Source organism: Umezawaea sp. (assembly GCF_057122925.1).
Genome location: NZ_DBNGPQ010000181.1, coordinates 1 through 41039, shown reverse-complemented (window position 1 = coordinate 41039; position 41039 = coordinate 1). Strand labels below are relative to the sequence as shown.

The 41039-nt window shown below is 71.9% G+C and carries 43 protein-coding genes; 23 read left to right on the top strand and 20 right to left on the bottom strand.

Going from position 1 to position 41039, the window contains the following annotated elements; all coding sequences use genetic code 11:
* A partial coding sequence (locus AC156L_RS40700; protein ID WP_330875964.1) for a sodium:solute symporter family protein occupies positions 1 to 1575 on the bottom strand: 1575 nt, incomplete at its 3' end.
* 212 nt (positions 1576 to 1787) lie between these two features.
* Here AC156L_RS40700 and AC156L_RS40695 point away from each other — a divergent pair.
* The 3 genes from AC156L_RS40695 (at position 1788) to AC156L_RS40685 (ending at position 3919) form a co-directional block, all read left to right on the top strand.
* The gene (locus AC156L_RS40695; RefSeq protein WP_330875965.1) at positions 1788 to 2843 is read left to right on the top strand and encodes a hypothetical protein; all 1056 of its coding nucleotides are present in this window, start codon (positions 1788 to 1790) and stop codon (positions 2841 to 2843) included.
* 48 nt (positions 2844 to 2891) lie between these two features.
* Positions 2892 to 3095, top strand: coding sequence for a hypothetical protein (locus AC156L_RS40690; RefSeq protein ID WP_330875966.1), 204 nt, complete (start codon positions 2892 to 2894; stop codon positions 3093 to 3095).
* A 152-nt stretch (positions 3096 to 3247) separates the two neighbouring features.
* The gene (locus AC156L_RS40685) at positions 3248 to 3919 is read left to right on the top strand and encodes a TetR/AcrR family transcriptional regulator (RefSeq protein ID WP_330875967.1); all 672 of its coding nucleotides are present in this window, start codon (positions 3248 to 3250) and stop codon (positions 3917 to 3919) included.
* 40 nt (positions 3920 to 3959) lie between these two features.
* On the opposite strand, the gene nucS is transcribed toward AC156L_RS40685, so the two are convergent.
* Positions 3960 to 4619 (bottom strand): endonuclease NucS, encoded by a 660-nt coding sequence (gene nucS, locus AC156L_RS40680; protein WP_330875968.1) that lies wholly within the window; start codon positions 4617 to 4619, stop codon positions 3960 to 3962.
* 164 nt (positions 4620 to 4783) lie between these two features.
* On the opposite strand from nucS, the gene AC156L_RS40675 reads away from it, so the two are divergent.
* The 4 genes from AC156L_RS40675 to AC156L_RS40660 all read left to right on the top strand — a co-directional run bounded on the left by AC156L_RS40675 (position 4784) and on the right by AC156L_RS40660 (position 7907).
* Entirely contained in the window at positions 4784 to 5320 is a 537-nt protein-coding gene (locus tag AC156L_RS40675) for an NUDIX hydrolase (RefSeq protein ID WP_330875969.1), read from the top strand.
* On the top strand, positions 5317 to 5823 hold the full coding sequence (locus AC156L_RS40670; protein WP_330875970.1) for a GNAT family N-acetyltransferase: 507 nt from the start codon (positions 5317 to 5319) through the stop codon (positions 5821 to 5823). The genes AC156L_RS40675 and AC156L_RS40670 overlap by 4 nt, the downstream gene beginning before the upstream one ends.
* Before the next feature lie 96 nt (positions 5824 to 5919).
* Complete coding sequence (locus AC156L_RS40665; RefSeq protein ID WP_330875971.1) at positions 5920 to 6603, top strand: response regulator transcription factor; 684 nt, start codon at positions 5920 to 5922, stop codon at positions 6601 to 6603.
* Complete coding sequence (locus tag AC156L_RS40660) at positions 6603 to 7907, top strand: sensor histidine kinase (RefSeq protein ID WP_330875972.1); 1305 nt, start codon at positions 6603 to 6605, stop codon at positions 7905 to 7907. Before AC156L_RS40665 ends, AC156L_RS40660 begins: the two co-directional genes overlap by 1 nt.
* On the opposite strand, the gene AC156L_RS40655 is transcribed toward AC156L_RS40660, so the two are convergent.
* From AC156L_RS40655 to AC156L_RS40645, 3 genes are read right to left on the bottom strand one after another with little or no spacing between them, the layout of a single operon-like run.
* Entirely contained in the window at positions 7889 to 8839 is a 951-nt protein-coding gene (locus AC156L_RS40655; protein ID WP_330875973.1) for a LysR family transcriptional regulator, read from the bottom strand. The genes AC156L_RS40660 and AC156L_RS40655 overlap by 19 nt on opposite strands.
* Positions 8840 to 8846: 7 nt before the next feature.
* Positions 8847 to 10370, bottom strand: a complete 1524-nt coding sequence (locus AC156L_RS40650; protein ID WP_330875974.1) for an MFS transporter — start codon at positions 10368 to 10370, stop codon at positions 8847 to 8849.
* A complete protein-coding gene (locus tag AC156L_RS40645) occupies positions 10367 to 10972 on the bottom strand; it encodes a flavodoxin family protein (protein WP_330875975.1) in 606 nt (201 codons plus the stop codon). Before AC156L_RS40645 ends, AC156L_RS40650 begins: the two co-directional genes overlap by 4 nt.
* Before the next feature lie 287 nt (positions 10973 to 11259).
* On the opposite strand from AC156L_RS40645, the gene AC156L_RS40640 reads away from it, so the two are divergent.
* From AC156L_RS40640 to AC156L_RS40585, 12 genes are read left to right on the top strand one after another with little or no spacing between them, the layout of a single operon-like run.
* Complete coding sequence (locus AC156L_RS40640; protein WP_330875976.1) at positions 11260 to 12069, top strand: 2-amino-3,7-dideoxy-D-threo-hept-6-ulosonate synthase; 810 nt, start codon at positions 11260 to 11262, stop codon at positions 12067 to 12069.
* Positions 12066 to 13160, top strand: coding sequence for a 3-dehydroquinate synthase II (locus AC156L_RS40635; protein ID WP_330875977.1), 1095 nt, complete (start codon positions 12066 to 12068; stop codon positions 13158 to 13160). Before AC156L_RS40640 ends, AC156L_RS40635 begins: the two co-directional genes overlap by 4 nt.
* A complete protein-coding gene (locus tag AC156L_RS40630; protein WP_330875978.1) occupies positions 13160 to 14548 on the top strand; it encodes a class I adenylate-forming enzyme family protein in 1389 nt (462 codons plus the stop codon). The genes AC156L_RS40635 and AC156L_RS40630 overlap by 1 nt, the downstream gene beginning before the upstream one ends.
* A gap of 26 nt (positions 14549 to 14574) precedes the next feature.
* Positions 14575 to 14844 (top strand): acyl carrier protein, encoded by a 270-nt coding sequence (locus AC156L_RS40625; protein ID WP_330875979.1) that lies wholly within the window; start codon positions 14575 to 14577, stop codon positions 14842 to 14844.
* Complete coding sequence (locus AC156L_RS40620) at positions 14841 to 15107, top strand: hypothetical protein (protein ID WP_330875980.1); 267 nt, start codon at positions 14841 to 14843, stop codon at positions 15105 to 15107. The genes AC156L_RS40625 and AC156L_RS40620 overlap by 4 nt, the downstream gene beginning before the upstream one ends.
* Complete coding sequence (locus AC156L_RS40615; RefSeq protein WP_330875981.1) at positions 15100 to 16242, top strand: beta-ketoacyl-[acyl-carrier-protein] synthase family protein; 1143 nt, start codon at positions 15100 to 15102, stop codon at positions 16240 to 16242. Before AC156L_RS40620 ends, AC156L_RS40615 begins: the two co-directional genes overlap by 8 nt.
* Entirely contained in the window at positions 16239 to 16784 is a 546-nt protein-coding gene (locus AC156L_RS40610) for a beta-ketoacyl synthase N-terminal-like domain-containing protein (protein WP_330875982.1), read from the top strand. Before AC156L_RS40615 ends, AC156L_RS40610 begins: the two co-directional genes overlap by 4 nt.
* Positions 16781 to 18448 carry a class I adenylate-forming enzyme family protein gene (locus AC156L_RS40605; RefSeq protein WP_330875983.1) on the top strand — a complete coding sequence of 556 codons (1668 nt, stop codon included), beginning with the start codon at positions 16781 to 16783 and terminating at the stop codon, positions 18446 to 18448. The genes AC156L_RS40610 and AC156L_RS40605 overlap by 4 nt, the downstream gene beginning before the upstream one ends.
* Complete coding sequence (locus AC156L_RS40600; protein ID WP_330875984.1) at positions 18445 to 18966, top strand: hypothetical protein; 522 nt, start codon at positions 18445 to 18447, stop codon at positions 18964 to 18966. The genes AC156L_RS40605 and AC156L_RS40600 overlap by 4 nt, the downstream gene beginning before the upstream one ends.
* Before the next feature lie 3 nt (positions 18967 to 18969).
* Positions 18970 to 19875, top strand: a complete 906-nt coding sequence (locus tag AC156L_RS40595; RefSeq protein WP_330875985.1) for an NAD-dependent epimerase/dehydratase family protein — start codon at positions 18970 to 18972, stop codon at positions 19873 to 19875.
* On the top strand, positions 19830 to 21737 hold the full coding sequence (locus AC156L_RS40590) for an FAD/NAD(P)-binding protein (RefSeq protein ID WP_330875986.1): 1908 nt from the start codon (positions 19830 to 19832) through the stop codon (positions 21735 to 21737). The genes AC156L_RS40595 and AC156L_RS40590 overlap by 46 nt, the downstream gene beginning before the upstream one ends.
* Positions 21734 to 23116, top strand: coding sequence for a nitrosuccinate lyase (locus AC156L_RS40585; RefSeq protein WP_330875987.1), 1383 nt, complete (start codon positions 21734 to 21736; stop codon positions 23114 to 23116). The genes AC156L_RS40590 and AC156L_RS40585 overlap by 4 nt, the downstream gene beginning before the upstream one ends.
* On the opposite strand, the gene AC156L_RS40580 is transcribed toward AC156L_RS40585, so the two are convergent.
* The 4 genes from AC156L_RS40580 to AC156L_RS40565 form a co-directional block, all read right to left on the bottom strand.
* Positions 23101 to 24333, bottom strand: a complete 1233-nt coding sequence (locus AC156L_RS40580; protein ID WP_330875988.1) for an MFS transporter — start codon at positions 24331 to 24333, stop codon at positions 23101 to 23103. The two genes, AC156L_RS40585 and AC156L_RS40580, sit on opposite strands and share 16 nt — an antisense overlap.
* Positions 24334 to 24483: 150 nt before the next feature.
* On the bottom strand, positions 24484 to 24969 hold the full coding sequence (locus AC156L_RS40575; RefSeq protein ID WP_330875989.1) for a MarR family winged helix-turn-helix transcriptional regulator: 486 nt from the start codon (positions 24967 to 24969) through the stop codon (positions 24484 to 24486).
* Between the two features lie 38 nt (positions 24970 to 25007).
* Positions 25008 to 25781 carry an enoyl-CoA hydratase-related protein gene (locus AC156L_RS40570; RefSeq protein WP_330875990.1) on the bottom strand — a complete coding sequence of 258 codons (774 nt, stop codon included), beginning with the start codon at positions 25779 to 25781 and terminating at the stop codon, positions 25008 to 25010.
* Positions 25782 to 25803: 22 nt separating this feature from the next.
* Positions 25804 to 26748, bottom strand: a complete 945-nt coding sequence (locus tag AC156L_RS40565; RefSeq protein ID WP_330875991.1) for a GlxA family transcriptional regulator — start codon at positions 26746 to 26748, stop codon at positions 25804 to 25806.
* Between the two features lie 72 nt (positions 26749 to 26820).
* On the opposite strand from AC156L_RS40565, the gene AC156L_RS40560 reads away from it, so the two are divergent.
* On the top strand, positions 26821 to 27348 hold the full coding sequence (locus tag AC156L_RS40560; RefSeq protein WP_330875992.1) for a cysteine hydrolase family protein: 528 nt from the start codon (positions 26821 to 26823) through the stop codon (positions 27346 to 27348).
* On the opposite strand, the gene AC156L_RS40555 is transcribed toward AC156L_RS40560, so the two are convergent.
* Positions 27345 to 29339, bottom strand: coding sequence for a protein meaA (locus AC156L_RS40555; protein ID WP_330875993.1), 1995 nt, complete (start codon positions 29337 to 29339; stop codon positions 27345 to 27347). The two genes, AC156L_RS40560 and AC156L_RS40555, sit on opposite strands and share 4 nt — an antisense overlap.
* Positions 29340 to 29571: 232 nt before the next feature.
* Between AC156L_RS40555 and murA the strand changes: the two genes are divergently transcribed.
* Positions 29572 to 30840, top strand: coding sequence for a UDP-N-acetylglucosamine 1-carboxyvinyltransferase (murA, locus tag AC156L_RS40550; RefSeq protein WP_330875994.1), 1269 nt, complete (start codon positions 29572 to 29574; stop codon positions 30838 to 30840).
* Positions 30841 to 31052: 212 nt separating this feature from the next.
* Here the strand turns inward: murA and AC156L_RS40545 are convergent, their stop codons facing one another.
* Positions 31053 to 31361, bottom strand: a complete 309-nt coding sequence (locus tag AC156L_RS40545) for a hypothetical protein (RefSeq protein ID WP_330875995.1) — start codon at positions 31359 to 31361, stop codon at positions 31053 to 31055.
* A 61-nt stretch (positions 31362 to 31422) separates the two neighbouring features.
* Here AC156L_RS40545 and AC156L_RS40540 point away from each other — a divergent pair, with 61 nt between their 5' ends.
* Positions 31423 to 31995, top strand: coding sequence for a cob(I)yrinic acid a,c-diamide adenosyltransferase (locus tag AC156L_RS40540; protein WP_330875996.1), 573 nt, complete (start codon positions 31423 to 31425; stop codon positions 31993 to 31995).
* A 43-nt stretch (positions 31996 to 32038) separates the two neighbouring features.
* Here the strand turns inward: AC156L_RS40540 and AC156L_RS40535 are convergent, their stop codons facing one another.
* From AC156L_RS40535 to AC156L_RS40515, 5 genes are all read right to left on the bottom strand, one after another.
* The gene (locus AC156L_RS40535) at positions 32039 to 32491 is read right to left on the bottom strand and encodes a helix-turn-helix domain-containing protein (RefSeq protein WP_330875997.1); all 453 of its coding nucleotides are present in this window, start codon (positions 32489 to 32491) and stop codon (positions 32039 to 32041) included.
* A 14-nt stretch (positions 32492 to 32505) separates the two neighbouring features.
* The gene (locus AC156L_RS40530) at positions 32506 to 32940 is read right to left on the bottom strand and encodes a DUF2550 domain-containing protein (RefSeq protein ID WP_330875998.1); all 435 of its coding nucleotides are present in this window, start codon (positions 32938 to 32940) and stop codon (positions 32506 to 32508) included.
* A gap of 28 nt (positions 32941 to 32968) precedes the next feature.
* Entirely contained in the window at positions 32969 to 33334 is a 366-nt protein-coding gene (locus AC156L_RS40525) for a F0F1 ATP synthase subunit epsilon (RefSeq protein ID WP_330875999.1), read from the bottom strand.
* Positions 33335 to 33612: 278 nt separating this feature from the next.
* Positions 33613 to 34788, bottom strand: coding sequence for an MFS transporter (locus AC156L_RS40520; RefSeq protein WP_330876000.1), 1176 nt, complete (start codon positions 34786 to 34788; stop codon positions 33613 to 33615).
* 15 nt (positions 34789 to 34803) lie between these two features.
* Complete coding sequence (locus AC156L_RS40515) at positions 34804 to 35970, bottom strand: 4-hydroxybenzoate 3-monooxygenase (RefSeq protein WP_330876001.1); 1167 nt, start codon at positions 35968 to 35970, stop codon at positions 34804 to 34806.
* Positions 35971 to 36035: 65 nt separating this feature from the next.
* Between AC156L_RS40515 and AC156L_RS40510 the strand changes: the two genes are divergently transcribed.
* A complete protein-coding gene (locus AC156L_RS40510; protein ID WP_330876002.1) occupies positions 36036 to 36815 on the top strand; it encodes an IclR family transcriptional regulator in 780 nt (259 codons plus the stop codon).
* Between the two features lie 66 nt (positions 36816 to 36881).
* Here the strand turns inward: AC156L_RS40510 and atpD are convergent, their stop codons facing one another.
* The 4 genes from atpD to AC156L_RS40490 form a co-directional block, all read right to left on the bottom strand.
* The gene (gene atpD, locus AC156L_RS40505; RefSeq protein WP_330876003.1) at positions 36882 to 38318 is read right to left on the bottom strand and encodes a F0F1 ATP synthase subunit beta; all 1437 of its coding nucleotides are present in this window, start codon (positions 38316 to 38318) and stop codon (positions 36882 to 36884) included.
* On the bottom strand, positions 38311 to 39219 hold the full coding sequence (locus AC156L_RS40500) for a F0F1 ATP synthase subunit gamma (RefSeq protein ID WP_484407801.1): 909 nt from the start codon (positions 39217 to 39219) through the stop codon (positions 38311 to 38313). Before AC156L_RS40500 ends, atpD begins: the two co-directional genes overlap by 8 nt.
* 8 nt (positions 39220 to 39227) lie before the next feature.
* Positions 39228 to 40877, bottom strand: coding sequence for a F0F1 ATP synthase subunit alpha (atpA, locus tag AC156L_RS40495; protein ID WP_484407800.1), 1650 nt, complete (start codon positions 40875 to 40877; stop codon positions 39228 to 39230).
* A gap of 66 nt (positions 40878 to 40943) precedes the next feature.
* A complete protein-coding gene (locus AC156L_RS40490) occupies positions 40944 to 41027 on the bottom strand; it encodes a hypothetical protein (protein WP_484407805.1) in 84 nt (27 codons plus the stop codon).
* Positions 41028 to 41039: the final 12 nt, after the last annotated feature.

Genomic DNA, 41039 nt, shown 5'->3' with positions numbered 1-41039 from the left:
GTCCGACTTGGGCGTCAGGCTGTAGACCAGCCCGACCAGCCGTTCCTCCGGCACCGGCCGGGTGAACGACGTCACGACCACGCTGACCACGATGTCGACCGCGAACGCCACCCCGGCGCCGAGGAAGCTGGCGCCCTGGCCCGGCAGGTCGAGCACGCCCGTCTCCGCGAGCACGAACACCGCGACCGCCGCGACCGTGCCCGCGACCAGGCCGGCCCAACCGGCCGCCGCCGACATCCGCTTCCAGAACATGGCCAGGATGAACGTGGCGAACAGCGGCGCGTTGAAGAACGAGAACAGCGCCTGGATGTAGTCCATGATGTTGCCGTAGCCCGACGCGATGAACGCCGTGCCGATCGCGATGATCGTGCCGCCGATCGTCGCGAGGCGGCCGACCCGCAGGTAGTACTCGTCCGGCCGGTCCTTCTTGACGTAGTCCTGCCATAGGTCGTAGGTGAAGACCGTGTTGAACGAGCTGACGTTCGCGGCCACACCGGCCATGAACGACGCCAGCAGACCGGTGATCGCGATGCCGAGCATGCCGTTGGGCAGCAGCTCGCGGATGAGCAGCGGCAGCGTCTCGTTGTAGGTGATGCCGCCGGAGTCGCCGCCCTCGTTGAGCGCCTGCACCTGCGGGATCACCACGGCGGCGATCATGCCGGGGATGATGATGACGAACGGGATCAGCGCCTTGGGGAACGCGCCGATGATCGGCGTGCGCCGCGCGGCCGACATGCTCTTCGCCGACAGCGCCCGCTGGACCTCGGCGAAGTTCGTCGTCCAGTAGCCGAACGAGAGCACGAAGCCGAGGCCGAACACGATGCCGATCACGCTGAGCACCGGGTTCGAGATGCCGGTCAGCTCGGTCGCGGGCCAGGCGCCCAGCTCCTCACCGGCGCCCTTCGCGGTCAGCTTGTCGACCAGCCCGTTCCAGCCGCCGACCTTGTGCAGGCCGACGATCGTCAGCGGCAGCAGGGCCGCGACGATCACGAAGAACTGGAGCACCTCGTTGTAGATCGCGGCCGACAGACCGCCGAGGGTGGTGTAGGTCAGCACGACCAGCGCGGCGATCACGATCGACAGCGGGATCGGCCAGCCGAGCAGCAGGTTCAGCAGCAGCGCCAGCGCGTAGAGGTTGACGCCCGCGATCAGCACCTGGGCGAGCGCGAAGCTCAGCGCGTTGACGAGGTGGGCGCCGGTGCCGAAGCGGCGGCGCAGGAACTCGGGGACGCTGCGGACCTTCGAGCCGTAGTAGAACGGCATCATCACCAGGCCGAGGAAGACCATGGCCGGGATCGCGCCGATCCAGTAGTAGTGCACGGTCGGCAGGCCGTACTGCGCGCCGTTCGCCGCCATGCCCAGCAGCTCGATCGCGCCGAGGTTGGCCGAGATGAACGCCAGGCCCGTCACCCACGCGGGTAGCGAACGGCCGGAGAGCAGGAAGTCCAGGCTCGTCGAGACGGAGCGTCTCGCCATCACACCGATGCCCAGGACCACCGCGAAGTAGATGACCAGCAGGATGTAGTCGAGCGGATTCGCGTCCAGCCGAAGATCCGCCTGAGCCAGCACGGGCACCAGGGCCCACCTCCCCGAACGAGCCAACCAAACCAACAAACTCACACAAAAAGCATCAGGAGTGGACGCTACCGCAGAGCGTTGCCACTGCCTCGACCGGACGCTAGTTCACCTCGGACCTGCGCGCTGATCAGTGATCGCCCAGTCGGGATTTGAACGCGACACCGCACATCCCCGTACTTCCCGTCGTAGCCAACGCACAGTGACGTGAGGTGATCGATGTGCCCCTCCTGACCGCGAACGGTGCCGCGTACTCGGCACGGGAACTGACCCCGTGGGAACTGGACGAGTACACGAAGGGCGGTGGCTACGACGTCCGCTTCCTGATCCGGGGCATCGGCTACCCGGCGAGCCCGAAGTGCGTGAGCCACTACCCCGGCTCGCTCGACCGCCACCGCGCGGCGGGCCGGGTGGTGCTGCTGCGGCACCGCGTCGGGACCGACGACTTCGCGGGCGGCTGGGACGCGGGCCAGGCGCACGCCCGCGCGGCGCTCGCCGACGCGCGCATCGAGGGCTACCCCGAGAACCTGCCCCTGATCTTCACCTGCGACCGCAGGCTCGACGAGGTCGACCGCGACGAGATCCCCCTGTCCACCGCGCTGTCCTACCTGGACGGCGTCGCGGACGTCATCGGCTTCGACCGCACGTGGTGCTCCGGCTACGCCGACCTCGTGCACGTCGCCCAGGACATCGGCGCGGCGGCCGGGTTCGTGCTGCGCGGCCCGGAAACCGGTGTGCGCGACGGCATCGCGTTCCACCGCTCCGACGGCGAGCGCATCTTCCCCGGCCGGATCGAGGCCGACCTGCTCAAGGCGTACGTCGATCTCGACGCCTTCGAAGGAGACGACTTCCTGATGGGCTTGGAACCCTGGCAGCAGGAGCGCATGTACGACCGGATCATGTCGATGAGCGCGGGCGTGCCCGGCGAGAGCTTCAACGGCCGCCAGTTCGAGCACCACGAGCAGCGCCTCACCACGATCGACCACAAGCTCGACGTCATCGGCGGGGTGCTGACCAGGCTCGCGATGCGCGACGGCGGCCTCGACCTCACCGACGAGGAGACGGCGATGCTCGCGTCCCGGCTCGGCTCGCCGACGACGTCGGACCTCGGCGACCTGGCCGACCACCTCTCCGCGCACCTGGACCTGGGGCGCGACACCGTGTACCGGGTCCTGGAGGAGCTGTACCAGCCGTCGACCGTGCGCGTCGTGAAGCACGGCCGCACCCCGGCGCACGCCGCCGACGACCTGTCCGGGCAGGCGTCCTGAACGCCGGAGGGGCCATTCGAGTCGGGCCACTCGACGAGGTGAGGCGTCATGACGGCTTCCTGGGTGATCTCGGCGCTGCTGGTCGCGGCGGCGGCAGCGGCGGCGGCGGCGCTGAGCCGCCGCCTGCACCGAAGACGGGTACGGCGGCGGACCGTGGCCAGGGTCCGCAAGGCCGTCGGGAAGTGGCTGCGCCCCCTGCCGGTCCGCCGGTACCTGCTGGACCCCGAACGTCAACGAGCCAGAGCGAGCTGAACCGCCCGACCAGGGAACGGAGGTCGTCGACCGCGATGTTGCAGATCCGGACGCCAGTCCAGGACAAGCCTCTCCCCCCGCACCACCCAGCACCGGAGGACCGCACCGGCCGACAGTTTGGACGGGACATGACCGCAGGCCCACGAGAGCGCTTGATCGACAGCACCATCGCCCTGATCCGCAGGAGGGGTGTCCACGCCACCGGCCTGACCGACCTGCTCAGCCACAGCTCCACCGCGAGGCAGTCCATCTACCAGCACTTCCCCGGCGGCAAGGCGGAACTGGTCGAGCAGGCCACGAAGGAGGCCGGGCGCCAGATGGTGGCCCTGCTGGACACCTTCGACGACAACCCGGTCGACATGGTCGACGGCCTCGTCACCTGGTGGGAGCACGAGCTCAACACCTCGGACCACACGTCGGGCTGCCCCGTGCTCGCCGCGGCCCTCGCCCCGTCGCCCGCGGCGGGCCGGGTGTTCGCCGCGTGGGAGAGCCGCTTCACCGGCGTGCTGGTGCGGGCGGGCCTGCCGCAGCCCGCGGCGGCGTCGCTGGCCACGTTCACCCTGAGCGCGCTGGAGGGCGCCATCGTCCTGTCGCGGGCGGCGTCGTCCACCCGCCCGCTGGACGACGTGCGCACCCAGCTGACGATGCTGCTCAGGGCCCAGCTGCCCGCGCGACGGCCGGACCAGGCGCCGCGGCCCCCGGAACCGACCCCGATGCGCACCCCGCAGGCCTGGTCACCGCCGTCGGCGACCCCGAGGCCGACCCCGCCGAGCCACCAGCACGCGGTCGACGCCAGGAGCGGCTGGAACGGCTACCGCGGATGAGCCGGCGACCCGCCCCCGGCACCGGGGGCGGGCTCGACGATCAGAACAGCCGGAACTCGTCCGACTCGATGCCGCGCAGCGCGTCGTAGTCGAGGATCACGCACCGGATCCCCCGGTCCTCCGCCAGCACGCGCGCCTGCGGCTTGATCTGCTGCGCCGCGAAGATCCCCCGCACGGGTGCCAGCAGCGGGTCCCGGTTCAGCAGCTCCAGGTACCGGGTCAGCTGCTCGACGCCGTCGATCTCGCCGCGCCGCTTGATCTCCACGGCGACGGACACGCCCTTCTCGTCCCGGCACATCAGGTCCACGGGGCCGATGGGGGTGGGGAACTCGCGGCGGACCAGCGACCAGCCCTCGCCGAGCGTCTGCACGTGCTCGGCCAGCAGCTTCTGCAGGTCCGACTCGACCCCGTCCTTCACCAGGCCGGGCTCGGGACCCAGTTCGTGCTTCGAGTCGTGCATCACCTCTTCCAAGGTGATGATCAGCTTCTCGCCCGCCTTGTTCTGGACGATCCACATCCCGGGGTCCTCGATGAGCCAGCACGGGGGGCTCATCCAGTTCAGCGGCTTGAAGGCGCGGTCATCCGAGTGGATGGACACGGACCCGTCCGCCTTGATCAGCAGGAGTCGGTTGGCCATCGGCAGATGAGCGGTGAGCCTGCCGACGTAGTCGACCTGGCAGCGAGCGATGACGAGACGCACCCGCGACAGGCTACGGGGTGCCACGGGAGATCCACAGCCAGGTACCGTCGCTCGCCGTACCGGCCCCCGGACCGCTGCCGCCCGCCGAGCCCGCGCGGCGCGGACCTGGTGGTGTACTTCGGCTACGGGCGTCGGCGGTCGGCGCAGGCAAGGGGAGTGTGAACGTGGACTCGCTCGGATCGCGTCAGGTGTACGCGAACGCGTGGATGACCGTGCGGGAGGACCCGATCCGCCGCGCGGACGGCAGCACCGGCATCTACGGAGTGGTGGACAAACCGGACTTCGCGCTGGTCATCCCGCTGGACGGCGAACGGGTGAGGCTGGTCGAGCAGTACCGGTACCCGATCGGGATGCGGCGCTGGGAGTTCCCGCAGGGCACCGCGCCGGACCGGGCCGAGGAGTCGCCCGCGGTGCTGGCGGAGCGCGAGCTGCGCGAGGAGACCGGTCTGCGGGCCGGGGAGATGGTCGAGCTGGGCGTCCTGGACGTGGCCCCCGGCATGACGAGCCAGCGCGGCAGGGTGTTCCTCGCCACCCGGCTCGTCGAGGGCTTCCACGAGCGGGAGCACGAGGAGCAGGACATGCGCTCGGCGTGGTTCGCGCGGGGCGAGTTCGAGGCGATGATCACCCGCGGCGAGATCACCGACGCGCAGTCGATCGCGGCGTACACGATGCTGCTGCTGCACGAGCACTCCCAGCCGTGATCACGCGGGTCACGGCGGACGTGCCGTCCGGCGAACTCGCCGACGTCCTGCTGGACGCGGTCGGGGGCGGCGCGTCCGTCGGCTTCCTGGCGGGCCTGGAGCGCGCGGCGGCCGTCGAGTGGTGGTCGGGCCTGGCGCCCGCCGTCGCGGACGGCACGCTGCTGCTGTGGACCGCGCGGGTCGACGGCCGGGTCGTCGGCACCGTCCAGGTCCGGCTGGCGACGATGCCGAACGCGCGCCACCGCGCGGAACTGGCGAAACTGCTGGTGCACCGGTCCGCGCGCGGCCGGGGGATCGGTCGCGCGCTGATGGGCGCCGCCGAGCGCGGCGCGGCCGACGCGGGCGTCACGCTGCTGGTGCTGGACACCGAGACCGGCAGCCCCGCCGAGGGGATGTACACCTCGCTGGGGTGGACGACCGTCGGCGTGATCCCGGACTTCGCGCTCGATCCCGAAGGGAAACTCGCGCCCACGACCGTCCTGTACAAGGTGGTCACCGGGTAAGCGCAGGTACGCCGGTCGTCGCGGTCCGTATTACCACCGCGACGCCGAGTGAGATAGGGGCTGTGGGCGCGGCGCGGAACTGCCACAGTGGTCAGCGTGCCAAACCCCGCTGAGGCGCCGGAGCCGATCCGACTGCTCGTCGTCGAGGACGACCAGGAGACGGCGGCCATGCTGGCCGAGCTGTTCGCGAGCGAGGGCTACGAGGTCGACGTGGCGCTGGACGGGCAGCAGGGGCTGCACCTCGCGCTGAGCCGCAAGCCGGACATCATGGTGCTGGACCGGGGCCTGCCCGCGATCGACGGCCTCGACCTGATGGTCCGGCTGCGGCGGGTCGGCGTGACCGCGAAGATCCTGGTGCTGACCGGTCGCGGCGAGGTCGCCGAACGGGTGCGCGGGCTGAACGCCGGGGCGGACGACTACCTCGGCAAGCCGTTCGACCTGGACGAGCTGATCGCCAGGGTGCGGGCGCTGCACCGAAGACACCTGGAGCACACGGACCTGCTCCCGCTCGGCCAGGGCCACCTCGACCTGCGGCACCGCGAGGTGCTCACGTCGCGGGGTGGCGTGGTCAAGCTCTCCGCGCGCGAGTGCGAGCTGCTGCGCACCCTCGCCGTCGCCCCCAACGCCATCTGCCGCCGGACGGACCTGCGCACGCAGGTGTTCCCGGAAGCCACCTCGGAGTCCATAGTGGACACATATGTGCACTACCTGCGCCGCAAGCTCGGGCGCGAGGCCATCCGCACCGTGCACGGTCTCGGCTACCGCGCGGGGTCGGTCTGATGACCGTGATCACGCCGGAACGCGCCGCGCTCGGCAGGGCCCGCTGGTCGCTCACCGCTCGGCTCACGCTGCTGACCACGGTGATCGTGCTGCTCGTCGAGTGCGTCATCTTCCTCGTCACCGCGAACATGCGCGAGAACGACACCCGCCGCGACCTGCTGTGGACGGTGGCGCACTCGTCGCTGTCCAGCCCGCCCGCGTGCACCTGGCTGGTCGTCGAGCGCGACGGCGTGGTGGCCGGGACGCCCGGTCTGCCCGCGGGCTTCCCGCTCGTGGAGAGCCTGCGCGACGCCGACGTGCCGCGCTTCGAGGAGGTCGACCGCGACGGGCAGCACTACAGCGTGCTCACCCAGCGGCGGGGCGACGAGGTCGTGCAGGTCGTCTACGACGAGCGGTTCCACCTGATGGAGCGGCGGAACCTGCTGGTCGCGTTCGGCGTCGCGCTGCTCATGACCGCGCTGGCGGTCGCCGCGGGCGTGGCGACGGCCAGCCGGTTCCTGTGCGAGAGGGCGATAGCGCCGTTGAACGAGGCGCTGGCCCGGCAGCGGCGGTTCGTCGCCGACGCGAGCCACGAGCTGCGCGCGCCGCTGACCCAGCTGCACACCCGCGCGCAGCTGCTGGCGCGCAAGGCGGACGCGCTGGAGTGCCCGGAGGCGCTGGCGACCGAGATGAGACGACTGGTCAACGGCACCCGCCAGCTCGGGGACGTGGTCGACGACATCCTCCGCTCGGCCCTCTCGGGCGAGCAGCCGCGGACGGACGTGGTCGACCTGGCCGAGGTGGCCGACGAGGTGGTCGCGGCGGAGGACGCGAGGGCCGCCGACACGGGTCTGGTGCTGGAGGTGCTGCGCGGGCCGGGCCAGTTCCTGGTGCCCGGCGCGGAATCCGCGCTGCGCCGCGTGGTGACCGCCCTGGTGGACAACGCGATCGGCCACACACCGCCGGGCGGCACCGTCGTGGTGGCGCTGGAGGCGCCGACCGCGGCCGTGGTCCGGCTGTCGGTGCGCGACAGCGGGGTCGGCTTCGACCAGGCGGACGGGCGGTCGCTGTTCGAGCGCCTGCACCGCGGCACGGCCGGGCGCGGTCAGCGGTTCGGCATCGGCCTGTCGCTCGTGCGCGAGGTCGTGGAGGCCCACGACGGCACGGTGACCGCCGTGGGCGAACCCGGCGCGGGCGCGGTGTTCACCGTGGACCTGCCCGCCGTGCAACCCGCGATCCCGCTGCCCCGCGGCGAGTCCGCCTCGGCGGCGCGCGCGGCCCTGTACTGGGCCAGGGGTGCGGGGCTTCACATCGCCCGGCGGTAGTCGACGACCCGGAACGGCGGCACGGGCCGCCGGGCGCGGAAGCGCTCGTCCGAGGCGGAGGTGACGAGTTCGGCGGCGATGGTGGCCAGCGGCGACCCGAGCTGCCACGCCAGCATCGTCCGGCACCACAGGGGTTCGTCGGTCAGGTGGCGGAACACGACACCGGGCACCGGACCGGTGCTCGTCGGGAACAGGCCGACGGTGGTACCGGAGCCCACGATGGTGGCCGCGGTGCCGTGGTCGGTGCCGAAGTGGCGGAACCGGGGCGCGAACCCGGCGCGCTCGCACGCCGTCCGCAGGCTGTGCCGGAGCCCGCCCGCCTTGTCGGTCGGCGCGATCCAGTCGTACTCGGCGAGGTGCGCGAGCCGGAGCCGGTCGCGCCCCGCCTCGGGGTGGTCGACGTGCAGGCCGACCAGCAGCGGTTCGACGCCGAGGTCGCGGACGACGAGCCGGTGCGGGCGGGGCGCCGGCGCGTCGGGGTACTCGGTGATCACCGCGAGGTCGAGCCGGGCCGTGCGCACGAGTTCCACGACGGCGTCGGAGTTCGCCTCCACGTAGGTGACCTGCTCGTGCTCCGGCAGCAGCCCGCGCAGCGCCGCCGCGACGGTCGAGATCCACGGGCTGTCCACCCCGCCCAGCCGCACCACGGCGCCGGAACCCCCGCTGTGCGCGCGGGTCCGCGCCGACGCGATGAGGTCGTCGAACCTGGCGATCAGCACCCGCGCGCCGAGCAGGACGTGGGTGCCCAGCTCGGTCGGCTCCACCCCGTGCGGGCGCCGGACGAACAGCGGCGCACCGAGTTCGCGCTCGATCCGGCCCAGCTGCGCGGTGAGGCCGGACTGGGCGATCCGCAACGCGGCGGCGGCCCGGCTGATGCTGCCCGCCTCGGCCACCGCGACGACGACCTGAAGATGCCGAAGTCCCAACTCCATGACGCCCTCACCTGTCCGGTCGGAAACACCTGATGACGAACGCGACCCCGACCAGGGACAGCAGCGTCGCCCAGATCGAGGAGGTGTACATCGCTTGCAGGAACGCGTGGTCCGCGGCGTCGACGAGCCACGGCTCGCGCACGGCGGCGGCCACGGCCCTGGCGCCCTGCGCCGATTCCCCGGCCTGGTCGCGGACGGCGTCCGGCAGCCGCGGCAGCGCGGGCGCGATCTCCCGGTGGTAGCTCGCGGTCAGCACCGAGCCGAGCACGGCGGTGCCGAGCGCGCCGCCGACCTGCCGCACGGCGCTGTTGATCGCCGAGCCCGCGCCCACCACGCGGGGCGGCAGGACGGCCATCATCGCGGTGGTGATCGGCGCGCTGATCAGACCCATGCCGAAGCCCTGCACCAGGAGCACCACCACCAGCAGCGGGATGGGCGTGCCGCGGTCGAACGCCAGGTAGCTCGCGAACGTGGCGATGGCCAGCAGCATCCCGCCGACCACCGTCCAGCGGACCGTGAGGTGGTCGGTGATCCGCGGTGACACCAGGTTGCCGACCACGATCCCGACGGCGGCGGCGACCATCACCAGGCCCGCGCCCAGCGGCGTCAGGCCGCGGATGCCCTGGAGGTAGAACGCGGTGGCGAACAGCTGGCCGGTGAGGCCGAAGAACGTGAACAGCAGCGCGGTGCTGCCGCCGGTGAACTGCCGCACGGCGAACAGCCCCACGTCGAAGCTCGGGTGCGCGGCGGAGCGCTGCACCAGCACGAACCAGGCCAGCAGCAGGACGCCGAGCACGAGCGGCACGAGCACGCCGACGGCCGCCCAGTCCGCGCGCTGGCCGCCCTCGATGATCCCGTAGACGAGGCTCCCCAGGCCCAGCACGGAGAGCACCAGGCCGAGCGGGTCCAGCGGTCGCCGGTCGGCGAAGCGCAGCCGTGGCACGAACAGCACCACACCCACCAGGCACGCGAGCACGATCGGCACGTTGATCAGGAACACCGAGCCCCACCAGAACCGGGCCAGCAGCGCACCGCCCAGCACCGGGCCCAGCGCGACGCCGAGGCCGCTGGCCGACGCCCACAGCGCGATGGCCCTGGACCGCTGGGCCTCCGACGTGGTGCGGACGATGATCGCCAGCGTGGCGGGCATGAGCAGCGCGCTGCCCAGCCCCATCAGGCCCCGCGTCGCGATCAGCTCCACGGCGCTGCGGCTGAACGCCGCCAGCGCGGACGCGACCGAGAACAGCAGCAGGCCCGCGAACAGGGTGGCGCGCGGGCCGTAGCGGTCGCCGAGCGCCCCGCCCGCGAACATCGCGGCGGCCAGCACCAGCGAGTACGAGCTGCTCGCCCAGGCCAGCTCCCCCGCGTTCGCGCCGAGGCCGCGCACCGGGTCGGCGAGCGTCTCCATCGCGATGTTCAGGATGGAGTTGTCCAGCCAGAGCAGCGTCTGGGCGGCGACCGCCACGGCGACGACCGCCCAGGTCCGCGTGCTCCTCCGCTGCTCCTCGGCGATGCCGGAAACCCTTTTCACAGTGCTAGCGCCCGCTTGCCCTCGACGACGATCCGCGCGTACGTGGCCACCCTTCGGCCCAGGTATTCGGCGGTGTCGAGATCGGCCTTGTGCATCAGTTCCGGTCCTTCATCGGTGTTGGACTGCGCGGCGACGCCGTGGGAGAAGCCCAGCCTGTTCAGGTCGTGTTCACTGCCTTTGGTGGAGTTCCAGCCGGAACGCAGGCCGAGGTTCACCCACACCATTCCGTGCTGGGCCGCGAAGGTCGTGAAGTATCCGAGCGTCCCGGACTTGTCCCCCGCCTTCGCGCCCGAGTTCGTGAAGCCCGCGGCCAGCTTGTCCTGCCAGCGGCGGGTCAGCCAGCGCCTGCTGCTGGCCTCGGCGAACCGGTGGAACGCGGCCGAAGCGGACCCCATGTACGTGGGGGCGCCGAAGATGACGGCGTCCGCGTCGTCGAGCTGGAACCACTGCTCAGGGGTGATCTCGTCGACCGCGATGGCCACGACGTCGGTGCCCTCGACCGCACCGGCGCCCCGCCGCACGGCCGCGGCGAGCTTGCCCGTGTGACCGCGCCCGTCGTGGCAGGCCACGACCAGGTGCACCGGACCCGTCGACTCGCCCAAGGCGACCTCCGCTCTCCGTCGGGACTGGGAACACCGTGAATCTGCCAGGAGAAAATGAGAAAGTTCTTAGAGCTCCGACACGTTTGCGAACCGTCCGAATGGCGGTACGCGCACTAGGCCTGTCCGGAGACGTAAACAGGGGTCGATTCGGGTGAACCGCCATAACTGCCGAGTTATCGGCAAGAGTTATTTGTCCGGCCTCAACGGCCGTCGCTAGCCTTGGCGACCAAGCGATTCCATTCACTTCCTTCGCTGAACCCAGTTTTCGAAAAGGAGGTGTAGACGGCATGACGAATACCGGGAAGCTATTCCGGATGCGCCGGTTGTCCTCGGCGAACGACGGAAGGCACCTGTTCGTCCCGTTGGACCACAGCGTCTCCGACGGCCCGGTCGTGCCCCACGACCGGTGGCACGACCTGCTCCGCGACCTCGTGGAGGGCGGTGCCGACGCGATCATCGTCCACAAGGGACGAGCACGTCTGGTGCCACCGCGGATCCTGGCGGCGTGCGCGCTCGTGGTGCACCTCAGCGCGGGCACCGCCCACGCCGCGGACACCAACGCCAAGGTGCTCGTCGGCGACGCCGAGGACGCCCTGCGCCTGGGCGCCGACGCGGTCAGCGTGCACGTGAACATCGGCTCCGACACCGAGGAGCGGCAACTGGCCGACCTCGGCGCCGTGGCGACGGCGTGCGAGGCCTGGGGGCTGCCGCTGATCGCGATGATCTACCCGCGCGGCCCGCGGATCGTCGACCCGCACGACCCGGCGCTGCTCGCGCACGTGGTCAACATCGCCGCCGACCTCGGCGCGGACCTGGTGAAGACCTCGGTCACCCTGCCCGTGCGGCGGATGGCGGAGGTCGTGGCGAACTCGCCGGTCCCGGTGCTCGCGGCGGGCGGCCCGACCGACGGCTCCGACCTCGTCGCCTACGCCACCGAGCTGATGGCGGCGGGCTGCTCGGGCCTCGCCGTGGGGCGCAAGGTCTTCACCTCGCCCAACCCGGCGTCGCTGGTGGCCAGGCTGGCCGCCGTGGTGCACGCCCCGGAGCACCAGGCAGACCTCTCCCGAATCCCCTCGATGACGACAGGTGCTCTATGACGCTCGCTTGGATCGACCTCCGGACCGTGGCCCCCCAGCACGTGGAGGGCGTCGTGGACGCCGCCATCCACTCGCGGCTGCACGGCATCGTCTCCGACGACCCCGCCGCGCTGGCGACGCTCCCCCCGACCATCGCGAGCGTGCTGGTGGGCGCCGAGGACGAGGGGTTCACCGGCATCACCGCCACCGTCGTCGCGGACCAGGCCGAGCTGGACGCGCTCGTGCTGGCCACCGGCGACCGCGAGGACGTGGCCGCGTGGGTGGACGTGCACGACGACCGCACGCTGCAACTGGCCTGCGCCGCGGCCGTCGCGCTGCCCTACAGCGTGGTGCGGTTCGCCGACCCGACGAAGATCCCCCTGGAGATCGTGCTGGCGGCGGCCGACCGCGCGCCCGGCAAGCTGTTCACGGTCTGCGGCGACATCGAGGAAGCGTCGATCGTGGTCGACGTGCTGGAGCGCGGCTCCGAGGGCGTGATGCTGGCGCCGAAGGACGCGACCGAGGTGTTCGCGCTGAGCCGGATGCTGGAGGCGACGAGCCCGAAGCTGGAGCTGGCGACGCTGATCGTCGACCGGATCGAGCACCACGGCCTCGGCGACCGGGTGTGCGTCGACACCTGCACGCACTTCGAGGAGGACGAGGGCATCCTCGTCGGCTCGTTCTCGACCGGTTTCCTGTTGTCGTGCAGCGAGACCCACCCGCTGCCGTACATGCCGACCCGGCCGTTCCGGGTCAACGCGGGCGCGCTGCACTCCTACGTGCTCGGCCCGGAGAACCGGACGAACTACCTGAGCGAGCTGCACTCCGGCAGCACGGTCCTCGCGGTCAACTCCGAGGGCCGCACCCGCCGGGTCGTGGTCGGGCGCTCCAAGCTGGAGTCGCGTCCGCTGCTCAGCATCACCGCGCACTCCGTCGACGGCGTCGTGGTCAGCCTGACCGTGCAGGACGACTGGCACGTCCGGCTGCTCGGCCCCGGCGGCAAGGTCCGCAACGTGACCGAGCTGCGGCGGGGCGACGAGCTGCTCGGCTACCTGGCGACCGACCAGCGGCACGTGGGCATCCCGATCGGCGAATTCTGCAAGGAGAGCTGATGGGCGGCGGAATGCGGGTCCTCCTCGACGAGCTGTTCGAGGCGCATCCGGGTGAGAGGCCCTACCTCGTGCACGACGAGCGCGTGGTGGACCGGCAGGAGGTCCGCACGTCCGTCGCCGCGGAGGCCAAGGTGTTCAGCGGTTTCGGCATCGGTGACGGCTCCACGGTGCTCGTGCAGGTGCCGTCGAGCCGCACCCAGGTCGAGGTCGTGTTCGCGCTGTGGTCGCTGGGCGCGCAGGTCATGCTGGTCGACCACCGGCTCGCGCCCGCCGAGGTCGACGCGCTGCGCACGCTGTGCCGCCCGGAGTTCACCGTCCGGGCCACGGCGGGCGGGCGGTTCGCGATGGCGTTCCAGCCGACCTACGAGCTGGTGACCAAGCACCACCGCGACGGCGAGAAGGCCGCGACCGAGCACCGGCTGATCCAGTTCAGCTCCGGTTCGACGGGGCTGCCCAAGGTGATCGGCAGGACGCCCGCCTCGCTCGCGGCGGAGGTCGAGCGGTTCACCCTCGTGGAGGGGATGCCGAAGGCCGGGGAACGGGTGCTGCTGCTCAGCTCCACCGCGCACAGCTTCGGCCTGGTCGCCGGGTTGCTGCACTCGCTGGCGGCGGGCGCGGCGGCGGTGTTCACGCCGCGGCTGTCGGCCAAGGACGTGCTGGCCACGGCCGAGCGCCACGACGTGCACGCGATCTTCGGCACGCCGTTCCACTACGAACTGCTGACCACGGCGAAGACCGTTCCGGTGCTGCCGTCCCTGCGGGCGGCGGTGTCGGGCGGCGAGCTGATGCCGACCGGGGTCGCGGAGGCGTTCCGGGAGCGGTTCGGCGTAGGTCTCGGCGAGTCCTACGGCACGACCGAGACCGGCGTGATCGCGATGGACGTCAGCGGCGACCTGCGGCCCTCGGTGGGCAGGGCTGCGCCCGGCGTCGTGCTGCGGGTCGAGCAGGGCGAACTGGAGGTCGAGCTGCCGGAGGGCTCCCCGTACCTCCGGGGCTCCGATGTGGACAGGTACGCGGACGGCTGGCTCCGCACGCACGACCGGGCGTCGCAGGACGCCGGGGGCGCCGTCCGGCTGCACGGCCGCAGCGACTCGCTGGTGGTGATCGGCGGGCTCAAGGTCGACCTCCTGGAGGTCGAGTCCGTGCTGCGCCAACACCCCCGCGTCACCGACGTGGTCGTGGTCCACGCCGGGTCCATCGAGGCCTACGTGTCCGTCGACGAGGACGGCCCCGGCGCCGGGGAGCTCGTGGGCTGGTGCCGCGAGCGGCTGGCCGCCTACAAGGTGCCGAAGCTGGTCCGGGTCCTGCCCGCGCTGCCGCGCACGCCGAACGGGAAGTTGATCCGCCGCACGCAGACCCTGCGCGGCGCCGTGCCCGAACCGTCCTGAACTCCCAACACAGAAGGGGTTGGCCGATGCCGACGCTCGAGAACGAGATCCGCGACTTCATCGTCACCACGGTGGTCAAGGACATGAACCACCCGATCGCCCCCGACGAGGTCGACCTCGCGAGCCCGCTGGGCAGCGGCGGGATCGACCTGGACTCCCTGAGCCTGATCGAGCTGACCATGCGGCTGGAACGGCGGTTCAACGTGCAGTTCCCGGAGACCGACATCGAGCCGCTCGGCGCGATGACGCTGGGCGAGCTGGCCGCCGACATCGTGGAGCGGGGCGCCACGGCATGACCACACGGGTGGAGATCACGACGGCGGTGGTGAGGGAGCTGCTGTCCGATCCCAAGATCTTCCCGGAGCTGCCCGCCGACCTCGACGAGGACGCCGAGCTGGCGCTGGACTCGCTGGGGCTGGTGTGGTTCCTGCACCAGCTCGGCACGAGGTACGACCTGGTGATCGAGCCGGAGGACGAGCACCTCACGGAGTTCGGCTCGCTGCGCGGCATCACCGACTACCTCAACCGGGTGCGGGCGGGCGAGTCGCGCGATGGCTGAGGTGGTGGTGACCGGGTACGGCGTGCGGACGGCGTTCGGCCGGGGCGCCGACGCGCTCCGGCGCGGTGTCTTCGGCGGTGTGCCGTCGTTCGCGCCCACCACGCGGTTCGACACCGGCCCGTACCGGACGCCGTTCGCCGCCACCACCGGGACCGACGAGCCGGACTCGCAGCGGGACGCGCTCGGCGACTGCGTGGACGAGGCCGTGGAGATGGCCGGGTTCACCGCCCGCGACGACACGGCCGTGCTGGTCGGGACGTCGGGCGACTTCGCCGTGCTGACCCGGTTCTGGCGCGGTGAGGCGGGCGTCGACGTGGCCGACACCGTTCCCGCGCACCTGGTGGACCTGCTGGCGGCGCGGATCGGGGCGGCGGGGCAGCGGCTGGCGTTCACCAACGCCTGCGTCGCCTCGGCGTCGGCGGTCATCCACGCGTGCGGGCTGATCGCGTCCGGCAGGCTGGACTCGGCCGTCTGCGCGGGGGCCTACCTCGTCGAGGAGGAGGTCTTCGCGAAGTTCGACTCCGGGCGGGCCCTCTCGCGCGACGGCGTGGTCCGGCCGTTCAGCGCGGACCGCAGCGGGCTGCTGCTCGGCGACGGCGCGGCGGCCGTGGTCCTGGAGTCGGCGACGTCGGCTCGACGCCGGGGCGCGCGGCCACTGGCCACGGTGGTCGGGTGGGGCGCCGCGTCGGACGCCTTCCACGTCTCCAGGCCGCACCCCGGTGGCGCGGGGCTCGCGGCGGCCGCTCAGCGGGCTCTGCGCCGCTCGGGCGACCCGGACGGACTGCGGGTCGACTACGTGAACGCGCACGGCACCGCCACCAAGTTCAACGACCCGGCCGAGACCCGCGGTCTGCACGAGGTGTTCGGCGCGCGGGCCGACCAGGTGCCCGTCAGCTCGACCAAGAGCACGACCGGGCACCTGCTGGAGGCCGCCGGGATCGTGGAGTTCGTGATCACGCTGCTGGCGCTCACCGACGGCGTGCTGCCGCCGACCGCGAACTTCACCGGGGCCGACCCGTCCTGCGACCTCGACTACGTGCCCAACACCCCCCGCGACGCCGACGTCCGGCGCGCGATGAGCGTCAACGCGGCGTTCGGCGGGGCCAACACCGCACTCGTGCTGGAGCGCCCGTGACGACAGCCACCAGCGGATCCCCGGTGTCGGGGTTCATCGAGTCCGCGTTCAACCCGCTCGTGCACGAGGTGGCGAGCCGGTGCCTGACCGACCGGCCGGGCGACGGCACGCGGACGGCGATCGTGCTGGGCAGCACGATCGGCGACTCCACCACGACCGACCTGGCGAGCACGCTGCTGATCGGCGGCCAGGTGAGCAACCCGCTGCTGTTCATGCAGGCCACCGCTAATGCCGTCCTCGGCTACCTGAGCAAGGAGTTCGGCATCACCGGGCCGCTGGTCGCGCTGTCCGCGCTGACCGACCTCGGCTCCGCGCTGCTCGACACCGCGGCCCTCCTGCTGGACGACGAGGAGCTGGACCGGGTGCTCGTCGTCGGCGTCGAGCTGACCGGGAACGACCGCACCGCCGCGGCCTCCCTGGAACTGGGCCTGGACGTCCCCGCCGAGGACTTCGCGGTCGCGCTGCTGGTCGACCGCGACACCCCGCCCGGTGACACCGCCGGGTACGACCTCCGACGACTGGCTGGAAGGCCGACACCATGATCAGCAAGGCGGAACGCGCTCAGGTCCTGTCGGACGCGACGCTGGGCGCGGGCAACGTGATCCACCGGATGAAGGCCTACGGCCGTCCGATGGACGAGCAGGTCCTGTGGACCGACGGCACCTGGCGGGCACCCGACGGGAGCCACCCGACCGTGCTGACGCTCGGCGACCTGCACGCCGCCGTCGAGGTCTACGCGTCCTGGTTCCACGCGCGGGGCGTGCGCCCCCGCGACCCGGTCGCGATCCAGACGCGGTCGAGCACCGAGTTCGCGGTCAACTTCCTCGCGCTGACCTCGCTGGGCGCCATCCCGTCGTTCGTCAACGGCAACCTGCGCCCGGAGATCGCCCGCGAGTACGTCCGCCGCCAGGGCGCGGTCGGCGCGGTGGCCGACACCGAGCACCGGGCGACGCTCGCCGACGGCGACCTCGACCTCGGGTTCCTGGTCACCGCCGCGGACATCGGCCCCGCGGGCCCGCTGCCGGAGGGCTACCCGTACCGGCACCACTCGACCGACCCGATCATCATCTCGCACTCGTCGGGCACGACGGGGATGCCGAAGGCCGTGCCGCACACCCACGAAACCCTGCTGTACGCCCAGTTGCACCGGTTGAGGCTGTCGGTCGGCGGCGCGATGGGCAGGCTGCTGGTGGCGCTGCCGGGATCGCACAACGCGGCGGTGTCGGTGATGATGTTCGGCTTCCTGCTGCGCTCACCGGTGATGCTGCTCTCCAGCCAGCGCGGCGCCGACGTGCTCGACGCGGCCGAGGAGTTCCGCCCCACGACCATCTTCGCGTTCGCCGGGACGTACGGCGAGATGGCCGCGGAGGACCTGGCCGCGCGCGACCTGGACAGCGTCGAGGCCTGGTACAACACCGGCGACGCCGCGCACGAGGCGCACGTCCGCGCGCTGATCGCGCAGGGCAGCCACCTGGAGGTGGGCGAGGACTTCCAGCGGGTCCGCGTCCCCGGCTCGGTGTTCACCGACGGCCTCGGCTCGTCGGAGACCGGCTACTCGATCTTCCACAACGGGCACAAGCCCGGCAGCTCCCGGTACGGCCGCTGCATCGGCAAGCCGATCAGCTTCGCCGAGGCCGCGGTGCTGTCCGAGGACGGGCAGCCGCTGCCCGCGGGCGAGGTCGGCAGGCTGGGGGTGCGCTCCCCCACGCTGACGCCGGGCTACTGGAACGACTCCCTGACGTTCCACCGCCTGCGGCTCGGCGGCTACTGGCTGACCGGCGACCTGTCCGTGCGCGACGAGGAGGGCGACTTCTACCACCTCGACCGCGCGCCGGACGCGATCCGGACTGCGGAGGGCATGGTCTTCAGCACCCGCACCGAGGAGCTGCTGCTGGCCGAGCTGCCCGCGCTGGCCGACTGCACGGTCGTCGGCGTGGCGCCGGAGGGCGTGCGGGCCGACTGGGACGGCGACGGTGTCGCGGACGCCTACGTGCTGCTGCAACTCGCCGACCCCGGCGACGCGACCGACGAGGCGGAGTGGACGGAGCTGGTCAACGGGGCGTTGCGGGCCGCGGGTCTCCCACCGGTGACGAGGGCGCTGCGGATGGACGCGACCGACGTGATCAAGGGCGCCACCGGCAAGGTGCTCAAGCGGCTCATGCGCGAGCGGTTCCAGGAGCAGATCGCGGGCGGGGGACGGGGATGACGGCGGTCGAGGAGACCGACGCCACGACCCGCGCGGACGTCCTGGACGTCTACCGCGCGTGGTGGCTGCACGACGCCCGCTGGTACCAGGGCGTGGCGCGGAGGTTCGGGCACGCCGCCGCGAACGAGGTCAACGCCGAGGCGCTGCGGTACGTCGCCATGAGCATCGGCCGCAAGGTCCTGCGCCAGTTCGGCGGGAAGCCCGCGCGGGACCTGGACGAGCTGCGGCTGCGCTACGACGCCTGCGCGGACCGGACGTTCCCGTACGAGCTGCGGGACCTGCGGTGCGCCGTGGTCGACGACGACGCGGTCGAGGTGGTGATGCGGCAGAACTTCGCGGTCACCATGGTGCGGATGGCGGGATCGCTGGAGGGCTACGAGTGCCCGTGCACCGAGGTGCACGCCGGGTGGTCCGACGGACTGGGCGTGACGCTGGTGGAGAACTGCGCGACCGGGTGCCTGCGGCACGGCGACCCGGCGTGCAGGCTGCTGATGCGCGTCGCGCCGGAAGGGGGCTGAGCCGTGCGGGTCGTCGTCGCGGGAGCCACCGGGCTCATCGGGAGCGCGCTGCTCCCGCTGCTGGGGGACAGGGGCCACCACGTGGTCGCGCTGGTGCGCGACGGGTCGAGGACCGTGGCGGCGGACGAGGTCGTCGTCGCGGACGCGCTGGACCCGGTCGCCGTGCGCGTCGCGCTGCGCACGGCCCGGCCGGACGTCGTGGTGCACCAGCTGACCGCGCTGCGGCCGATGAACGCCGAGGCGATGGAGACCACCGCGCGGCTGCGCACCGAGGGCACCGCCAACCTGATCACGTCCGCCAGGGAGGCCGGGGCGCGCAAGCTAGTGGTGCAGGGCATCTCGTTCGCCACGGCCCCGCTCGGCGACCCGGTGCTCGGCGAGGACGCGCCGCTGTACCTGGACGCGCCGGACCCGACGTGGGCGAGGACCGTGCAGGCCGTGGCCGAGATGGAGCGGCTCGTGCTGGGCACGCCGGACCTCGCGGGCACGGTCCTGCGCTACGGCACGCTGTTCGGCGCGCAGACCCAGTACGACCCCGACGGCCCGTTCGGCGCCAGGGTCGGCCGGGGCAGGCTGCCGATCCCCGAGAACGCCGAGGGCGTCACGTCCTTCCTGCACGTCCGGGACGCGGCGCTGGCGGCGCTGTCCGCTGTGGACGGTGACGCCACCGGGGTGTTCAACGTCGCCGACGACGAGCCCGCGGAGGGCTCGACGTGGCTGCCGGAGTACGCGCGGATGCTCGGCGGCCCACCGCCGCGCGCGCTGCCGTCGGACATCGCCGAGAAGGTCCTGGGCTGGGTGACGAACCACCAGCTCACCGCCATGCGCGGCGCGCGGACCGACCGGGCCCGCACGGAGCTGGGGTGGAAGCCGACGGTGTCGTGGCGGCGGGGGTTGGCGTCCGGATGAGCCTGCGGATCTGCCTGGTCGGCGCGGGGCCGCGCGGGACGTCGGTGCTGGAGCGGATCTGCGCCAACGCCACCGACGGCCTCGCGGTGGAGGTGCACGTCGTGGACCCGTTCCCGCCCGGTCCCGGTGGCGTGTGGCGCACGCACCAGCCCGACCACCTGCTGATGAACACGGTCGCGTCGCAGATCAGCCTGTTCACCGACGACAGCGTGCCGTGCGAGGGGCCCGTGGTGCCCGGTCCGAGCCTGCACGAGTGGGCGCGGATGGCGGTGGACGGACTGGTCGACTGCGGCGACCCCGACCAGGCCGCCGCGCTCGGCCCGGACGACTACCCGACCAGGGCGTTCTACGGCCGCTACCTGGACTGGGTGTTCCAGCGGCTGGTCGCCACCGCGCCGGAGTCGATCACCGTCGTGGTGCACGCGGGCACGGCGGTCGCGGTCGACGACACCGAGGACGGACACCAGGCCGTGACGCTGCTCGACGGCACCAGGCTGATCGGCCTGGACGCGGTCGTGCTGGCGCTCGGCCACGGCCCGCTGGCCCGCAGCCGCGAGCACGACGAGAACCGCCGGTTCGCGCTGCGGCACAAGCTCCGCCACGTGGAACCGGCCAACCCGGCCGACGTGGACCTGAGCGGGATCGCGCCGGGCACGGCGGTCGCGGTCCGCGGCATCGGCCTGAACTTCTTCGACTACCTGGCCCTGCTCACCGTCGGCCGCGGCGGTGCGTTCGAACGGGGGCCCGACGGCCTGCGGTACCTGCCGTCCGGCCGGGAACCGGTGCTGCACGCGGGTTCCCGGCGCGGCGTGCCGTACCACGCCCGCGGCGAGAACCAGAAGGGCGCGCACGGCAGGCACCACCCGCGCTTCCTCACCGAGACGGTCGTCGCGGGGCTGCGGAAGCGCGCCGAGTCCGGTGAGCCGGTCGGCTTCCGCGACGCGGTGTGGCCGCTGGTGGACCGCGAGGTCCGCGCCGTCTACTACAGCCTGCTGGTCGAGTCGGCGCACGGCGACGCGGAGGCCTTCCTCCAGGCGTTCGTCGAAGGCCCTCCCGAGGACGACGACCACCTGCTGGAGCGGTACGGCGTCGCCGAGCGGTGGGACTGGGACCGGGTCGAGCGCCCGCAGGGCGACCGCGCGTTCACCGACGGCGCCGACTTCCGCCGGTGGCTGCTCGACCACCTCCGCCACGACGTGCGCGAGGCCAGGCTCGGCAACCTGTCCAGCCCGCTCAAGTCGGCGCTGGACGTGCTGCGCGACCTGCGCAACGAGATCCGGCTCGTGGTGGACCACAGCGGCATCAGCGGCGAGTCCTACCGCGACGAGCTGGAGGGTTGGTACAACCCGCTCAACGCCTTCACGTCGATCGGCCCGCCGGTGCGGCGGATCGAGGAGATGATCGCCCTGGTCGAAGCGGGTGTCCTGCACGTCGTCGGTCCGCGGGTCCGCGTCCGCCGGTCCACCGCGGACGGGGTGTTCCTGGTCGACTCCGAGGCGGTCCCCGGCCCGCCCGTCCGCTGCCGGGCGCTCATCGAGGCCCGGCTGCCGGACGTCGACCTGCGGCGCAGCGCCAACCCGCTGCTGCGCTACCTGCTGACCACCGGCCGGTCCCGGCCCTACCACGTGGGCGGCTACGAGAGCGGCGGCCTGGCCGTGACCGAGCGGCCGTACCGCCTGGTCGACCGCGACGGCGCGGCGCACCCGGCCAGGTTCGCGTTCGGCGTGCCCACCGAGGGCGTGCACTGGGTGACGGCGGCGGGCATCCGCCCCGGCGTCGGCTCCGTGACGCTGGAGGACGCCGACGCCATCGCCCGAGCAGTGCTGACCGTCCACCACCAGTGCAGGAGCGTGAGCGCTTGAGCCGCACCGATTCCGGACTGCTGGCCCCGACGTGGTCGGGCACGCCGGTCGAGGCCACCACGTGCGACGAGGCGTGGCTGCGGGCGATGCTGGAGGTGGAGGCGGCGCTGGCCCGCTCCCAGGCGAAGCTGGGACTGGTGCCCGCCGCGCACGCCGAGGTGATCACCAAGGCGGCCGGGGCGGGCGGGCTCGACGTCGTCGCGCTGGCCCACGCCTCCCGCGCCGCCGCGAACCCCGTGGTGGCGCTGGTCCCCGCGTTCACCGCGCTGGTCGCGGCGAACGACCCCGAGGCCGCCGAGCACGTGCACCGGGGCTCCACCAGCCAGGACGTGCTGGACTCGGCGGCGATGCTCGTGTCCCGCCGCGTGCTCGCGCAGGTGGACGGCGACCTGAGCCGGGTGGCCGCCGCGCTGGCGGCGTTGGCCGAGGAGCACCGCGACACCCTCGTGGCGGGTCGGACGCTGACCCAGCACGCCGTGCCCACCACGTTCGGCCTCAAGGCCGCGAGCTGGCTGCAACTCGTGCTCGACGCCCTCGCCAGGGTCCGCTCGGTCGCGTCGGCGGGCCTCCCGGCGTCGCTGGGCGGAGCGGCGGGAACCCTTGCGGCGTACGGGGAGTTCGCCGAACTGGAGGGTGGCCTGCCGCTGGGCGGCGTGGAGCTGATCGCGCCGTTCGCCGAGGAGCTGGGGCTGGCCGAGCCGGTGCTGCCGTGGCACACCGTGCGCACGCCGATCGCCGACCTGGGGGCGGTGCTCAGCTTCGTCACCGGCGCGCTGGGCAAGTTCGCGGTGGACGTGCAGACCCTGTCCCGCACCGAGATCGCCGAGGTGGCCGAGCCCGCCGCCGAGGGCCGCGGCGCGTCCTCCGCCATGCCGCAGAAGCGCAACCCCGTGCTGGCCACCCTCATCGTGTCCGCGGCCCGCCAGGTCCCGGCCCTGTCGCTGGTGCTGGCGCAGTGCATGGTCGCCGAGGACGAGCGCCCGGCGGGCGCGTGGCACGCCGAGTGGCAGGCCCTCCGCGAAGCCCTGCGGCTGACCGGCGGCGCGGCGTTCACCGCCGTGGAGCTGGCCGAGGGCCTGGAGGTCGACGTCGACCGGATGCGCGCCAACGTCGACCTCACCCGCGGCGCCATCGTGGCCGAGCGGCTGGCCGTGGCCCTCACCCCCGTCCTGGGCAAGGCGCGGTCGAAGTCCCTGCTCACCACGGCGTCCGCCACCGCGGCGGCCACGGGTTCACCGCTCGGCTCCGTGCTGCGCGACCTCCCGGAGCTGGCGGGCGTGGACCTGGACGACCTGCTGGACCCGGCCCGCTACACCGGGGCCGCGGGGCCGCTGGTCGACCGCGTCCTGCTCCGCTACCGCAACTACACCGGCGCCTGAACCCGCACCCGCCGCAGCCCCGGCGTCACGGCACCGACGACCGCGACCGCCACCACGCACAGCACCCCGCCGCTCACCAACGACACCGCGCCCGACGTCGCCCCGGCCACCAGTCCGGCCCGCACGTTCCCCACGTCGGGGCCTGCGCGGCCCACGATCTGCTCGGCGGCGGCCACCCGCCCCAGCATGGAGTCGGGCGTGCGCAACTGCACCAGCGCCCCGCGCGACACCACGGAGGCGGTGTCCGCCGCCCCCGCCAGCACCAGGAAACCCAGGCCCACCCACGGATTGGTGGACAGCCCGAACAACGCCACCGAAGCGCCCCAGCCCAACGCCCCGACCAGCATCACCACCCCCGGCCGCGCGAGCCGCGTGAACGTCCCGGAGAAGACCGAGGCCACCACCCCGCCGACGGCGACGGCCGTGAGGAACAACCCGAACGTCCTGGGGTCCCCGCCGAACCGCTCGGCGTTGACCAGCGGGAAGAGGCTGATCGGCATGGACAGCACCATCGCGGCCAGGTCGGTCAGCAACGCCCCGCGCACCACGGGCTCGCGCACCAGGAACGCCAACCCGTCCACCACACCGCGCACCCCCGGCCGCGACGGCTCACCCTCGGGCAGCATCACCGGCAGGCCGAAGGCCCCGTAGAACGCCACCCCGAACGTCACCACGTCCACCAGGTAGCACCCGCCGACCCCGATCCACCCCACCAGCACCCCACCGAGCGCGGGCCCGACCAGCATCGCCCCCTGGAACCCGATCCGCTCCAACGCCAACCCCGCGGCGATGTGCTCCCTGGGCAACAACCGCGGGATGAACGTCCGGGACGCGGGCCCGCCGCCCGCCGAGAAGCACCCCTGGAGGGCGACCAGCACCAGCACCCACCCCACCGGCAGGCCACCGACGAACCCCTGCACGGCCAGCAGGACACCGCAGCCCGCCTGACCGACCAGCGTGACCAGGTAGAACCCCCGCCGGTCGACCCGGTCCACCAACGACCCGGCGAACAGCCCGAACAGCACGAGCGGCAACGCCATCGCCAGCCCGACGGCCCCGGTCCACACCGTGCTGCCGGTCATCGACCACACCTGGAACAGCACGGCCACCAACGTCATCTGGCTGCCGAAGCCGGAGAACACCCGCCCCACGAACAACCGCCGGAACACCGCGACCCTCAAGGGCGCGACGTCCAGCAGCACCCGCCCGAGCACCACACCACCCACCTCCCCAGCACGTCACAACGGATTTCGCGCAGCACGAAGACGCCGGTGGTCCCACCGGCGTCCTGACCAGATCAACGAACCGCGGCCCGGCACACCCGGTGGGCCACGGCCTTCACACCCCGGTCGACCGGGCCGCCGACCTCAGCCCCACTCCGGATCAGCGGCCAGCTTCTCCGCGATCCGGTCGTGGAAGCTCTTGCGCCCCAACACTTCCTCGACGTCCCGAACCACCCGCACCAGCGGGTAGGGGATCTCCTCCTCGATCTCCGCGATCACCGCCTCGGTGGCCCGCCACTCGGCCGCCAACCGCCCGACGACCGCCTCGGCACGAGCGGTCAGCACCACCTTCTTGCTCCGCGCGTCCGCCCCGGCCGCGGTCGCCACGAACCCGGCGGCCCGCATCGCGGCCACCTTCTGGCTCATGGCCGAGTGCGTCCGCCCGACCACCTCGGCCAGCTCGGTGATCGTCATCGGCCCGCGCAGGCGCAGGCGGATCAGCTCCATGACCCAGTTCGGCTTGAGGCCCTCGATCGCGGCCTCGCGGTACAGCCGCTCGATGTCGTCGTCCATCGCGGCCAGGAGGTGCCGCAGCGGACCCCAGTGGCTCACCTCGGTGGGATCGTTCACCGGACAACTGTAACAGCACTTATACAAGCACTGTTACATCAATCGGTCCACACCGGCGCCCGCTTCTCCAGGAACGCGGCCCGCCCCTCCACCGCCGACGGCGTCTGCGCGGCAGCGGCCATGACCTCCACCGCGATGGCGTAGGCGTCCGCCTCGGGCCGGTCCAGCTGCGCGTACAGCGTCTGCTTGCCCACCGCCTTGCTGGCCCGCGACCCACGGGTGGCACGGGCCAGCAGCGCGTCCACCGCCGGATCCAGCTCCTCGCCGGGCACGACCTGGTTCACCAGCCCCCACCGCTCGGCGGTCCGGGCGTCGACCACGTCCCCGGTCAGCGCCATCTCCATCAGCCGCTTCCGCCCGATCGCCCGAGCCACCGGCACGGCGGGCGTGTGGCAGAACCAGCCCGCCTTCCCGCCGGGCAGCGCGAACCCGGCCCCCTCGGCCGCCACGGCCAGGTCGCACGACGCCACCAGCTGGCACCCGGCGGCCGTGGCGAGGCCGTGCACCCGAGCGACCACCACCTGCGGCACCGACTCGATCGTCCGCATCAGGTCCGTGCACAGCGTCAGCAGCTCCCGAACCCCGTCCAGGTCCCGCGCCGCGACGTCGCCGAAGTCGTGCCCCGCCGAGAACACCGGCCCGGCCCCGCCGAGCACGATCCCCGCGGCCCCGCTGGCCGCGGCCTCGTGGAACGCCCCCAGCAGCTCCGTCAGGTGTTCGAACGACAGCGAGTTGCGCCGAGCCGGACGGTTCATGGTGATGCGCACGACGTCATCGGCGTGGGTCACGAGCACGTGCTGGTAGTCGGCCATGACGCGACGTTAGCGCGACCGCCTACCCCGCGACCCGGAACGTGCGCCGGTAGGCGTCCGGCCCCACCCCGAGTTCCGCGCGCAACCGCCTCCGCAGGTTGGCGGACGTCCCCAGCCCCGAGCGCTCGGCCACGCGGTGCACCGGCAGGTCGGTCGTCTCCAGCAGCCGCTGCGCCAACCGCACCCGCCGCACCAGGAGCCACCGCCCCGGCGTGCTGCCGGTGGCGTCGACGAACACCCGGTGGAACGTCCGCTCGCTCAAGCCGGAGTGCCGGGCCAGGTCCGCCACGGAGAGGGGCTCACCGAGCCGACCCACCGCCCAGTCCACCGTGGCCGCCAGGCCCGCCTTGGCCACCCGCCTCGGCACCGGCGTCTCCGCGTACTGCCGCTGGTCCCCCTCCCGCACCGGGGGCACGACCATCCGCCGGGCGACGGCGGCGGCGACCTCGGCGCCGTGGTCCCGGCGCACCAGGTGCAGGCACAGGTCGACACCGCCCAGCACCCCGGCGGAGGTGTGGACGGGGCCGTCTGAGGTGAACAGGACGTCCCGCCGCACCCGCGCCCCCGGCGCCGCGGCGGCCAGCTCGTCCAGCACCCGCCAGTGCGTGGTGGCCGAACGACCGTCCAGCAGGCCCGCCGCCGCCACCACGAACGCCCCGGAGCACAACCCGGCCACCGCCCCCGTGGCGGCCCGCAGCGCCTCCACCGCCGCGGGCGGAACGGCGGCGAACGGGTCACCTCGGCCCGGCACGACCACGAGGTCGCAGTCCACCAGCCCGTCGAACCCGTGCGTGGCCTCCAGCGACCCGATCGGCGCGAGCGGCGTGACCACGCGGCCCTCCGAGCAGAGCCGCACCTCGAACGGCGGGACCCCGGAATCGGTGCGGTCGATCCCCCAGACCTCGCTCACCACCGACACGTCGAAGATCCGGCTGTCCGGCAGCAACAGGACCCCGATGGTGCGCATGGCAGGAAAGTACCGCAACGCGCACCTCCTGCCACTCCCCCGAGCCCGCCCCGACCGCCGACAGTGGGACCCGTGACAGCTCTGATCCTGATCGACGTGCAGCGCGGCTTCGACGACCCGGCCTTCTGGGGCAGGCGCAACAACCCGGACGCCGAGGCCAACATCGCCGCGCTGGCCCGCGCGTGGCGCGGCCCGCTCGTCCTCGTCCGGCACGACTCCGTGAAGCCGGGTTCACCGCTGGCCCCCGGCACCACCGGCAACGCCTTCAAGCCCGAACTCGACGGGCTGCGACCGGACCTGGTGTTCGCGAAGACCGTCAACTCCGCGTTCCACGGCGAGGCAGACCTGCACGCGTGGCTGACGAAACGCGGCACCACCGACGTCGTGCTGGCGGGCGTCCAGACCAACACGTGCGTCGAGACGACCGCCCGCGTCGGCGGCAACCTCGGCTACCGCGTGGTCGTCCCGGTCGACGCCACGTTCACGTTCGACCTGGAGGACCTCAGCGCCGACCAGTTGACCGCCGCCACGGTGGCGAACCTGCGTGGCGGCGGCTTCGCGGAGATCACCAGCACGAAGGAGGTGCTGGACGGCCTCTAGGCGAGACCGCGGAACTCGCGGACCACCGTGACGATCTCGTCCATGATCTGAGTCAGTTCGTAGTCCTTCGGCGTGAACACCCTGGCCACGCCGCGTTCCTTGAGCTTCTCGGCGTCGTCGGGCGGGATGATCCCGCCGACGATGACCGGGATGTCACCCGCGCCTGCCTCGCGGAGGCCGTCGACCACGGCGGGCACGACCTCCAGGTGCGAACCGGACAGGATGGACAGGCCGACGACGTGCACGTCCTCCTGCACGGCGGCGGAGGTGATCTGCGCGGGCGTGAGCCTGATCCCCTGGTACACCACCTCGAACCCGACGTCGCGGGCCCGGACGGCGACCTGCTCGGCGCCGTTGGAGTGACCGTCCAGTCCCGGCTTGCCGACCAGGATGCGCAGCCGCTCGCCGATCTCCTCGCCGGTGGCGCGGACGCGGTCGCGCACCCGCGCGATCTCCGTGCCCGCCTCGCCGGACGCCGACGCGGCCGAAACCCCCGTCGGAGCGCGGTACTCGCCGAACGTCTCGCGCAGCGCCTGCGACCACTCGCCGGTCGTGACACCGGCCTTGGCGCACGCGATGGTCGCCTCGACCAGGTTCGCGTCGGTCTTCGCCGCCGCGCGCAGCGCCGTCAACGTCGAGTCCACGAGGGACTCGTCGCGGCGGGCCCGCCACTCGCGGATCGCCTCAACGGCTTGGAGTTCGACGATCGGGTCGATCGTCTCGATCGCCTTCGCGCCCTCGGCCTGCAACGGTGACGGCTCGCTGGTGGCGAACCTGTTCACGCCCACCACGACGTCCTCACCGGACTCGACCCGGCGGCGGCGGTCGGCGAGCGAGCTGACGAGCGCGGACTTCATGTACCCGCTCTCGACGGCCGCGACCGCGCCGCCCATCGCCTGCACGCGGTCGATCTCCTCGCGCGCCCCGGCGACGATCTCCGCGACCTTGGCCTCGATCACCTTCGAGCCCTCGAAGATGTCCTGGTACTCCAACAGGTCCGTCTCGTAGGCGAGCACCTGCTGCATCCGCAGCGCCCACTGCTGGTCCCACGGGCGCGGCAGGCCCAGTGCCTCGTTCCACGCCGGCAGCTGGATCGCGCGGGCGCGGGCGTCGCGGGACAGCGACACGGCCAGCATCTCCAGCACGATCCGCTGGACGTTGTTCTCCGGCTGCGCCTCCGTCAGCCCGAGCGAGTTGACCTGCACGCCGTAGCGGAACCGCCGCTGCTTCGGGTCCGCGATGCCGTAGCGCTCGCGGGTGATGTCGTCCCAGAGCTGCGTGAACGCCCGCATCTTGCACATCTCTTCGATGAACCGCACACCCGCGTTCACGAAGAACGACATGCGCGCGACCACGTCGCCGAACCGCTCCGGCGGCACCTGGCCCGAGTCGCGCACGGAGTCCAGCACGGCGATGGCCGTCGACATCGCGTACGCGACCTCCTGCGCGGGCGTCGCGCCCACTTCCTGGAGGTGGTAGCTGCAGATGTTGATCGGGTTCCACCTGGGCACGTTCGACACGGTCCACGCGACCATGTCCGTGATCAGCCTCAGGCTGGGGCCGGGCGGGAACACGTAGGTCCCGCGGGACAGGTACTCCTTGATGATGTCGTTCTGCGTGGTCCCGGCGAGCTGGTTCGGGTCCGCGCCGTGCTCCTCGGCCACGCTGACGTAGAGCGCCAGCAGCCACATCGCCGTCGCGTTGATCGTCATCGACGTGTTGGCGCCGTCGAAAGGGATCCCGTCGAACAGCCGTCGCATGTCGCCGATGTGGCTGATCGGCACGCCGACCTTGCCCACCTCGCCCTTGGCGAGTTCGTCGTCGGGGTCGTAGCCGGTCTGCGTCGGCAGGTCGAACGCCACCGACAGACCCGTCTGGCCCTTGGCGAGGTTCCGGCGGTACAGCTCGTTGGACGCGGAAGCGGACGAGTGGCCCGCGTAGGTCCTCATGACCCACGGGCGGTCCCGCTCCCGGTCGGCCGGGTACGGCAAGACAACCTCCCGGAGGCCGGTGACGACGTTGTTGCCCGTAGCGTACTGACCAGTAACACCGCGTCCACGTGCCGTTGCTCACTGAATCGGTCCTGGGCACCCGGTGGTGGACGCGCCGCCGCCCCCGGTGGACCCCCCACCGCCCGTCCGCACTCCGAGGGGCTCAGGCACGGGCTCGATCCAGAACCTCCGTAGGATCGCCCATCAGGGGCAAGCGTTGAGGAGTTCTCCAGTGAGTGAGCATTTCCGGGTACACGGCGGGGCGCGCCTGGTCGGCGAGGTCGACGTCGTCGGGGCGAAGAACAGCGTGTTGAAGCTGATGGCGGCGGCCCTGCTCGCCGAAGGCACCTCGACCATCACGAACTGCCCCGAGATCCTGGACGTGCCGCTCATGGCGGACGTGCTGCGGAGCCTCGGGTGCGTCGTGGTCATCGAGGGCGATGTGGTCACCATCACCACGCCGGGCGAGCTGAACCACCGCGCGGACTCCGAGGCGATGGGCAAGCTGCGCGCCTCGGTGTGCGTGCTCGGCCCGCTCGTCGGCCGCTGCAAGCGCGCGGTCGTGGCGCTGCCCGGCGGTGACGCGATCGGCTCGCGCCCGCTCGACATGCACCAGGCGGGCCTGCGCAAGCTCGGCGCCACGACGGAGATCGAGCACGGCTGCGTCGTCGCGAACGCCGAGGGCCTGCACGGCGCCCAGATCTGGCTCGACTTCCCGAGCGTCGGCGCGACCGAGAACATCCTGATGGCCGCGGTGCTGGCCAAGGGCACGACGGTGATCGACAACGCGGCCCGCGAGCCGGAGATCATCGACATCTGCCGGATGCTCCAGCAGATGGGCGCCAAGATCGAGGGCGCGGGCACGTCCACGCTGACCGTGCACGGCGTCGACAGCCTCAACCCGACGCAGCACCGCGTCGTCGGCGACCGGATCGTCGGCGCCACGTGGGCGTTCGCCGCCGCCATGACCCGCGGCGACATCCGCGTCCGCGGCGTGAACCCGCACCACATCGACCTCGTGCTGGAGAAGCTCCGCATGGCGGGCGCCGAGGTCACCACCTACGAGGGTGGCCCGGACGAGGGCTTCCGCGTGGTGCAGGAGGGGCGGCCCAAGTCGGTCGACTTCGTCACCCTGCCCTACCCCGGCTTCGCGACCGACAACCAGCCGTTCGCCATCGCGCTGTCCACGGTCTCCGAGGGCACGTCGATGATCACCGAGAACCTGTTCGAGGCCCGGTTCCGGTTCATCGAGGAGATGATCCGCCTGGGTGCCGACGCCCGCACCGACGGCCACCACGCCGTCGTCCGCGGCGTCGAACGCCTCTCCAGCGCCCCGGTGTGGGCGTCGGACATCCGCGCGGGCGCGGGTCTCGTGCTGGCGGGCCTGTGCGCCGACGGCGCCACCGAGGTGTACGAGATCTTCCACATCGAACGCGGCTACCCCGGCTTCGTGGAGAACCTCCGCAAGCTCGGTGCCAGCGTCGAGCGCGTCAGCGGCTAGTGCCGTGACCGGACTCGGTCCCCGAACGCGGGTTCGGGGACCGAGCACCGGGTCGGCGGTCGAAGCGCCCGGTCCCGACGGTCGCCGGAACCGGTCCGCGGGGTCGTCGGACGGCCTGGCGGTACCGGGGTGCGCGCGTGCTCGGCGCGCCCCGTCCCGCTTCACGCCCGTGGGCGCGCGCGACTCGACGCGGCGGGAGCGCGAAGACCTGCCTACACGTCTCGCAGCAGCAGCTTCGCGTCCGGCACGTCCACCGGGAACACCATCACCCGGTAGGCGCCCGGCTCCGCGCCCCGCACCGCCGTCGCCTTGATGCCCGCTGTTCGCAAGCGCTTGGCCAGCACCCGCGCGGCCTCCTCGGTCGGCACGACGGCCACCTCGTTCAGCAGGCCGAAGTCGTCACCGGTGTAGTCGGGGACAGCCCGCCGGTCGTTGCCGAACGCCCACCGCAGCACCCCCGCCAGCAGGCCGAGGACCACGATCAGCACCAGGGTCTGGATCCACGCGTTCACACCGCCCATCCTCCGCCTCCGCGATCACCGACGCAGCCACCGCACGGATCACCGAACTAGAGTGCTGGGCATGGCGGTTCACCTCACCAAGATCTACACGCGGGTCGGCGACGACGGCACGACCGGACTCGGCGACTTCTCACGGGTGCCCAAGACCGATCCCCGGATCGTCGCGTACGCGGACGTGGACGAGACCAACGCGTCCCTCGGGGTCGCGCTGGCGCTCGGCGCGCTCGCCGAGGACGTCCACGAGGTCGTCCAGAAGGTGCAGAACGACCTGTTCGACGTCGGCGCGGACCTGTGCACGCCGATCGTCCCCGAGCCGGAGCACCCACCGCTGCGCGTCACGCAGGTGTACGTGGACCGGCTGGAGGGCTGGTGCGACGAGTACAACGCGCGCACGGGCAAGCTGGACTCGTTCATCCTCAACGGCGGCACCCCCGGCGCCGCGCTGCTGCACCAGGCGCGAACGATCTCGCGGCGGGCGGAGCGCAGCACGTGGGCGCTGCTGGAGGCGGACGCGGAACGCACGAACGTGCTGACCGCGAAGTACCTGAACCGGCTGTCGGACCTGCTGTTCATCCTGGCGCGCGTGGCCAACCCGGACGGCGACGTGCTGTGGAAGCCGGGGCAGAACGCCTAGCAGGCCTCGGCCTGACCGGGATGCCGCCGAGGCGAGCGACCGCTCACCTCGGCGAGCGGGGTGGACCGGACCAGTCCTCTTCCCGTGCGCGCAGTTCCTCGAACGCCGCCGATTGCCGCTTCCCGCGGTCGTGCTGCTCTTTGAGCACGTCGGCCGCGCGCAAGCGGGTGTGGGGACCGACCTCGTGGGAGGGGATCTCGCCAGCGTTGATCTCGCGCATGAGGGCGGGGCGCGACACGCCCAGCAGGTGCGCCGCCTCGGTGGTGGTCAACTCGAACTCGGCGGACCTCGCGTCGACCGTGACGGCGTGACCCCGCGCCACGGCGTGGACGACCCTGGCGATGATCTCCGACAACTCGACCGGCACCGGGACGGCGGAGCCGTCGTCCACTTCGGCGGTGAACACCACGCCGTTCGAGGGCAGCGCGCTCATCAGCGCCGTGGCCTGCCGCCGACCGCGTTCGCCCGCGAACAGGAGGTCGTTCCCGATGGCCATAGCAGGCAGGACGCCTAACTGGCCCAGGGAATGGAACGGCCCGGAGGCGCTGACTCAAGCCAGGACAGGAATCCTGTCAGCGCGTCCGGGCCCATCGCGATCTCGATCTCGCTCCCCGTGGAACTGCGGCACCGGAGCACCGTGGAGCCCGCGGGCATCGCGTAGGTCTCCGAGGCGGCCGGTTCGCGCCGGTCGTCGATCTCCAGGCCTTCGCGGGTGATGATCTGGTTCGGACCGGAGCCGAGGCTCAGGACGCGGAACCAGACGAACTCATCACCCTGGTAGCGGCCGACGCCGAGGTGCCAGCCCCGGCCGCTGTCGTCCTGGCGCAGGCGGAGTGCCACGTGCACGCCGCCCGCGCGGAGCAATCTGAGTCGGCGCCAGGCGAAGTACGCCAGGCCCACGACCACCACGAACAGGACCACCCCGACAATCTCGGCGATCCCCACGGCGATACCCGCTCGTCCGCGTCCGGTCTCAGGCCGGGTGTCCGGCGGCGCGCAAGGCGGCGAGTGCCCGCCCTCGCTGGACGTCGTCCGAGTCCTTCGCGGCGGACCGCGCCTGCTCGACGTCGATCTCGTCCGCGAGTTCGGCGTCCTCGGCGAGCACGCTCACCGCGGAGCCGGTCACGGACAGGAACCCGCCGTAGACGGCGGCGGTCACCAGCTCGCCGTCGGTCGTGCGGATGCGGACCACGCCACCCTCGACCAGCTGGCCGAGCATGGGCTCGTGGCCCGGAAGTACGCCGATCTCGCCCTCGGTCGTCTGGGCGACCACCGACGTGGCCGTGCCCGACCACAGACGGCGTTCAACGGCGACCAACTGGACGGTCATCTCGGCCACGCGTATCTCCCTCGTCGACTGGAGTCGAACCGCAGTCTAAACGGTCGGGTGACCACCTCGCCGCCCCGGCCTGGTCACACCGCCCCGATCGGGGGCCTGCCAGGCCCGACGGCGGCTCGCGACCTCGGCGGCCCGGCCGGTGTCCGGTGGTCCTCGGACCCGGTCGCGGTCCCCCTCCGCGCCGCGTACCCGCTGCGCGGCGAGGATCCGCGGTGCTCGTCCTGCGCTTCCCCGGCACCGCGCAGGTGCTGGTGAGGTCGTGACCTCCTTCCTCCCCGCTAGGCGTCCACGCGGGTGCGGGAGCCGATGGCGAACACGGCCCCCGCGCCCAGCGCGGCGACGAGCGCGAAGGCGTAGAAGCCCCACGGGTACGCGACGCCCGCGGTCAGCAGGGCCCCGCCGAGCAGCGGTCCGCAGATGGCGCCGACGCGGCCCACACCCGCCGTCCAGCCGAGTCCGGTGGCGCGGTTCGCGTCGGAGTACACGCGGCCCACGTAGGCGTACACCAGGACCTGGGCGCTGAACACGAAGCAGCCCGCGACGAGCACGGCGGCGTACACGCCGACGCCGGGGAGCTTCACGCTCAGCAGGGCCAGCGCCACCGCGGCGAGGGCGAACCAGGCGGTGGTGGAGCGCCGGACGCCGAAGCGGTCGGCCACGTACCCGGCGACGAGCAGGCCGATCACGGCGCCGATGTTCAACGTCAGCAGCAGGCTCAGCGCGGCGCCGAGCGGGTAGCCCGCGGCGCGCATGATCTGCGGCAGCCACGTGTTGAGGCCGTAGACGAGCAGCAGGCCCATGAAGGACGCGACCCAGAACGCGAGCGTGGCGCGCACGAGACCGGGCTTGAAGATCGACCCGATGACGTCCTTGACGGGGGCGGGTTCGAAGGCGCGCGACTCGGGCAGGGTGCGCCACATCAGCGGCACCAGGACGAGCGCGGGCGCGGCGCCGATGACGAACAGGGCGCGCCAGCCGAACGACGGGATCACCACGATGCCCAGCAGGGCCGTGAAGACCGCGCCGACGTGGTAGCCGGTCATGATGAACGTGGTCGACCGGCCGCGGCGGTCGACGTGGGAGAACTCGTTCACCAGCGCGATGGCGGTCGGCAGGCAGCCGCCGAGGCCGATCCCGGCGAGGAACCGCAGCAGCCCGAACGCGAGCACCGACGGGGAGAACGCGCACAGCAGCGTGAAGAGCGAGAAGCTCGCCACGGCGAGCACGAGGGCCTTGCGCCTGCCGATGACGTCGGTGACCGTGCCGATCGCGAGCGCGCCGAGCATCATGCCCACCAGACCGACGGTGGAGACGATCGACGCGCTCGCGGGCGTGAGGCCCCAGACCTCGTCCTGGAGCAGCACGGGCAGCACGGTGCCGAGCACCACGAGGTCGAACCCGTCCAGCAGCACCGCCGCCCAGCTCAGCGGCAGGACCCAGCGGTTGGTGGACATGGCGACCTCCGGTGCTCAGAAGGGCAGGCCGACGTAGTTCTCCGCGAGGCTCGTGGCAGCGGCGGACGACGTCGCGGTGTAGCGCAGTTGCGAGAGCTGGAGCCGGTGGTGGTAGTCCTCCGCGCCCGGTGTTCGGTGCAGCATCGTGGTCATGTGGTTGGAGAAGCCCTGCGCGCGCCACACCCGGCGCAGGCAGGTGTCCGAATAGGACTCGACCAGGTCGGTCTCGCCCCTGTTCAGCAACGCGGACAGCGCACGGGAGAGCACCAGCACGTCGGCGATGGCGAGGTTCATCCCCTTGGCGCCGGTGGGCGGCACGATGTGGGCGGCGTCGCCCGCGAGGAACAGCCGACCGTGCCGCATCGGCTCGGCGACGAAGCCGCGCATCGGCGTGATGCCCTTCTCGATCACCGGCCCCTCCTGGAGCTCGAAGCCGTCGTCGGTCTCCAGCCGCAGGTGCAGCTCGTCCCAGATGCGGTCGTCCGACCAGTCCTCGATGCGCTCGTCCGGCTCGACCTGGAGGTAGAGCCGGGTCACCTCCGGCGAGCGCATGCTGTGCAGCGCGAACCCGCGCTCGTGGCTGGTGTAGATCAGCTCCTCGTGCGACGGCTCGGCCTTGGCCAGCAGACCGAGCCACGCGAACGGGTAGACCTGCTCGAACGTCCTGAGCACGGTGTCCGGGATGGCGCCGCGGGAGACGCCGTGGAAGCCGTCGCAGCCCGCGACCACGTCGCACTCCAGCTCGCCGCCGTCGAACGTGATCCGCGGCCGGTCCGTCTCGACGTCGTGCACGGCCACGCCGGACACCTCGAACCGGATGTCGCCGCCCGCCGCGAGCCTCGCCGCGATGAGGTCCTTGACGATCTCCTGCTGGCCGTAGACGGTGATCGTGCTCCCGGTCAGCTCCGTGATCGGGATGCGGTGGTCCTCGCGGTCGAACCGCAGCGAGAACCCGTGGTGCGGTAGTCCCTCCCTGTCCATCCGGTCGGCGAGGCCGACCTCCCTGAGCAGGTCCGCGGTGGGCTGTTCGACGACGCCCGCCCGCACCCGCCTCTCGACGTAGACCCGGCTGCGGGCCTCCAGCACGACGGAGTCGATGCCTTCGAGGTGCAGCAGGTGGGACAGCAGCAGTCCCGCGGGTCCGGCTCCGATGATTCCGACCTGGGTACGCACCCGGGACATCGTGGTGGGGGTCCGCTGTCCACAGCGAGTGGACTTTCCACTCACCGGAAGGCCATCCTGGACGGGTGACGACACCGAAGTCCGTCGCGGGGCGGCTCTTCACCCTGCTGAGCGTCTTCTCCGAGCAACGACCGTCCGCGAACCTGTCCGAGCTGAGCCGCAGCGCGGGCCTGGCCCTGAGCACCACGCACCGCCTGGTGAACGAGCTGGTGGAGTGGGGTGCGCTGGACCGGGACGACGAAGGCCGCTACCACGTCGGCCTGCGGCTGTTCGAGCTCGCGGCCCTCACACCGGGCAGCCTCGGCCTGCGGGAGCGCGCCCTGCCCTTCCTGGAGGACCTGTACGAGGTCACGCACGAGAACGTGCAGCTGGCCGTGCGCGACGGCCTGGAGGCGGTCTACGTCGAGCGCATCTCGGCCCACAACGCCGTCAACGTGGTCACCAGGATCGGCAGCAGGCTGCCCGTCCACGCGACCGGGGTGGGGCTCGCGATGCTCGCCCACGCGCCGCCCGACGTCCAGGAGCTGGCCCTGCACAGCCCGATGCGGACGTTCACCCCCAAGACGATCTGCACGCCGTCCGCGCTGCGGGAGAAGCTCGCACGGGTGCGCCGCGAGGGGTACGCGGTCAGCGACGGCCAGATCGAGCTGATCACCCTGTCCGTCGCGGCACCGATCCGGGGGCCCGACGACGGCGTGGTGGCGGCGGTGTCGATCGTGGTGCCGAACGAGGGCACCGACGTCGCGAGCCTCGTGCCGGCCGTCCGGGCGGCGGCGCGGGGGATCTCCCGCGCGCTGCGGGCGCCCAGCGCGGTGCGCTCGCCGTCGCGCGGCACCCCGACCTGAGCGGAGCGCACAGCGACAAGGCCACCCCCGCGAACGGGGGTGGCCTTGTCGGGTGGAGCGGAAGAACTACTCGCCTGCGAGCTTCTTCGCGTTGGCCTCGACGTCGTCAAGACCGCCGCAGCTGAAGAACGCCTGCTCGGGGTAGTGGTCGAACTCGCCCTTGCAGACGCGGTCGAACGCCTCGATGGTGTCCTTGATGGACACGAACGAGCCGGGCTGACCGGTGAACTTCTCGGCCACGATGAAGTTCTGGCCGAGGAAGCGCTCCAGGCGACGGGCGCGACCGACGAGGACCTTGTCCTCCTCGGACAGCTCGTCCATGCCCAGGATGGCGATGATGTCCTGGAGTTCCTTGTACTTCTGGAGGATCCGCTTGACCTCCTGCGCCACGCGGTAGTGCTCCTCGCCGACGATCGACGGCTCGAGGATCCGAGACGAGGACGACAGCGGGTCCACCGCGGGGTAGATGCCCTTCTGGGAGATCGGACGGGAGAGTTCCGTCGTCGCGTCCAGGTGGGCGAAGGTCGTCGCCGGGGCGGGGTCGGTGTAGTCGTCCGCGGGGACGTAGATCGCCTGGAGCGAGGTGATCGACTTGCCGCGGGTCGACGTGATCCGCTCCTGCAACTCACCCATCTCGTCGGCCAGGGTGGGCTGGTAGCCCACGGCCGACGGCATGCGGCCGAGGAGGGTCGAGACCTCGGAGCCCGCCTGGGTGAAGCGGAAGATGTTGTCGATGAACAGCAGCACGTCCTGGCCCTGGACGTCGCGGAAGTACTCCGCCATCGTCAGCGCGGACAGGGCGACGCGCATGCGCGTGCCCGGCGGCTCGTCCATCTGACCGAACACCAGCGCGGTGTCGGAGAGAACGCCCATCTCCTCCATCTCCAGGAGGAGGTCGGTGCCCTCACGGGTGCGCTCGCCGACGCCCGCGAACACGGACGTGCCGGAGAACTCGCGGGCGATACGGGTGATCATCTCCTGGATGAGCACCGTCTTGCCCACGCCCGCGCCGCCGAACAGACCGATCTTGCCGCCCTTGACGTACGGGGTCAGCAGGTCGATGACCTTGATGCCCGTTTCCAGGATCTCGGTCTTGCCCTCGAGCTGGTCGAAGGCGGGCGCCTTGCGGTGGATGCCCCACTGCTCGCCGTCCCGGCCGAGGCCGGGCTCGTCGAGGCAGTCGCCGAGGGCGTTGAACACGTGGCCCTTGACCACGTCGCCCACCGGCACCGAGATGGCCTTGCCCGTGTCGCGCACCGGCGCGCCGCGGACCAGACCGTCGGTCGGCTGCATCGAAATCGTGCGGACCAGGTTGTCGCCGAGGTGCTGGGCGACTTCCAGGGTCAGCGTCTTGGCAACGGCCTCGAACGTGATGTCCGCGTTGAGGGCGTTGAACAACTCGGGAACCGCGCCGCGCGGGAACTCCACGTCGACCACGGCACCAATCACCCGGACCACACGGCCGGTGCGGGTGGTGGTGGCAGTAGCACTCATGTCACTCATCACTTCCTGCGCCACCGGTAAGCGCGGAGGCGCCACCGACGATCTCGCTGATCTCCTGGGTGATCTGGGCCTGACGGGCCGCGTTCGCCTGCCTGCTGAGCGTCTTGACGAGCTCGGTCGCGTTGTCCGTCGCGGCCTTCATCGCCGTCCGCCGCGCGGCCGACTCCGACGCCGCCGACTCCAGCAGCGCGGAGAACAGCCGCGTCTTGACGTACTTCGGCAGCAACGCGCCGAGGAGCGTCTTCGCGTCCGGCTCGAAGTCGTAGATCGCCACCGGACCGGTCGGACGGGCGTCGTACTCGACGTCCATCGGCGCGATCCGCTTGGCGACCGGCGACTGGCTCAGCATCGACTTGAACTCGGTGTAGACGACGTGGATCTCGTCCACACCGCCCTCACCCTCGATGCCGGCCAGGAACGCGTTCACGACCGCGTCGCCCGCTTCGGCGGCGTTGACGTAGAGCGGCGTCTGCGAGAAGCCGGTCCACGCCTCCGCCACGTCGCGCTGGCGGAACTTGTAGTACCCGACGGCCTTGCGGCCGAGGGCGTACAGCACCGGCTCCTTGCCCTGCGAACGCAGGAGGGCGATCAGCTCCTCCGCGGCCTTGAGCACGTTGGAGTTGTAGCCACCGCACATGCCCTTGTCGCTCGTCACGACCAGAACAGCGGCGCGCTTGGGGTTCTCGCGTTCCACCAGCAGCGGGTGGTCCAGGTTCGCCGAGGCCTCGGCCAACGCGGAGAGCACGTTAGTGATCTCGTCCGCGTAGGGGCGCGAGGCGGCGACCCTTCCCTGCGCCTTGGCGAGACGCGACGTGGCGATGAGCTCGTACGCCTTCGTGATCTTCTTGGTCGAGTTGACCGTGCGGATCCGTTGGCGCAGCTCGCGAATCTGTGCGGCCATGGCCTACGTCACTTCTCCGCCGGAGCGGGTCGGTTGACCTTCACCGACTCGTGTCCGACCTTGTCGGCGTCCATCGCCTTGGCGTGCGACTCGGGAACGACCGAGGAACCGTCCGTTGCGGTGAACTGCTGCTTGAACGCGTTGACGGAGTCAACGATGGCCTGCTTGGCGTCGTCCGGCAACTTCTTCGTCTCGCGGATGCCCGAGAGGATGTCCGCGTTGTTGCGCCGGACGTACTCCAGGTACTCGGACTCGAAGCGGCGGATGTCGCCGACCGGGACCGAGTCCAGGTAGCCCTTGGTGCCGAGGAAGATCGAGACGACCTGCTCCTCGACGGGCACCGGGGAGTACTGGCCCTGCTTGAGCAGCTCCACCAGGCGACCACCGCGGTCGAGCTGGGCGCGCGACGCCGGGTCGAGGTCCGAGGCGAAGGCGGAGAACGCCTCCAGCTCGCGGAACTGCGACAGGTCGAGGCGCAGCGAGCCGGACACGTCCTTCATCGCCTTGATCTGCGCGGAGCCACCGACGCGGGAGACCGAGATACCCACGTTGACGGCCGGGCGCACACCGGCGTTGAAGAGGTCCGACTCCAGGAAGCACTGGCCGTCGGTGATCGAGATGACGTTGGTCGGGATGTACGCCGACACGTCGTTCGCCTTGGTCTCGATGATCGGGAGACCCGTCATCGAGCCCGCGCCCATCTCGTCCGACAGCTTCGCGCAACGCTCCAGCAGGCGCGAGTGCAAGTAGAAGACGTCGCCGGGGTAGGCCTCGCGGCCCGGCGGGCGGCGCAGCAGCAGGGAGATGGCGCGGTACGCCTCGGCCTGCTTGGTCAGGTCGTCGAACACGATCAGGACGTGCTTGCCCTGGTACATCCAGTGCTGGCCGAGCGCCGAGCCGGTGTAAGGCGCGAGCCACTTGAAGCCGGCGGGGTCGGACGCGGGCGCCGCGATGATCGTCGTGTACTCCAGCGCGCCGGCCTCGTCGAGGGCGCCACGCACGGAGGCGATGGTCGAGCCCTTCTGACCGATGGCGACGTAGACGCAGCGGACCTGCTTCTTCGGGTCGCCCGAACGCCAGTTGTCACGCTGGTTGATGATCGTGTCGACGGCCAGGGCGGTCTTGCCGGTCTGACGGTCACCGATGACCAGCTGACGCTGGCCACGGCCGATGGGCGTCATCGCGTCGATCGCCTTGATGCCGGTGGCGAGCGGCTCGTGCACCGACTTGCGCATCATCACGCCGGGGGCCTGGAGCTCGAGGGCACGGCGACCGTCGGTCTCGATCTCACCCATGCCGTCGATCGGCTTGCCCAGCGGGTCGACGACGCGGCCGAGGTAGCCCTCGCCCACGGGGACGGAGAGGACCTCGCCCGTGCGGCGGACGCTCTGTCCCTCCTCGATCCCCTCGAAGTCACCGAGGATCACGACACCGATCTCGCGGGTGTCGAGGTTCAGCGCGAGGCCGAAGGTGCCGTCCTCGAACTCGAGCAGCTCGTTGGCCATCGCCGAAGGAAGCCCGTTGACGCGGGCGATGCCGTCACCGGCCTCGGCGACCGTGCCGACCTCTTCGCGCGTGGCCGTCTCGGGCTTGTACTCCGACACGAAGCGCTGCAGCGCGTCCCGGATCTCCTCCGGACGGATCGAAAGCTCCGTCATTTCCTTGTCCCTACTCTCTGGTGCGTCAAGCGATGGATCTACAAGTTGTCTTCGGTGTTCCCGGGCTCAGCCAGCGAGCCGTCGGCGCGCGTCGTCGAGCCTGCTGGAGACGGTGCCGTCGATGACGTCGTGACCAATCTCCACGCGCATGCCCCCGATGAT

Excerpts from the sequence above, each read along its gene's own strand:
- AC156L_RS40630 (WP_330875978.1), top strand. The coding sequence starts at position 13,160 with ATGGGCGGCGGAATGCGGGTCCTCCTCGACGAGCTGTTCGAGGCGCAT.
- AC156L_RS40500 (WP_484407801.1), bottom strand. The coding sequence starts at position 39,219 with ATGGCCGCACAGATTCGCGAGCTGCGCCAACGGATCCGCACGGTCAAC.
- AC156L_RS40515 (WP_330876001.1), bottom strand. The coding sequence starts at position 35,970 with ATGTCCCGGGTGCGTACCCAGGTCGGAATCATCGGAGCCGGACCCGCG.
- AC156L_RS40540 (WP_330875996.1), top strand. The coding sequence starts at position 31,423 with ATGGCGGTTCACCTCACCAAGATCTACACGCGGGTCGGCGACGACGGC.
- AC156L_RS40615 (WP_330875981.1), top strand. The coding sequence starts at position 15,100 with ATGGCTGAGGTGGTGGTGACCGGGTACGGCGTGCGGACGGCGTTCGGC.
- AC156L_RS40660 (WP_330875972.1), top strand. The coding sequence starts at position 6,603 with ATGACCGTGATCACGCCGGAACGCGCCGCGCTCGGCAGGGCCCGCTGG.
- AC156L_RS40690 (WP_330875966.1), top strand. The coding sequence starts at position 2,892 with ATGACGGCTTCCTGGGTGATCTCGGCGCTGCTGGTCGCGGCGGCGGCA.
- AC156L_RS40620 (WP_330875980.1), top strand. The coding sequence starts at position 14,841 with ATGACCACACGGGTGGAGATCACGACGGCGGTGGTGAGGGAGCTGCTG.
- atpA (WP_484407800.1), bottom strand. The coding sequence starts at position 40,877 with ATGACGGAGCTTTCGATCCGTCCGGAGGAGATCCGGGACGCGCTGCAG.
- AC156L_RS40565 (WP_330875991.1), bottom strand. The coding sequence starts at position 26,748 with ATGCGCACCATCGGGGTCCTGTTGCTGCCGGACAGCCGGATCTTCGAC.
- AC156L_RS40545 (WP_330875995.1), bottom strand. The coding sequence starts at position 31,361 with ATGGGCGGTGTGAACGCGTGGATCCAGACCCTGGTGCTGATCGTGGTC.
- AC156L_RS40600 (WP_330875984.1), top strand. The coding sequence starts at position 18,445 with ATGACGGCGGTCGAGGAGACCGACGCCACGACCCGCGCGGACGTCCTG.
- AC156L_RS40625 (WP_330875979.1), top strand. The coding sequence starts at position 14,575 with ATGCCGACGCTCGAGAACGAGATCCGCGACTTCATCGTCACCACGGTG.
- AC156L_RS40535 (WP_330875997.1), bottom strand. The coding sequence starts at position 32,491 with ATGGCCATCGGGAACGACCTCCTGTTCGCGGGCGAACGCGGTCGGCGG.
- AC156L_RS40655 (WP_330875973.1), bottom strand. The coding sequence starts at position 8,839 with ATGGAGTTGGGACTTCGGCATCTTCAGGTCGTCGTCGCGGTGGCCGAG.
- AC156L_RS40640 (WP_330875976.1), top strand. The coding sequence starts at position 11,260 with ATGACGAATACCGGGAAGCTATTCCGGATGCGCCGGTTGTCCTCGGCG.
- AC156L_RS40605 (WP_330875983.1), top strand. The coding sequence starts at position 16,781 with ATGATCAGCAAGGCGGAACGCGCTCAGGTCCTGTCGGACGCGACGCTG.
- AC156L_RS40520 (WP_330876000.1), bottom strand. The coding sequence starts at position 34,788 with ATGTCCACCAACCGCTGGGTCCTGCCGCTGAGCTGGGCGGCGGTGCTG.
- AC156L_RS40490 (WP_484407805.1), bottom strand. The coding sequence starts at position 41,027 with ATGCGCGTGGAGATTGGTCACGACGTCATCGACGGCACCGTCTCCAGC.
- atpD (WP_330876003.1), bottom strand. The coding sequence starts at position 38,318 with ATGAGTGACATGAGTGCTACTGCCACCACCACCCGCACCGGCCGTGTG.
- AC156L_RS40635 (WP_330875977.1), top strand. The coding sequence starts at position 12,066 with ATGACGCTCGCTTGGATCGACCTCCGGACCGTGGCCCCCCAGCACGTG.
- AC156L_RS40570 (WP_330875990.1), bottom strand. The coding sequence starts at position 25,781 with ATGGCCGACTACCAGCACGTGCTCGTGACCCACGCCGATGACGTCGTG.